The sequence below is a fragment of the Formosa sp. Hel3_A1_48 genome (genome assembly GCF_001735715.1).
In the GTDB taxonomy this organism is placed as follows: Bacteria; Bacteroidota; Bacteroidia; order Flavobacteriales; family Flavobacteriaceae; genus UBA3537.
Window position 1 is genome coordinate 848,187 of sequence record NZ_CP017259.1, and the last position, 57,671, is coordinate 905,857.

General features: G+C 37.0%; 45 protein-coding genes and 1 tRNA gene (2 of these 46 cut by a window edge). 24 read left to right on the forward strand and 22 right to left on the reverse strand.

Translation table 11 applies throughout. The annotated features are described in order from the left end of the window. The 3 genes in view from FORMA_RS03880 to FORMA_RS03890 are tightly spaced (at most 51 nt apart) and all read right to left on the reverse strand, a layout consistent with a single transcriptional unit that may run on beyond the window. Window positions 1-831: the 5' portion of a tetratricopeptide repeat protein gene (locus FORMA_RS03880; RefSeq protein ID WP_069674418.1), read on the reverse strand. It extends 90 nt beyond the left edge of the window; 831 of the gene's 921 nt are visible here — the first part of the coding sequence; it begins with the start codon at window positions 829-831; its stop codon lies off the left edge, out of view. A gap of 51 nt (window positions 832-882) precedes the next feature. Continuing rightward, window positions 883-1,881, reverse strand: a complete 999-nt coding sequence (gene obgE / locus FORMA_RS03885) for a GTPase ObgE (RefSeq protein ID WP_069674419.1) — start codon at window positions 1,879-1,881, stop codon at window positions 883-885. A gap of 12 nt (window positions 1,882-1,893) precedes the next feature. Next, window positions 1,894-2,466 carry an adenylate kinase gene (locus tag FORMA_RS03890; RefSeq protein ID WP_069674420.1) on the reverse strand — a complete coding sequence of 191 codons (573 nt, stop codon included), beginning with the start codon at window positions 2,464-2,466 and terminating at the stop codon, window positions 1,894-1,896. A gap of 180 nt (window positions 2,467-2,646) precedes the next feature. Between FORMA_RS03890 and FORMA_RS03895 the strand changes: the two genes are divergently transcribed. Genes FORMA_RS03895 through FORMA_RS03905 form a run of 3 tightly spaced genes read left to right on the forward strand, consistent with a single transcriptional unit; the run spans window position 2,647 to window position 6,334 of the window. Continuing rightward, window positions 2,647-3,801 carry a 5-(carboxyamino)imidazole ribonucleotide synthase gene (locus tag FORMA_RS03895; RefSeq protein ID WP_069674421.1) on the forward strand — a complete coding sequence of 385 codons (1,155 nt, stop codon included), beginning with the start codon at window positions 2,647-2,649 and terminating at the stop codon, window positions 3,799-3,801. A 1-nt stretch (window position 3,802) separates the two neighbouring features. Beyond that, the gene (purE, locus tag FORMA_RS03900) at window positions 3,803-4,288 is read left to right on the forward strand and encodes a 5-(carboxyamino)imidazole ribonucleotide mutase (protein ID WP_069674422.1); all 486 of its coding nucleotides are present in this window, start codon (window positions 3,803-3,805) and stop codon (window positions 4,286-4,288) included. Window positions 4,289-4,306: 18 nt separating this feature from the next. Continuing rightward, entirely contained in the window at window positions 4,307-6,334 is a 2,028-nt protein-coding gene (locus FORMA_RS03905; RefSeq protein ID WP_069674423.1) for a M3 family metallopeptidase, read from the forward strand. Here FORMA_RS03905 and FORMA_RS09260 read toward each other — a convergent pair. Beyond that, entirely contained in the window at window positions 6,311-6,850 is a 540-nt protein-coding gene (locus FORMA_RS09260; RefSeq protein WP_157506023.1) for a hypothetical protein, read from the reverse strand. The genes FORMA_RS03905 and FORMA_RS09260 overlap by 24 nt on opposite strands. A gap of 414 nt (window positions 6,851-7,264) precedes the next feature. On the opposite strand from FORMA_RS09260, the gene gcvP reads away from it, so the two are divergent. Genes gcvP through FORMA_RS03930 form a run of 4 tightly spaced genes read left to right on the forward strand, consistent with a single transcriptional unit; the run spans window position 7,265 to window position 12,552 of the window. Then, window positions 7,265-10,111 carry an aminomethyl-transferring glycine dehydrogenase gene (gene gcvP, locus FORMA_RS03915; protein WP_069675438.1) on the forward strand — a complete coding sequence of 949 codons (2,847 nt, stop codon included), beginning with the start codon at window positions 7,265-7,267 and terminating at the stop codon, window positions 10,109-10,111. A 9-nt stretch (window positions 10,112-10,120) separates the two neighbouring features. Continuing rightward, on the forward strand, window positions 10,121-11,179 hold the full coding sequence (locus FORMA_RS03920; RefSeq protein ID WP_069674425.1) for a 3-oxoacyl-ACP synthase III family protein: 1,059 nt from the start codon (window positions 10,121-10,123) through the stop codon (window positions 11,177-11,179). Continuing rightward, a complete protein-coding gene (locus FORMA_RS03925; protein WP_069674426.1) occupies window positions 11,180-11,701 on the forward strand; it encodes a methyltransferase in 522 nt (173 codons plus the stop codon). It abuts the gene before it with no gap. Then, the gene (locus FORMA_RS03930) at window positions 11,698-12,552 is read left to right on the forward strand and encodes a glycosyltransferase family 2 protein (protein ID WP_069674427.1); all 855 of its coding nucleotides are present in this window, start codon (window positions 11,698-11,700) and stop codon (window positions 12,550-12,552) included. Before FORMA_RS03925 ends, FORMA_RS03930 begins: the two co-directional genes overlap by 4 nt. Here FORMA_RS03930 and FORMA_RS03935 read toward each other — a convergent pair. The 4 genes from FORMA_RS03935 to alaS all read right to left on the reverse strand — a co-directional run bounded on the left by FORMA_RS03935 (window position 12,549) and on the right by alaS (window position 18,042). Then, window positions 12,549-13,607: a branched-chain amino acid aminotransferase gene (locus FORMA_RS03935; RefSeq protein ID WP_069674428.1), complete on the reverse strand. Its 1,059-nt coding sequence runs from the start codon at window positions 13,605-13,607 to the stop codon at window positions 12,549-12,551. The genes FORMA_RS03930 and FORMA_RS03935 overlap by 4 nt on opposite strands. A 12-nt stretch (window positions 13,608-13,619) precedes the next feature. Next, window positions 13,620-14,381 carry an enoyl-CoA hydratase/isomerase family protein gene (locus tag FORMA_RS03940; protein ID WP_069674429.1) on the reverse strand — a complete coding sequence of 254 codons (762 nt, stop codon included), beginning with the start codon at window positions 14,379-14,381 and terminating at the stop codon, window positions 13,620-13,622. 90 nt (window positions 14,382-14,471) lie between these two features. Next, window positions 14,472-15,419, reverse strand: a complete 948-nt coding sequence (locus FORMA_RS03945; RefSeq protein ID WP_069674430.1) for a GSCFA domain-containing protein — start codon at window positions 15,417-15,419, stop codon at window positions 14,472-14,474. Window positions 15,420-15,429: 10 nt separating this feature from the next. Continuing rightward, a complete protein-coding gene (alaS, locus tag FORMA_RS03950) occupies window positions 15,430-18,042 on the reverse strand; it encodes an alanine--tRNA ligase (protein ID WP_069674431.1) in 2,613 nt (870 codons plus the stop codon). A gap of 122 nt (window positions 18,043-18,164) precedes the next feature. Here alaS and FORMA_RS03955 point away from each other — a divergent pair, with 122 nt between their 5' ends. Both FORMA_RS03955 and FORMA_RS03960 read left to right on the forward strand, forming a co-directional pair. Next, the gene (locus FORMA_RS03955) at window positions 18,165-19,136 is read left to right on the forward strand and encodes a M23 family metallopeptidase (protein WP_069674432.1); all 972 of its coding nucleotides are present in this window, start codon (window positions 18,165-18,167) and stop codon (window positions 19,134-19,136) included. Continuing rightward, window positions 19,137-19,466: a MerR family transcriptional regulator gene (locus FORMA_RS03960; RefSeq protein WP_069674433.1), complete on the forward strand. Its 330-nt coding sequence runs from the start codon at window positions 19,137-19,139 to the stop codon at window positions 19,464-19,466. A 20-nt stretch (window positions 19,467-19,486) separates the two neighbouring features. On the opposite strand, the gene der is transcribed toward FORMA_RS03960, so the two are convergent. From der to fbp, 3 genes are all read right to left on the reverse strand, one after another. Next, window positions 19,487-20,791 carry a ribosome biogenesis GTPase Der gene (gene der / locus FORMA_RS03965; RefSeq protein ID WP_069674434.1) on the reverse strand — a complete coding sequence of 435 codons (1,305 nt, stop codon included), beginning with the start codon at window positions 20,789-20,791 and terminating at the stop codon, window positions 19,487-19,489. A 116-nt stretch (window positions 20,792-20,907) separates the two neighbouring features. Beyond that, window positions 20,908-21,789 carry a GTPase Era gene (era, locus tag FORMA_RS03970; RefSeq protein WP_069674435.1) on the reverse strand — a complete coding sequence of 294 codons (882 nt, stop codon included), beginning with the start codon at window positions 21,787-21,789 and terminating at the stop codon, window positions 20,908-20,910. 59 nt (window positions 21,790-21,848) lie between these two features. Beyond that, on the reverse strand, window positions 21,849-22,859 hold the full coding sequence (fbp, locus tag FORMA_RS03975; RefSeq protein WP_069674436.1) for a class 1 fructose-bisphosphatase: 1,011 nt from the start codon (window positions 22,857-22,859) through the stop codon (window positions 21,849-21,851). Between the two features lie 119 nt (window positions 22,860-22,978). Between fbp and FORMA_RS03980 the strand changes: the two genes are divergently transcribed. The 3 genes from FORMA_RS03980 to FORMA_RS03990 are packed head-to-tail and all read left to right on the forward strand — an operon-like array spanning window position 22,979 to window position 26,529. Next, complete coding sequence (locus FORMA_RS03980; protein ID WP_069674437.1) at window positions 22,979-23,473, forward strand: GNAT family N-acetyltransferase; 495 nt, start codon at window positions 22,979-22,981, stop codon at window positions 23,471-23,473. Further along, window positions 23,461-24,711, forward strand: a complete 1,251-nt coding sequence (locus tag FORMA_RS03985; RefSeq protein WP_069674438.1) for an aspartate kinase — start codon at window positions 23,461-23,463, stop codon at window positions 24,709-24,711. Before FORMA_RS03980 ends, FORMA_RS03985 begins: the two co-directional genes overlap by 13 nt. 6 nt (window positions 24,712-24,717) lie before the next feature. Further along, on the forward strand, window positions 24,718-26,529 hold the full coding sequence (locus tag FORMA_RS03990) for a GNAT family N-acyltransferase (protein WP_069674439.1): 1,812 nt from the start codon (window positions 24,718-24,720) through the stop codon (window positions 26,527-26,529). A 15-nt stretch (window positions 26,530-26,544) separates the two neighbouring features. On the opposite strand, the gene FORMA_RS03995 is transcribed toward FORMA_RS03990, so the two are convergent. The 10 genes from FORMA_RS03995 to FORMA_RS04040 form a co-directional block, all read right to left on the reverse strand. Continuing rightward, on the reverse strand, window positions 26,545-27,489 hold the full coding sequence (locus FORMA_RS03995; protein WP_069674440.1) for a 2-hydroxyacid dehydrogenase: 945 nt from the start codon (window positions 27,487-27,489) through the stop codon (window positions 26,545-26,547). Between the two features lies 1 nt (window position 27,490). Further along, window positions 27,491-28,861: a magnesium transporter gene (gene mgtE, locus FORMA_RS04000; protein ID WP_231925006.1), complete on the reverse strand. Its 1,371-nt coding sequence runs from the start codon at window positions 28,859-28,861 to the stop codon at window positions 27,491-27,493. Between the two features lie 2 nt (window positions 28,862-28,863). Next, entirely contained in the window at window positions 28,864-29,649 is a 786-nt protein-coding gene (gene rsmA / locus FORMA_RS04005; RefSeq protein WP_442856324.1) for a 16S rRNA (adenine(1518)-N(6)/adenine(1519)-N(6))-dimethyltransferase RsmA, read from the reverse strand. Then, window positions 29,646-29,969 (reverse strand): DUF4286 family protein, encoded by a 324-nt coding sequence (locus FORMA_RS04010; protein ID WP_069674442.1) that lies wholly within the window; start codon window positions 29,967-29,969, stop codon window positions 29,646-29,648. Before FORMA_RS04010 ends, rsmA begins: the two co-directional genes overlap by 4 nt. After that, a complete protein-coding gene (locus FORMA_RS04015) occupies window positions 29,966-31,765 on the reverse strand; it encodes a tetratricopeptide repeat protein (RefSeq protein ID WP_069674443.1) in 1,800 nt (599 codons plus the stop codon). Before FORMA_RS04015 ends, FORMA_RS04010 begins: the two co-directional genes overlap by 4 nt. A 51-nt stretch (window positions 31,766-31,816) precedes the next feature. Beyond that, window positions 31,817-33,088 (reverse strand): serine--tRNA ligase, encoded by a 1,272-nt coding sequence (gene serS, locus FORMA_RS04020; protein ID WP_069674444.1) that lies wholly within the window; start codon window positions 33,086-33,088, stop codon window positions 31,817-31,819. Between the two features lie 48 nt (window positions 33,089-33,136). Continuing rightward, entirely contained in the window at window positions 33,137-34,075 is a 939-nt protein-coding gene (locus FORMA_RS04025) for a bifunctional riboflavin kinase/FAD synthetase (RefSeq protein ID WP_335583344.1), read from the reverse strand. Between the two features lie 69 nt (window positions 34,076-34,144). After that, entirely contained in the window at window positions 34,145-34,765 is a 621-nt protein-coding gene (gene pth, locus FORMA_RS04030) for an aminoacyl-tRNA hydrolase (protein WP_069674446.1), read from the reverse strand. Window positions 34,766-34,835: 70 nt separating this feature from the next. Beyond that, window positions 34,836-35,480: a 50S ribosomal protein L25/general stress protein Ctc gene (locus FORMA_RS04035; protein ID WP_069674447.1), complete on the reverse strand. Its 645-nt coding sequence runs from the start codon at window positions 35,478-35,480 to the stop codon at window positions 34,836-34,838. Between the two features lie 18 nt (window positions 35,481-35,498). Next, a complete protein-coding gene (locus FORMA_RS04040; RefSeq protein ID WP_069674448.1) occupies window positions 35,499-36,440 on the reverse strand; it encodes a ribose-phosphate pyrophosphokinase in 942 nt (313 codons plus the stop codon). 146 nt (window positions 36,441-36,586) lie between these two features. Between FORMA_RS04040 and FORMA_RS04045 the strand changes: the two genes are divergently transcribed. The 3 genes from FORMA_RS04045 to FORMA_RS04055 all read left to right on the forward strand — a co-directional run bounded on the left by FORMA_RS04045 (window position 36,587) and on the right by FORMA_RS04055 (window position 38,588). Further along, window positions 36,587-36,668 (forward strand) — tRNA-Leu (locus FORMA_RS04045). Window positions 36,669-36,946: 278 nt separating this feature from the next. After that, entirely contained in the window at window positions 36,947-37,984 is a 1,038-nt protein-coding gene (locus tag FORMA_RS04050) for a hypothetical protein (protein WP_069674449.1), read from the forward strand. Window positions 37,985-38,204: 220 nt separating this feature from the next. Then, complete coding sequence (locus tag FORMA_RS04055; RefSeq protein ID WP_069674450.1) at window positions 38,205-38,588, forward strand: hypothetical protein; 384 nt, start codon at window positions 38,205-38,207, stop codon at window positions 38,586-38,588. Window positions 38,589-38,741: 153 nt separating this feature from the next. Here the strand turns inward: FORMA_RS04055 and FORMA_RS04060 are convergent, their stop codons facing one another. Then, entirely contained in the window at window positions 38,742-41,486 is a 2,745-nt protein-coding gene (locus FORMA_RS04060) for a triple tyrosine motif-containing protein (RefSeq protein ID WP_197500779.1), read from the reverse strand. Window positions 41,487-41,820: 334 nt separating this feature from the next. Between FORMA_RS04060 and FORMA_RS04065 the strand changes: the two genes are divergently transcribed. The 9 genes from FORMA_RS04065 to FORMA_RS04105 form a co-directional block, all read left to right on the forward strand. After that, on the forward strand, window positions 41,821-43,314 hold the full coding sequence (locus FORMA_RS04065; protein ID WP_069674452.1) for a T9SS type A sorting domain-containing protein: 1,494 nt from the start codon (window positions 41,821-41,823) through the stop codon (window positions 43,312-43,314). A 199-nt stretch (window positions 43,315-43,513) separates the two neighbouring features. Continuing rightward, complete coding sequence (locus tag FORMA_RS04070) at window positions 43,514-46,597, forward strand: SusC/RagA family TonB-linked outer membrane protein (protein ID WP_069674453.1); 3,084 nt, start codon at window positions 43,514-43,516, stop codon at window positions 46,595-46,597. A gap of 10 nt (window positions 46,598-46,607) precedes the next feature. Beyond that, a complete protein-coding gene (locus FORMA_RS04075; protein ID WP_069674454.1) occupies window positions 46,608-48,374 on the forward strand; it encodes a RagB/SusD family nutrient uptake outer membrane protein in 1,767 nt (588 codons plus the stop codon). Between the two features lie 19 nt (window positions 48,375-48,393). Next, complete coding sequence (locus FORMA_RS04080; RefSeq protein ID WP_069674455.1) at window positions 48,394-50,220, forward strand: PKD domain-containing protein; 1,827 nt, start codon at window positions 48,394-48,396, stop codon at window positions 50,218-50,220. A gap of 45 nt (window positions 50,221-50,265) precedes the next feature. Then, a complete protein-coding gene (locus tag FORMA_RS04085) occupies window positions 50,266-53,523 on the forward strand; it encodes a carbohydrate-binding protein (RefSeq protein ID WP_069674456.1) in 3,258 nt (1,085 codons plus the stop codon). Further along, entirely contained in the window at window positions 53,520-54,224 is a 705-nt protein-coding gene (locus tag FORMA_RS04090) for a hypothetical protein (protein WP_069674457.1), read from the forward strand. Before FORMA_RS04085 ends, FORMA_RS04090 begins: the two co-directional genes overlap by 4 nt. Window positions 54,225-54,234: 10 nt before the next feature. Continuing rightward, window positions 54,235-55,089 carry a glycoside hydrolase family 16 protein gene (locus tag FORMA_RS04095; RefSeq protein WP_069674458.1) on the forward strand — a complete coding sequence of 285 codons (855 nt, stop codon included), beginning with the start codon at window positions 54,235-54,237 and terminating at the stop codon, window positions 55,087-55,089. Between the two features lie 13 nt (window positions 55,090-55,102). Next, window positions 55,103-56,581 (forward strand): glycoside hydrolase family 30 protein, encoded by a 1,479-nt coding sequence (locus tag FORMA_RS04100; protein WP_069674459.1) that lies wholly within the window; start codon window positions 55,103-55,105, stop codon window positions 56,579-56,581. Between the two features lie 27 nt (window positions 56,582-56,608). Beyond that, on the forward strand, window positions 56,609-57,671 hold the 5' portion of the coding sequence (locus FORMA_RS04105) for a sugar porter family MFS transporter (RefSeq protein WP_069674460.1). 476 nt of this gene lie beyond the right edge of the window; the window shows 1,063 of its 1,539 coding nt (coding positions 1-1,063); it begins with the start codon at window positions 56,609-56,611; the stop codon falls past the right edge of the window.

Below are 57,671 nucleotides of genomic sequence, written 5' to 3' on the forward strand. Positions count from 1 at the left end.
CAAAGCTCCTTGAGTATTGTCCTGAATTAAACATAGGTTCGCCAATTGAAAATACGCTAATTCAAGTGGTACTGTATCAGCTGAACTAAAATCAGAAATATATTTTTCAAATAAAAATGCTGCAGTGTTCAGTTCCATTTTCTCGGACAAATAGGCTAAAGCCAAATAGTAACGAAGGTCATTGCTGTTTATTTTACAATGTTCTGAATGGTGTTTTGAATTTAAACATGAAAAATCTTGTCTTAGCTTAATCCCTTTTTTCATATACTCTCGAGCAAGACTATGATCATCCATCTGCTCATAAATATAAACTTTAGCAAAATAGCCATCGAGTTTAGAAATTGATTGTAGCTCCTCAGCATATGCTATTGCTTTATCATAACTACCCCCTAAAAATCCAGGTAATTGTACATACAACTGCACTTGTGCCCAACGTACTGCCCAATGATACGGATCTAGCTTGGCAGCAGTAGTGAATGATTTTTTTGTCTGATTAATCAGACCTAAGGCCTTGAACTTTGAGCTCTCTTTTGCCATTTTACCAAGTACGCCACCGTATTTATAATGATAGTTAGCCTCATCTGGTTTTACACGGATTAGTTTTTCATAACACTTTGAAGCGCGATTCCATTCAGAGATTCGTCCGTAGGCATCACCAAGTTGTTCTATTGCTTCCAAATGATTTGGATAAAGGACGGTAAACTGCTCTAACTTCTCTACTAGTGATTTATAGTCCTTGACTTTCCACAATGCATTGAAATCTTTAGGAATAGATTGACCAAAAAGGAAAGGCTGGAAGCAAAAGACAAGAAAAAAACAGACTCTTTTCATTAGTTTTAACATCTATATTGTAAGTCATCAAAGTAAGTCTAAAGACAGTCTTTAAGTATTAAGCTGTTTCCAAAGAAGGTCTTTTAGATTCATGATACCAGTTTGTGCCGCAGATGATATAAACAAGTACTCAACAGGCATTTGTTTATCAAGAATTTGTTTGAGCTCCGCTCTTAATTCATCATCCAATAAATCACTTTTAGAAATAGCTACGATGCGTTCTTTATCTAGCATTTCTGGATTGTAGCGTCTCAACTCATCCAACAAAATATCGTACTGATTTTTTATATCATCAGCATCAGCTGGAATCAAAAATAAGAGAATTGAATTGCGTTCGATATGCCGTAAAAAATAATGACCCAAGCCCTTACCCTCTGCAGCACCTTCTATAATTCCTGGAATATCAGCCATTACAAAAGACTGGAAGTCTCGATACTCCACAATACCCAAATTCGGCTTTAAGGTTGTAAATTCATAATCCGCAATTTTAGGTTTTGCTGAAGTTACAACAGACAATAATGTGGATTTCCCAACATTGGGAAAACCAACGAGTCCAACATCGGCAAGAATTTTTAATTCTATTGTAACATATTTTTCAATAGAAGGCATTCCAGGTTGTGCATATCTCGGGGTTTGATTGGTTGACGATTTGAAGTGCCAATTCCCGCGCCCTCCTTTACCACCTTCACACAAAATAACTTCTTCGTCGTGCGCAGTGATTTCAAATAAAATTGTATTGGATTCTGTTTCGCGGACAACACTGCCAAGAGGTACATCAATATAAACATCAACGCCGTCGGCCCCAGTACTTCGGCTCTTACTACCATGTTCGCCGTGGCCTGCTCTTAAATGTTTTTTAAATTTTAGATGGTGTAATGTCCAAAGGTTTTCGTTTCCTCGAATGATCACATGTCCTCCTCGACCACCATCACCTCCATCCGGTCCGCCCTTTGTGATGTATTTTTCGCGATGTAGGTGTACCGAGCCCTTTCCACCATTTCCGGAGGAAGCATATAATTTTATGTAATCAACAAAATTACCTTCAGTCATCTTTTTATCTATTTACAGCGCATCGATTATGGCGTTTAAACGCGCAGTAATTGCATCAATAGCTCCAACCCCGTCAACCCCGTAATATTTGTCTTTTTGTTCATAAAAAGATTTTAAAACAGCGGTTTCATCATAGTATATTTTAATACGGTTCCGCACTATTTCTTCTGAGGAGTCATCAGCACGACCGCTAGTTTCACCTCGCTTAAGAAGTCGATTCACTAAGACTTCGTCGTCTACTTCCAATGCAATCATCGCATTGACCTCAGTATTATAATTTTTTAAAATATCATCTAATGCCTCGGCTTGAAATGTGTTTCGTGGAAATCCATCAAAAATAAACCCATTAGCCTGCGGGTTTTTGGCCACTTGGTCCGCTAACATATCTATTGTGACTTGATCTGGAACAAGATCACCTTTATCCATAAATGATTTGGCCAATATTCCTAAATCAGTTTGATTTTTAATATTGTAACGAAAGACATCTCCTGTGGATATGTGCACCAGATCATAGCTGTCTTTTAAGAAGTTGGCTTGAGTACCTTTTCCTGCACCCGGGGGGCCAAATAATACAATGTTTTTCATGTTGATTTCAGCTAAGGTTGTAAAAGTTTAAAGAAAATGTTTTAATATCAAATCAAGATTTGGTCACAAAGATAATTAAATACAGAGGTTAAAAAGTGTTTTGCTGAAGGATTTTGATGCAAGATTCCATTTTTAAGTGTATTTTTGCGCTAGAATTCAATCTTTAGCAATTAGGCAAATATGCACTTGTTCTCTTCTCAACATAAAGTCGGTATTTTAGGCGGTGGACAACTTGGGAAAATGCTGCTCTATACCACAAGGAAATTTGACATTCAAACCTATGTGCTTGATCCAAATCCTGAAGCGCCATCAAAAATAGCCTGTGATGCGTTCTTTGTAGGTGATCTTATGGATTACGAAACTGTTTTTGAATTCGGAAAAAAAGTAGATACACTAACTATTGAAATTGAAAATGTAAACGTCTCAGCACTGAGAGCATTGGAGAATGAAGGTGTAAACGTTTATCCAGCAGCTGATACTTTGGCCATAATCCAAAATAAAGCAAAACAAAAACTATTTTATAGTGAACATGGTTTACCTACTGCATCATTTACACGTTATACAAACTCAGAAGAACTCACTACCGCTATTGAAAATGAAGCACAAACCCTTCCCTTCGTTTGGAAAAGTGCGCAATTTGGATATGATGGTAAGGGAGTCAAGGTTATTCGAACTCTTTCGGACATGAAAGCGCTTCCTGACGTTGAATGCATTGCTGAAGACTTAGTCCCTTTCAAAAAAGAACTTGCTGTAACGGTTGCCAGATCACCTCAAGGAGAAATCCGCGCTTACCCTGTAGTTGAAATGGAATTTCACCCTGAAGCCAACCAAGTAGAATATGTATTATGTCCGGCACGAATTTCTAATGCCATAGAAAAAAAAGCTGAGCGTGTCGCCCTGAACACAGCAGCAGCTTTTAAGCATGTAGGGCTGTTAGCTGTTGAGCTGTTTCTAACTCAAGACGATAACATACTTATCAATGAAGTCGCGCCGAGACCTCATAATTCTGGACATCAAACTATTGAAGCTAGCTACACTTCGCAGTTTGAACAGCACATACGTGCTGTATTGAATTTACCCTTAGGTGAAACCCGAAATAAAGTGAGTGGTGTTATGGTCAACTTAGTTGGAGCAGAGGGGTACAACGGAGCTGTTGTTTATCAAAACATAGAAAAAATTTTAGAATTAGAGGGTGTAACCCCACATATTTATGGCAAAAAAGAAACACGCCCATTTCGAAAAATGGGACACGTCACAATTGTACATTCAGAAATTGACAAGGCACGTGAAATAGCACAACAAGTAAAAGAAACTATAAAAGTAATAAGTAAATAATATGGCACAAGTAGGAATCATTATGGGTAGTGACAGCGATATGCCTGTCATGAAAGAAGCAATCGAAATTCTTGAAAGTTTCGATATTGGTATTGAAGTTGATATTGTTTCTGCCCACCGTACCCCTGAAAAATTATTTGAATACGGCAAAACAGCACACAAACGCGGTCTAAAAGTAATTATAGCTGGTGCTGGTGGTGCTGCGCATCTTCCAGGTATGATTGCAGCCATAAGCCCGTTACCTGTAATTGGTGTGCCAGTAAAGTCCAGCAACTCCATCGATGGATGGGACTCTATTTTATCGATTTTACAAATGCCAGGTGGCGTCCCCGTGGCAACTGTTGCCTTAAATGGCGCAAAAAATGCAGGGATTCTAGCTGCACAAATTATAGGTTCAAATGATCAATGTGTTTTAGACAAAATTCAAGTTTATAAAGATGGATTAAAACTAAAAGTCGAAAATGCCTCTAAAAATTTAAACTCTTAATTCGAGCCGAACCCCCTAATGAATATTCTAAATCAGCGCTTTGACAGTCCTTATGGTACTGCACCGTTTTCTAAGATTAAAACAGCAGATTTTATTGATGCCTTTAAAACTGCAATTACAAAATCTAAAGCACAAATAAATGCCATTTGTAACAACTTAGAAGCCCCTTCATTTCAAAATACAATTGAAGCTCTTGAATTTTCAGCTCTCGAATTGGAACGGATATCGAGTATATTCTTTAACCTCAATGCAGCCGAAACCAATGGAGATATTCAGCAAATAGCACAGCAAATCTCACCCATACTGGCAGAATTTTCTAATGATGTAGCCCTCAACGAGGTTTTATTTAGCAAAATTAAAAGCATTTTTGAACAAAAAGATAGTTTGACCCTAACCCAAGAACAAGCTCAGCTACTGGGAAAGAAATATAAAAGCTTCTCACGAAACGGAGCCTTACTGAATACTAAAGACAAAGAACATCTGCGCGAAATTGATAAAGCTTTAAGCAAATTAAAACTGACATTCGGCGAGCATTTACTCGCAGAAACAAATAACTTTGAACTGCATATCCTTGAGGAATCAAAACTTGAAGGTTTGCCCGACGATGAAAAAGAGGCAGCAAAATTGAGGGCTATTCAAAAAGAAAAAAAAGGATGGATTATTAGCTTGGATTATCCTAGCTATGTTCCCTTTATGAAGTATGCAAAAAATAGGGAATTACGCAGAAGACTAGCTCTTGCTTTTGGTAGAAAGGGCTTTCAAAACAATGAATTAGACAACCAAAAAATTGTTTTAGAAATTGCTAAACTTCGTTTTCAAAGAGCCAATCTTTTGGGCTACAAAACTCATGCAGATTATATACTAGAAGAACGCATGGCCAAAACACCCCAAACAGTAAAGTTATTTCTTTCTGATTTGCTTGAAAAAGCAAGGCCATTTGCACAAAAAGAATTTGAGAATTTAAGTCAATTTGCACAAAAAATTGACGGCTTAAAAACACTTCAAAAATGGGATAATGCATACTACTCCGAACAACTAAAAAAACAACAATTTGATATTGACGATGCGCAACTTAAACCCTATTTTAAGTTAGAAAACGTGATTGACGGGGCTTTTCAAATTGCTGAAAAACTTTTTGGTCTACAATTTGAAGAAGTACAAAATATCGACACCTACCACCAAGATGTTAAAACATACAGAGTAGTTGACGATTCTTCAAATCTTGTGGCTGTTTTTTATGCTGATTTTTTTCCAAGACAAGGGAAACGTAGTGGTGCATGGATGACTTCGTTCAAGCCCCAATACAAATTGAATGGACATAACGAAAGACCACATGTATCGATCGTTTGTAATTTTACAAAGCCCACACAAACAAAACCGTCTTTACTTACATTTAATGAAGTAACAACACTTTTTCATGAATTTGGTCATGCGCTTCATGGAATGCTGGCGGACACGACCTACCCCAGTCTATCGGGGACCAGCGTTGCTTGGGATTTTGTTGAACTTCCTAGCCAATTAATGGAAAATTGGTGTTTTGAAAAGGAAGCATTGAATTTGTTTGCCAAACACTACAAAACGGGTAAACTTATTCCTATTGAATGGATAGAAAAATTAAAAGCAGCAGGAAAATTTCAACAAGGAATACAAACCCTTCGTCAACTGAGTTTTGGACTTCTAGATATGAGTTGGCATGCTCAGGACCCCTCGAACATTAAGGACGTAAAAACTCATGAAAAAGAAATTTTTAGGCGTACACAATTATTTCCAGATGTTGCCGAAAACTGCATGTCTACAGCTTTTGCACATATTTTTCAAGGAGGATATTCTTCAGGGTATTACAGCTATAAATGGGCTGAAGTGTTGGATGCAGATGCATTTGCATTTTTTAAAAGTAATGGGGTTTTCAATACCGAAATTTCAGAGCGTTTAAAAGAGCATATTTTGAGTAAAGGCGGCACTGAAGAACCCCATGTTTTATACAAAAGGTTTAGAGGTGAATCAGCAAGCAATAAGGCGCTCTTAGAACGTGCAGGACTCCTTTAATTTGTCCAAAACAAACCACATAATCCACCAAATAATTGGAAGTGATTCTACCCAAAAAGCCGTAAAATAAACGGAACGATCAGGGCGACTTTTGGTCAAAAATAAAAGTAGAAAAAGCAATGTCAAGCTCGAGGAAATAAACGCTACTGCATTGGTGTTTTGAGAAATAAATACAAACAGTAAAAAAACTCCGAAACAACCTAATATTTTAGTATTGTATAGCCCAATACGTTGAGGGATGGTCGAGAGTTTTAAATCATCAAAATACATATCTCTAATCTCGAACGGCAACATTAAAACAAGTATAAAAATAAAACGTTCCATAATCCAGATATAATGAATATCCGCTAATTCAAGACCATTTTCTAGTTGTGGCAAAAATGAAGTTGTGACTGCCCAGACAAAAGCGATGACATATATTTTAAGGCCAGTGATTCTTCTCAAACTTTTTGAAGAAACACACTTCAAAGGCATCCCGTAAAAAAATGTAATTAATCCCAAAACTAATAAGCTCAACTTAAGGGCATTTTTAATCATAAAAAAATAAAATATAAACCCAATCAAGCAGAGAATACTTAAGGTTTGTATTTCTTTAAGCTTAGTAGTAAGTGAACGGTAATGGAATTTAGCTAATCCGAAATATTTGACAAAATTATAACCAAAAACAGCAGCAAAAAAAACTGTGCAAAAGAAAGAAAAGCTTCCAGAGCCCCCCAAGCGCAATAGAGTTAAATGAGCGAGCGCCAACACAGAACAAGCCACGTGTAAACTACTATTGATGTAAAATTTGAATAAGCGTTTTAAAAAAATCACCCTACAAAAATAATCAAACTGTTGATAAGCTTAAAAATCGGTTAAAAACTTTAATTTATTAACAAAAAAAACATGAATAAATCCGTAATTTTGTGTACCATTTCTAAAAAAGAAGATATGAACCCAGATATTTTTTCGCAAAGACATATAGGTCCTAATACTACTCAGGTCAACGAAATGTTACAGGCCATAGGAGTTCAGTCCATAGACGAATTAATCGCCCAAACTGTACCAAACAATATCCGCCTTCCAAGACCTTTGAAGTTAGAGCATCCACTGAGTGAGCAAAAATTTCTAGAACACATCCACAATTTGGGTTCAAAAAATAAAGTTTTTAAATCCTATATTGGAATGGGATATCACCCTTCCAATTTACCTGCAGTAATTCAAAGAAATATACTTGAGAACCCCGGATGGTACACCGCGTATACTCCATACCAAGCAGAAATTGCTCAGGGTCGCCTTGAAGCTTTACTGAATTTTCAAACAATGATAACAGACCTAACCGGAATGGAATTGGCTAATGCTTCCTTGCTTGATGAGAGTACCGCGGCAGCTGAAGCAATGGCACTTTTATTTGCCGTTAGAGACCGTGCCTCTGTAAAATCAGCTGTAGTTAAGTTTTTTGTTTCAGAAGATATATTCCCCCAAACACTGGCTGTACTTCAAACTAGAGCTATCCCTATTGGAGTCGAACTGGTCATTGGCAATGCTGAAGAGTTTAAATTTAATTCGGATTTTTTTGGAGCCCTTATACAATATCCAGGTGCATCAGGAAATATTACAGACATAGAAACCTTTATTGAAACGGCTAATGCCAACAATATCAAAGTTGCTGTCGCTGCGGATATTCTGAGTTTAGTAAAACTTGAAGCACCTGGGAAATTTGGTGCCGATGTAGTGGTGGGCACCACGCAGCGTTTTGGGATTCCTATGGGTTATGGAGGGCCACATGCCGCATACTTTGCTACTAAAGAAGCCTATAAACGCCATATCCCTGGACGAATAATAGGAGTAACAAAAGATATGAACGGGCAACGTGCTCTACGTATGGCGCTTCAAACTAGAGAGCAACACATCAAAAGAGATCGAGCTACATCCAACATATGTACCGCGCAAGTTTTACTGGCTGTAATGGCTGGCATGTATGCCGTATACCATGGGCCAAATGGACTAAAATATATCGCCAACAAAGTCCATCAAAACACAAATCGTCTTGCCAATGCATTGACAAAAGCAGGACTAGTTCTTGAATATCATAACTATTTTGACACCTTACGCATCAAAGTCGAAAAGGTCGACAAAATCAAAGAAATTGCAGTAAATCATGAGGTTAATTTCTTTTACCCTGATACCACTACTGTTTCCATTTCTGTAAATGAAACTACAGACGAAAAGGACTTAAAAGTAATTCTTTCTATTTTTTCAAAAGCATTAAACAACACAATCGAACTTGAAGATTCATCAAGTGAAGTTCTCCCCGAAAATTTAATCAGAAAATCAAGTTTTCTTACTAATTCTGTTTTTAACACCTACCATTCAGAGACAGAGTTGATGCGCTACATCAAACGCCTAGAGCGCAAAGATTTAGCATTGAATTTCTCAATGATTTCCCTAGGTTCTTGTACAATGAAGCTAAATGCTGCAGTAGAAATGCTGCCATTAAGTTGGTCCAATTGGGGAAATATCCATCCCTTTGCCCCATTAGATCAAGTTAAAGGATATGCTGAAGTACTTAGCACACTAGAAAAACAACTCAACGAAATTACTGGTTTTTCAGGCACCTCTTTGCAACCCAATTCTGGAGCTCAGGGCGAATTTGCTGGGCTTATGACGATCAAGGCATATCATGAATCGCGTGGAGATCACCACAGAAAAATATGCATCATCCCATCATCTGCTCATGGTACAAACCCCGCCAGTGCCGTGATGGCTGGAATGAAAGTTGTGGTCACTAAATCCTCCGAAAACGGAAATATTGATGTTGAAGATTTACGTCAAAAAGCCATTCAACATAAGGACAGTCTTGCTGCCCTTATGGTTACCTATCCTTCAACCCATGGAGTCTATGAATCTGAAATAAAACAAATCACACAAATCATTCACGATTACGGCGGACAAGTGTACATGGACGGCGCAAATATGAATGCGCAAGTAGGACTTACAAACCCTGGACAAATTGGTGCGGATGTATGCCACCTCAACTTACATAAAACCTTTGCTATACCACACGGTGGTGGTGGTCCAGGAGTAGGACCTATTTGTGTAGCCGAACAGCTCACACCCTTTCTCCCTGGAAATCCATTAATAAAAACTGGGGGGAGCCAAGCCATCACATCGATTTCTGGGGCACCTTATGGTTCTGCGCTTGCTTGCCTAATCTCTTATGGATATATTAAAATGCTCGGAGCAGAGGGCCTTACTCAAGCTACAAAGGTCGCCATCTTAAATGCCAACTACATTAAAGAACGGCTTGAGGGGTATTACCCAACTCTTTATACTGGTGAAAAAGGCCGTGCAGCCCACGAAATGATTATCGATTGCCGTTCTTTCAAAACCAATGGAATTGAAGTCACCGATATTGCCAAACGTCTAATGGACTATGGGTTTCATGCGCCAACAGTTTCATTTCCAGTTGCGGGTACTATGATGATTGAACCCACAGAAAGCGAGAGTAAAGCTGAAATGGATCGTTTTTGTGATGCCATGATCTCCATAAGACAAGAAATTGAAAAAGTAAGTAAATCAGAACCCAACAATCCACTAAAAAACGCACCCCATACGCAAGAAATGATTTGTAGCGACCAATGGGATTACCCATACAGTCGAGCAACGGCAGCATTCCCTTTGTCATATGTAAAAGAAGATAAATTCTGGCCTTCTGTACGCCGTGTTGATGATGCCTATGGCGATAGGAATTTAATATGTACTTGTGTCCCAATAGATGAATACGCCGAAGTTTAAATAGAAAATATGAGCATTCGAATTACTGGAACTGGAAGTTATATCCCTGAACTTATTAAAAAAAATAACGATTTTATCAATCGTGATTTTTATACTCTTGAGGGAGAATCTATCGAAACACCGGCAGATATTGTTATTGATAAATTTAAGGCGATTACTGGAATTTCGGAGAGACGTTACGCCGATGACAAACTTACTGCTTCAGATTTAGGTGCTTTTGCAGGAAATAAAGCTCTTGAGGACGCGAAAATTGACCCCGAAACTTTAGATTACATCATATGTGCCCACAATTTTGGCGATGTGAAACATAAGACCATCCAAAGTGATATTCTGCCGTGCTTAGCTGCGCGAATAAAACACCTTTTAAAAATTAAAAACCCAAAATGTGTCGCATATGACATTCTTTTTGGTTGCCCTGGCTGGGTCGAGGGGGTGGTACAAGCACAAGCCTTCATAAAAGCGGGGATGGCAAAACGCTGTTTGGTTATTGGGGCCGAAACTCTTTCAAGAGTAGTCGATCCTTTTGATCGAGATTCAATGATTTATGCTGATGGAGCAGGCGCTACAGTTATAGAGGCTAGTGAGGAAGAAGGAGGAATCATTGCTCATGAATCTGCTTCTTATACACACGACGAGATATACCATTTATTTTTTGGCAACTCCAATGATAAAAGCCAGGATGAAGATGTGAGGTACATTAAAATGTACGGAAGAAAAATTTATGAATTTGCATTAAATAACGTTCCTAATGCACTTAAAAATTGTTTGGATAAAAGTGGTTTTTCCATAAATGAAGTCAAAAAAATACTCATTCATCAGGCCAACGAAAAAATGGATGAAGCCATTGTAAAACGCTTCTATAGACTCTATAAAACAGCTGTTCCGGATGGCATCATGCCCATGACAATTCATAAATTCGGTAATAGCTCAGTAGCTACCGTGCCCACATTATTTGATTTGATCAGAAAAGGTGTTCTTAAAGAACATAATCTCAGTAAAGGTGATGTTATTATATTTGCAAGCGTAGGTGCAGGTATGCACATCAACGCCATTGTTTATAAATATTAAATGTACGAAAAGAATTTTCCAACAAAACGGTACAACAAAACACTCGATTTTGTTAAGCAGCATATTTCTGTTGGCGAAAAAATTCTTGATCTAGGTATTACAAATCCTTTATCAAAATTACTCCAAAAGAGTGGATTTATTGTTGCAAATACTACTGGGGAAGATCTTGATGTAGATTTTTCAGCTGTGCAAAATTCTAATGCAGAAGTTGTTACCGCTTTCGAAATTTTCGAGCATTTAGTAACTCCTTTTTCCATACTGAAAGAAATAAAAGCTAATAAATTAGTCGCAAGCGTACCGCTTAGACTTTGGTTTTCAACAGCATACAGGAGCAAAACCGACCTACGCGATCGTCATTTTCATGAATTTGAAGACTGGCAATTTGATTGGTTATTGGAAAAAGCTGGCTGGCATATTGTTGATAAAAAAAAATGGACAAATCCAACTAATAAAATTGGTATTCGCCCTATATTAAGGAGGTTTACACCAAGATATTATATTGTTTACGCCGAACGAAAATGAGATTTTACATCGTCATCCCTGCCCATAATGAAGAAGCGTTTATAAAAGACTGCCTTGTTTCCTTGTCGGAACAATCTTTAGTTCCTAAAAAAATTATTGTTGTTGATGACAATTCTAGTGATCAAACATCTAAAATTGTTGAAGGACTCATAAACCAATATCCCTTTATTGAAATGGTGCAGCATCGATCTTCAGAAAAGCATTTACCAGGTGAAAAAATCATAACAGCCTTTTACAAAGGATTTGAGCAACTCGACGGCGATTATGACGTAGTCTGTAAATTTGATGGAGATCTAATTTTCCCTAAAAATTACTTAGAAACCATTGCTAAGCATTACCGAAATGACCCAAAATTGGGCCTTGTCGCAGGACATTGTTATATTGAAAAAAACGGAAAATGGATTTTAGAAAATTTAACCTCAAATGACCACATAAGAGGTCCATTAAAAGCGTACAGAAAAGAATGCTTTAAAGCAATTGGTGGCCTTAAAAAATCAATGGGTTGGGACACGATAGATGAGCTAGTAGCCCTTTACAACGGATGGGGCTTTAGAACAGATGACAGCCTACAGGTAAAGCATTTGAAACCGACTGGATCAACTTATAACAAAAGCGCAAAATACTTTCAAGGAATAGCGCTTTATAAAATGCGGAACGGTTTTGTTTTGGCTTTTTTATCAGCCCTTAAATTAGCCTTTAAGAAAAAGAAAATACGTCTATTTATGGATTATTTGATGGGTTATTATAAAGCGTGGTATTCCAATAGTAATTTTATAGTTTCCGCTGAAGAAGGAGCATTTATTAGATCATACCGCTGGAGAAAAATTAGAAAATTAATTCTTCGCTACTAGGATTCAATTCTGCACATCCAATTTAATTCATCTTTTAGATTTCCCGAGCGCACTCCATTTATAGTGTCTAAAACCATTTGACCAACAGGACTTTCATCCGAAACATGAATATCTTTATCTTTATAGCCAATATCCTGAATCATGGCAATACCAACAGCTGTGCCAGTTCCAAAAGCCTCTTCCAAAGTTCCTTCTTTTGAAGCTTCTCTAACTTCATCAATACTGATGGGTCTTTCAACAACTTGGTACCCCTTGTGACGCAAAAGTTCAATGACACTCATTCTAGTAATTCCAGCTAATATAGCACCATCTAAATTTGGAGTAATGATTTGACCCTTGATTTTGAAAAAGATATTCATGGTCCCCACCTCTTGAATACTTTTAAAATGTTGCGCATCTAACCACAACACTTGATCATATCCCTTAGATTTTGCGTGTTCTGTGGGTAAGATTGCTGCTGCGTAATTTCCAGCAGCTTTTGCGGCTCCAGTACCACCGTGAGCGGCACGTATATAATGGGTCTCTGCATACAAACGGACCCTTTTGCTGTATATAGGGTTGGAAGGAGATGCCATGATTATAAATTTATACTTGGTGGCAGCTCTCATTCCAATAAAAGCCTCATCGGCATACATAAAGGGGCGGAGATACAATGCACTGCCTTGTTGGGGAGGAATCCAATTTCGATCTAAATCGACTAAAGCCTTGAGCGCTTCAACAAAAAGCGTCTCGGGAAATTCAGGCATTCCCAAACGTCTTGCACTAAAATTTAAACGTTTTGCATTTTGTTCCGGACGAAACAACATTGGTGTGCCTTCGAGGTTTACTGTTGCTTTCATTCCCTCGAAAATAGCTTGACCGTAATGCAAAGCCATTGCAGCAGGGTGAGTAGGCAAAGGCCCCATCGGTATAATCTCTGGTTGCTGCCAAGCATTATTTTCAAATGCACACAAAAACATATGATCTGTAAAGGTCCTTCCCAAAGGGATATCGTTAAAATCTAAAGTATTCGCTTTCGATTGTTTTACTTTTTGTATTCGAATTTGGGTACTCATTTGTATTTTAGTTTATGACTTAGTGAACTTCTTCAATTGCGCTTTTGTAAAGGAGCTCAAAACCAGTGCTCCACTGATTTTGGCACGTTGCGCCAACAATTCTCCCCAATGCTCTGTCCCTTGCCATTGAATTTTTTTAAATTCATTTAGTGCTTTGGGATTATAACGAGCAAGTTCTTCAGCCAAATTTATAACATGTTTATTCAAGTCTTCGTTAGTGCTAAAAACATCTGCATAAAGTCCTTTTTCACGAGCCCATTTTGCAGAGAAAAAAGTTTGTGGACTCAAAGTTAATTGCGAAACAACTGAACGACTTAATTTTCGCCTTAGTGCAGGTTCAATGACAAAGGGGCCAATACCTATGCTTAACTCACTTAATTTTATTGAAGCAAATTCACTTGCAAAACAAAGGTCAACTGCAGCCGCCAACCCTACACCACCTCCTACTGCTTTGCCTTGTACGCATCCAATAACTATTTTTGGATTGTTTCGAATGGCATTTATAACATTAGCAAAGCCCATAAAGAATGTTTGACCCTGTTCAGGGTTGGAGATAGCCGCAAGATCATTGAAATTTGCACCAGCACAAAATGTGCGGTCTCCACCACTTTTCAAAACAATAATTCCTATGTCGTCATTTTTTCCAGCATTGGTAATGGCTGTTGTCAATTCTGACAGCATTTGTGCGGGCAATGCGTTGTGCGGAGGGCTATAAAACTCAACATAACCTACGTTTTGAGATTTAGATAATTTTACATAGGGTTTGATATTCATTTTGTCGATTTTCTTTAGCTAATATACTTCAATTTTAGGAATTGGTCTCCTAAAATAAATTCTGTTAGATTGGAAATAGGCCGACTAAAACTAAAAATTTAATCCTGGGTATTCTTTTGTTAAGCGCTTTACTTCCGCTTCCAATGAACTCCGAAATTCTCGATGTGCTGCACTTTCAGGGTTGAAGGGTTTGTGCTGTAAGCCATTTTGAATACGCGAAATACTTTTAAGAACAGTGTGCAGCTTAGGGTTGATCCATATAGATTTAAATTTCTCCCAAATAAAATCGATTGCTTGAGCATTGGGATGAAGCATATCACGTTCGTAAAACCTATAATCTCTTAATTCATCCATCATAAGCTCATAAGACGGAAAATAATGCAAAAGTGGTGCTGTTTGAACCACACGATGAACAGCTGAAATCAAATGTGCTTTGCTCTGGCTGTTTTCTATAAATCCATCTTTGAGGTGGCGCACGGGAGAGACCGTGAAAATAACCTCAGCTTTTGAGTTAAAGCCATGAATCAAATTAGTGATTTCATATAATATATCAGTCAATTCATCAATGCCAAATAACTTTTTATCAAATAGTGAAGACGGTTGTTTGTGGCAATTTGCTACATGATTTTTAGTTTTTAGGTGACGGTAACACCAAGCCGTTCCTAGCGTTATGATAAAGTGAGATGCAGATTTGAAATACGTATTGCATTCATTTAAGCGCAAACTTAATTGATTTTGAAAAGTGGCTTTTGAACTGTGGTTTAAGCATGAATGTGTATCAAAACTTTTCCATTGTTCATCACTAAAAAAAATGGCTTGTTCATCAGCATGGTTTTGATGAACATGTTTCAATAAAGTCAATAGAGCTTGAGGGTGAAATAAAATCCCGTATGGATGGCTTAGAGTTTGAAACTTATAATACTCTAACTTATTTGATAGATGCTTCGTAAAACACGATCCCAATAAAACTGACTGCGTATCAAAATCCAATAGACGACCTTCAGCAGAATGTAATGGAATTTGTGTTTGAAACTTCAAAGCTTTGGAATTAAGAAATCAAAGTAACGGCTTGTTCAAGTGCTTCAGGTATTCCTGCAGGGTTTTTCCCTCCAGCAGTCGCAAAGAAGGGTTGACCACCACCTCCACCTTCTATGTAATTTCCGAGTGTACGTACAATAGCACCAGCATTTAATTTTTTTGAAGCGACAATATCTTTTGAAATATAACAGCTCAATAAGGCTTTTCCATTGTGTTCAGCAGCAAAAATTAATACTACATTTTCTACTTTTTGACCAATTTCAAAAGAAACATCTTTCATCCCAGAAGCATCTAAATCAAGCTTCTTAGCTAAAAAATTAAGCCCATTGATGGATTGAATTTCAGCTATTAATTGAGATTTAACGCCTTTAGCCTTATCTTTTTGAAGTTGTTCTATCTGTTTCTTTAATTGACTATTTTCAGATTTGAGATCAACTACTGCTTTGACTGGATCAGCTGCGTTATTAAGTGCATTTCTTATCTGTTTGAAACGTTGATCATTCTCACTGAAATAGTCTTTCACTGCATCATTAGTAATCGCCTCAATACGTCGAATTCCAGATGCAACAGCACTCTCAGAGGTGATCTTAAAATGCCAGATGTCTGCTGTATTTTTTACATGAGTTCCACCGCACAATTCGATGGAGTTTCCAAAGCGTACGGTACGCACAACATCACCATACTTCTCCCCAAACAACGCAATGGCACCATCGGCTACAGCTTGGGTCATGGGTACTGCTCGTTGTTCTTCTAGTGGTAAGCGCCCTTCAATCCTAGAGTTGACAAAGTGTTCTACTTGCTGAAGTTCCTCAGACGATAGTTTTGAAAAATGTGAAAAATCGAAACGTAAGTATTTTGAATGTACAGCACTTCCCTTTTGTTCTACATGGACTCCAAGAATTTCACGTAAAGCTTGATGCAATAAATGGGTAGCTGTATGGTTACATTCTATCCTGAAACGTTGTTTGTTTTCCACAACCGCAGTAAAAGAATCTGTTAGATTTTTAGGTAAATCTCGGCTGATGTGCACCGCAACATTATTTTCTTTTTTGGTATCTAAAATATAAATTACATCGCCATTGGCGGCCTCCAAATAACCCTTATCTCCAACTTGCCCGCCGCCTTCAGCATAAAAGGGAGTAAGATTGAAAACCAATTGGTATTGTGTTCCGTGTTTTGAAGACACTTCCTTGCGGTAGCGAACAATTTTAACTTTTGTTTCTAGTGTTTCGTAACCAATAAATTCTTGCTCATCATCTTCACGGATAATGGTCCAGTCTTCAGTGGAAACTTCGCTAGCAGCCCTAGATCTCTTTTTTTGCTTTTCAAGTTGAGTCTGAAAACCGGCCTCATCAAGGCGCATATTTTTTTCTTGAAGAATAAGCGCCGTCAAATCTACAGGAAAACCATATGTATCATACAATTCAAAAGCCTTGTCGCCAGAAACAACATCCCCTTTAGTGGTATTGATGATACGGTCAAGTAATATCAAGCCTTGATCCAGGGTTTTAAGAAATGAAGTCTCTTCTTCCTTAATTACGTTTTGAATCAATTGTTTTTGCGCATTAAGCTCAGGGAAAGTTGTTCCCATTTTTTTAACAAGCACATCCACCAAACGATACATAAACGGTTCTTTTTGGTTCAAAAAAGTAAAACCATATCGCACTGCTCTCCTTAAAATCCGGCGGATTACATAACCAGCTCCAGTATTGCTGGGCAATTGTCCATCGGCAATTGAAAAAGCAACAGTTCTAATGTGGTCCGCTATAACGCGGATAGCAATGTCGTGTTGTTCGTTTTGCCCATAATCACTTCCTGAAATAGTTTCGATTTCTCGGATAATTGGCGTGAAAACATCCGTATCGTAGTTGGATTGAACTCCCTGAAGAGCCATACAAAGACGCTCAAAACCCATTCCTGTATCCACATGCTTTTGCGGAAGATTCTCGAGAGATCCATCGGCTTTTCTGTTGTATTCCATAAAAACTAAATTCCAAATCTCAACAACGTGTGGATGATCTTTATTGACCAATTCAGAACCAGGGATTTCAGCTTTTTCTTTTTCACTTCGGAGATCGATATGAATCTCACTAGAAGGCCCACAAGGTCCTTGTTCACCCATTTCCCAAAAGTTGTCTTTTTTGTTACCCATCAAAATACGGTCTTCGGAAATAATATTTTTCCAAATAGAGAAAGCTTCAGTATCCATCTCAGTTTTATCCTTTTTATCACCCTCAAAAACAGTGACATACAGAATGTTTTTGTCTATTTTGTAGACGTCTGTAAGTAATTCCCAAGCCCAAGAGATGGCTTCCTTTTTGAAATAATCTCCAAAACTCCAATTGCCCAGCATCTCAAAAAGCGTGTGGTGGTATGTGTCATAACCCACCTCTTCCAAGTCATTGTGTTTGCCCGAAACGCGCAAACATTTTTGGGTATCGGCAATTCGTTTGCTTGGAGGTTGTCCATTTCCGACAAAATACTCTTTAAATGGTGCCATTCCCGAGTTGACAAACATCAAGGTTGGATCGTCCTTGACCACCATTGGAGCTGAAGAAACAATAGTGTGTTTTTTTTCCTCAAAAAACTTTAGAAAATTGGCTCTTATATCTTGAGATTTCATGTGCTTTATTAACCTTTTTGAAATAATTTGATTTTACTCCAAAAACAAATTATATTTGTTATCGGAAGAAATGCAGTTTTTACACTTCCAAAATACGAAACAAAAATAGAACTTTTTAGGCAATGTCTAACGTAAAATATTACTACGATCCTGAAACTCTTTCCTACAGAAAGATCACAACCGACAAAAAGACTAAGGTAAGATACACCCTCGGGTTCATATTTGCCTCTGCCCTTTTTGGATTTTTTATGGTGCTTATTGGGAGTCAATATTTTGAGTCTCCAAAAGAAAAGATATTGAATAGAGAGCTTCAAAACATGGAACTCCAATACACGCTTTTGAGCCAGAAGGTCAATGAGATTGAAGATGTTTTAGGTAATATCGAAGAACGGGATAACACCATTTACAGGCTTTATTTTGAAGCTAACCCTATTCCTGACGTCCAGCGAACTCAAGGATTTGGCGGAGTAAACCGATATAATAAATTTGAGGGCTTCAATAACTCTGACCTTATCGCTGAGGCCAATAAACGCGTGGATATTTTACAAAAACGACTAGTCATTCAATCTAAATCTTTAGATGAGATCACCGCTTTAGCAAAGGACAAGGAAAACTTTCTATTGAAGATTCCAGCTATTCAGCCAATAAAAAATGAAGATTTAACGCGAATGGCTTCAGGTTACGGATTCCGTACAGATCCTTTTACAAAAATAAGAAAGTTCCATTACGGAATGGATTTTACTGCACCTAGAGGAACTCCGGTATATGCAAGCGGAGATGGCATAGTAAAACGTGCTGACTCAAGATCTTCAGGCTATGGAAAACACATTAGAATTGACCATGGTTATGGCTATGTAAGTCTTTACGCGCACTTGTACAAATACAATGTGCGGAAAAATCAGCGTGTAAAGCGTGGCGACATCATAGGCTTTGTGGGCAGTACTGGGCGATCGCAAGCACCGCATCTTCATTATGAAATTTTCAAAGACAAACGACGCATAAATCCACTCAACTTCTATTATGGAAACCTAACAAGTAAGGAATTTAATGATTTGTTGGCCAAAGCCTCAGTAGAAAATCAATCTCTTGATTAAATGCATGTCGATCTGCCAAAAAAGCTCTATTACAGCATTGGAGAAGTTGCCAAGGGATTTGGTGTGAAAACTTCTTTGATCCGCTTTTGGGATAGTGAATTTTCTATTTTAAAGCCAAAAAAAAACGCCAAAGGAAACCGACGATTTACACCTGATGATATTAAAAATTTAAAGTTGATTTACCATTTAGTTAAAGAGCAGGGCTACACATTAGAGGGTGCAAAATCGTATTTAAAAACAAATAAAGGAAAATCATTGACGAATTTCGATATCATTTGCAAACTAGAATCAATTAAGCATCAACTCATAAAAATAAAGTCTCAAATCTAAGATAAAAGAGCGTTTAACTTTTACTTCTTACGCATAAAGATAGTTACTGGCACACCACTGAAATCATACAACGATCGTAGTTTGTTTTCCAAAAAACGTTTGTACGGTTCCTTTACATATTGTGGCAAGTTACAGAAAAATGCAAATTGTGGCTGAGGAGTTGGCAATTGCATTATGTATTTAATTTTTACGTATTTACCTTTCAAAGCTGGAGGTGGATTGTGCTCTATAATAGGCAACAAATCTTCATTCAATACACTTGTTTTGATACGCTTTGATTTGTTTTTATAAACATCTACAGCCGTTTCAATCGCTTTAAAAATACGCTGTTTAGTTAATGCAGAAATGAAAACAATGGGGACATCTGTGAATGGTTCTATTTGCTTTCTAATGTGGGTTTCAAATGCTTTAGTGGTTTTGGTGTCTTTTTCTACTAAATCCCACTTATTTACTAAAATTACAACACCCTTGTTATTGCGTTGGGCTAACCAAAATATATTCTGAACTTGACCATCAAAACCTCTTTGAGCATCACACACCAATAGACAAACGTCGGCATTTTCTATCGCGCGAACAGAGCGCATCACTGAGTAAAATTCTAAATCCTCTTTAACTTTAGCTTTACGTCGAATTCCAGCTGTATCAACTAAGTTAAAATCGAAACCAAAACGGTTGTATTTGGTGTCAATTGCGTCCCTTGTGGTCCCTGCTATATCGGTAACTATATAGCGCTCTTCACCAATCAGAGCATTTATAAAAGAAGATTTACCAGCATTTGGTCGGCCTACAACAGCAAAACGAGGTAATTCAGGTTCTTCGTTTTCTTTATCTTGAGGAAGAGCCTCAACTAAAGCATCTAACAAATCCCCTGTTCCACTTCCGTTGATACTGGCAATCGTATAATAATCCCCCAAGCCTAATGCATAAAACTCTACGGCATCTTGAGCACGTTTGGCATTATCAACTTTATTGACTACCAAAAATACGGGCTTCTTGATTTTTCTCAAAAGTTTGGCTACATCCTCGTCCATTCCTGTTACACCGGTTTCAACGTCCACCATAAAGATTATAGCATCAGCTTCATCAATAGCCAACTCTACTTGTTTATCGATTTCAGCTTCAAAAATATCATCACTGCCAACAACATAACCTCCAGTGTCAATCACAGAGAACTCTTGTCCGTTCCAATCACTTTTGCCGTAATGCCTGTCACGTGTAACCCCACTTACAGCATCAACAATAGCTTCTCGCCTTTGAATCAAACGGTTGAAAAATGTGGACTTGCCTACATTTGGTCGGCCTACGATTGCTACAATATTTCCCATTAGTTTTTTTGAATTGCTGCAAAAATAAGGATAATTCTATTGGATAAGAGGGTACATCTTTAAAAATCAATCTAGCAGTTGAAAATTCACTAATCCACGGATTAACAACAGCTGATTTAGGATTGATCGTATCCGAAGCGCTTGAGTTGACGGGTGTTAGAACGCCAGTTTTTATTGACCTTTACATAAAGCTCTAGATGTACTTGCTTGCCAAAAAATTGCTCCAAGTCTTTTCGTGCTTCAGAGCCAACACGCTTTAGCGCTTTTCCTTTATGGCCAATTAGAATTCCTTTTTGTGTTTCGCGCTCCACCATGATAACAGAGCGCATTCGAATAATTTTTTCTTCTTCAAAAAACTCTTCTGTATCAACTTCAACAGCGTAAGGAATTTCTTTTTTGTAATGCAACAATATCTTTTCTCGAATTTTTTCATTAACAAAAAAACGTTCAGGCTTATCCGTCAACTGATCTTTAGGGTAGAAAGGAGGTGATTCTGGTAACAACTCAATAATGCGATTAAAAACATTTTTCACATTAAATCCAGTAAGGGCAGAAATTGGATAAAATTCGGCATTGGGAACTTTAGATTGCCACAATTCAGCTTGTTCTTCCAAAACCTCTTGATCAGAAGTGTCTATTTTATTAATGAGTAGGATTACAGGGGTTTTGGTCCCGGTAATCTTCTTGAAAAAGGCTTCATCTTTTAGTGATTTTTCGCCAATTTCAACCATATAAATTAAAATATCAGCATCTTCAAAAGCAGACTTAACAAAATGCATCATCGACGATTGTAGTTCGTATGCAGGTTTGATAATTCCAGGTGTATCAGACAATACCAATTGAAAATCGTCTCCATTTACAATTCCCAGAATACGGTGCCGTGTCGTTTGAGCTTTGGAGGTTATGATGGATAACTGCTCACCCACAAAGGCATTCATAAGGGTAGATTTACCTACATTTGGATTTCCAATAATATTTACAAAACCAGCTCTGTGCATGTACAATGTCTTTAGGGCAAAGGTACAATCTTCAAATCAGACCAACTAACCTCTTTGAATCATTTGTTTGCTGCATGTAAAAAAGCTTCAACATCCTCAACCATAAGTGCACTGCCACAAATAAAGGGACTTCGTTGATGAAGAGTTTTGGGTAAAACTTCTAGTATACGCTGAGTTCCACAGCTCGCTTTTCCATTGGCTTGCTCCGCTAAAAAAGCAATTGGGTTGCATTCGTACAGTAAGCGTAATTTACCATTTGGATAGGCTGCACTTTGAGGATACAAATAAATACCCCCTTTGATCATATTTCGATGGAAATCTGAAACTAAAGAACCTATGTATCTGGAGGTATAAGGACGGTCGTCTTTTTGCTGTTGACAGTATTTTATGTAGTCTTTTATTCCTTGGGGGAAATGCACGTAATTACCTTCATTGACTGAGTAAATTTGTCCTTTATTTGGAAAAGTCATATCGGGATGTGATAAATAAAATGTGCCGATTGCTGGGTTTAAGGTAAATCCATTTACACCATGACCAGTAGTGTAAACAAGCATGGTAGAGGTTCCATAAATGATGTAACCTGCAGCTACTTGTTCGTCACCCTTTTGTAAAAAATCATCCAAACTAACAGGACTTCCAATCGGAGTCACGCGGCGATAAATTGAAAAAATAGTCCCTACGGAAACGTTCACATCAATGTTGGAAGATCCATCCAAAGGATCAATTAACACTACATATTTGTTCTGGTTGTTGTTGTCGTTACTATTTATGGAAATAAAATCATCCTCTTCCTCACTTGCGATTCCACAAACAATGTTTCTATTGGTGAGCATTTGAATAAACTTTTCATTGGCATAAACATCCAATTTCTGTTGGTTCTCGCCTTGCACATTGGTGTCACCTGCTTTTCCTAAAATATCAACCAACCCCGCTTTATTAACTTCGTGATTTACTACTTTTGCCGCTAGACGAATAGAATTGATAAGCCGCGATAATTCGCCTGAGGAATACCTAAACGAAGATTGATATTCAATTATAAATTCACCTAGTGTTTGAATTTTTTGAGACATTTAAAAGAAATTTACTGCAAATATCTAATATTTTTAAACAACTACAACGTTTTCGTAAGTAATTAATTCCTGAAAAATAAAAGTCATTTGAGTATCTTTGACCCTACAGAATACAGCACATGGAATTTTTAATACGAAAAGCTAAAGCAACAGATATGTCCAAAGTTTTGGACTTGATTGTTGAACTTGCCATATTTGAAAAAGAACCCTTAGCCGTCGAAATTTCGGTCGATGACCTTATCCGGTACGGAATTGGTTCATCTTCAGATTTTGATTGTTTTGTTGCAGAAGCAGACAATGATATCGTTGGCATCGCATTGGTTTATACCCGATTTTCAACATGGAAGGGGCGTGTGTTGCACTTGGAAGATTTAATTGTTTCTAAAAATATGCGTGGGAAAGGTGTCGGCTCAGCATTGTTGGACCGAGTTGTTAAGCATGCAAGTGATTTGAAGGTAAAACGCGTAAGTTGGGAAGTTCTCGACTGGAATACACCAGCAATACAATTTTATGAAGCAAAAGGAGCAGACGTCAAGCGCGATTGGGATGTAGTTCACCTAAATGAAGAAGGCATAAAAAAATATTTATCTAAATTGAGCCCATGCAAATCTTAAAATTTGGAGGCGCTTCTGTCAGAGATGCAGATGGCGTTCGGAATCTAGAAAAAGTACTTCAGAGTGTTGGGACTGAGAAAACGCTTATTGTTATTTCAGCGATGGGAAAAACAACCAATGCACTAGAAAAAGTCATCGAGCATTACTTCAATTCAAAACACGAATTGCAAAGTAGTATTCAGGATGTTAAAAAATACCATAATGGGATCTTATTAGAATTATTTGAAAATGAATCTCATGAAGTATTCAAGGTTGTAACCGCGCTTTTTCGTGAACTCTCGGAGTTTTTTGATCGAAATAAATCGCCAGATTATAGTTTTGTTTACGACCAAACTATAGGTTTTGGTGAGTTAATCTCCACCACTATTGTTAGCTACTATCTTAATCATAAAGGGGTTAAAAACAAATGGCTGGATGTACGAGAACTCATTAAAACAAATAGCTACTACCGAAACGCAAAAGTAGAATGGGCACTAACACAGTCTAAAATTTCAGAGGCTATTGACGAGAAAGCACTACATATAACCCAAGGTTTTTTAGGCAGTGATGGCAACAACTTTACCACTACATTGGGCAGAGAGGGTAGCGATTATACTGCAGCCATTTTTGCATTTTGTTTAAATGCAAAAAGCGTTACCATATGGAAAGATGTACCCGGTGTACTAAATGCCGATCCCCGCTTTTTTGAAAATCCAACTTTACTTGATTCGCTATCATACGAAGAAGCAATTGAGTTATCGTACTACGGCGCTTCTGTCATACACCCAAAAACACTACAACCGCTACAACAGAAAGAAATCCCTCTTTATGTCAAGTGCTTTTTGGAGCCAAAAAATAAAGGAACTAAAGTGGGTAAATCTTTAGATTTATCGCCTAACGTCCCTTGTTATATTTTAAGGAAGGATCAAATATTGATTACCGTTTCTTCATTGGACTTTTCGTACATCGTTGAAGAAAACATCAGTCACATCTTTAAATTGTTGCACTTATACAAAATGAAAGTGCGTTCAATTCAGAATTCAGCTATTAGCTTTTCGGTCTGTATTGAAAATAGCTACAATCATTTGGAGCCCCTTATTTTACAACTTAAAGCCAAATATAACGTGCGTCTTGACAAAGCTGTTGACCTGTACACGATTCGTCACTATACAACAGATGCAATTGAAGAAATTCAAAAAAACAAGACCGTATTAATGAAACAAATTACCCCAAAAACTGTTCAAATAATAACTAAATAAACCTACATGAGTATAGTTTCTGCCAAAGAAATTGCAAAAGCGATTAAGCTTGACGGCTATGGATTTTTAGGCACATTTTGTGGATGGATTCTGATGAAAGTTCTCAAAATATCGACCATCAATAGAATCTACAACCGCAACAAACACTTGTCTGATCTTGATTTTTTAAATGCACTTTTGAATGATTTTCAAATCAAATTTGACATTCCAGAAGAAGACCTTAAACGCTTACCTAAAGACGGTGCCTATGTGACTATTTCCAACCACCCGTTGGGTGGAATTGATGGTATTTTGTTACTAAAGCTGATGCTGGAAGAGCGTAAAGATTTTAAAATTATCGCAAACTTCATATTGCATAGAATAGAACCCTTGATTCCCTACATTATGCCCGTAAATCCGTTCGAAAATCGAAAAGATGTGCGATCTAGTGTTGTGGGATTCAAAAATGCCTTGACGCATTTGAAAGAAGGGCACCCCCTTGGAATTTTTCCAGCAGGAGAAGTGTCAACGTACCGCGATGGAAAACTATTGGTAGACAGGCCCTGGGAAGCAGCCGCAATGAAACTGGTTAAAAAAGCAGAAGTCCCTGTTGTGCCTATTTATTTTCATGCGAAAAACAGCCCCTTATTTTACCGCCTATCAAAAATAAGTGATACCCTAAGAACAGCAAAATTACCTTCCGAATTGCTCACACAAAAACACAGAGTCATTAGGGTGCGTATAGGACGACCTATCTCTGTAAAAGAACAACAGCAACAGCAAACTTTAGAAGAATTTTCGAATTTTATCCGCAAAAAAACATACATGCTTTCGAATGTATTTGAACGGCCAAAAATTTTAAAAAATATTTCCTTGAACATTAAAATCAAAAAACCGCCAAAAAAAATCATCACGCCTGTTGATCGTCTTCTGATGCGGTCTGAAGTAAAAGATTTACGCGCCAAAGATCATCGCCTATTGGAGAGCAAAAATTACGAGGTATACTTAGCTCCTGCTGCTAATATTCCCAATATTTTAAGAGAGATTGGCCGACTGCGCGAAATTACATTTCGAGAAATTGGTGAAGGGACCAACCGGGCGATTGATTTGGATAAATTTGACCGTTACTACCACCATCTGTTTTTGTGGGATAGAGAAGCGGAGTGCTTGGCTGGTGCTTATCGTATGGGGCTTGGCAGGGATGTGTATGAAGCCTATGGCATCAATGGGTTTTATCTTCAAGACTTGTTTCGATTTGAGCCCGAACTTCACAAAATGATGAGTCATTCTATAGAACTTGGTAGAGCGTTTATCATCAAGGAATACCAACAAAAACCCATGCCCTTATTTCTGCTTTGGAAAGGTATTGTGCATACTACCTTGCGCTTCCCAAACCACAAATACCTTATAGGAGGCGTAAGTATAAGTAACCGCTTTTCAAATTTTTCAAAATCGCTTATGATTGAATTTATGAAATCGCATTACTATGATCCTTATTTGGCGCAATATGTACACCCAAAAAAAGAATTTAAAGTGAAACTTAAAGACACCGATAAAGATTTTGTATTCGATGCTACAGAGGCCGATTTAAATAAGTTTGATAAAATCATCGATGAAATTGAACCTGGTGCATTGCGCCTTCCTGTATTACTTAAAAAATACATCAAACAAAATGCACGGCTTATTGCCTTCAATGTAGATCCGCTTTTTAACGATGCGATAGATGGGTTAATGTACATCCGCATTTCTGATCTACCTGATAGTACGGTACGCCCAGTCATGGAAGAATTTCAAGCGGAACTGGAGGGTAAGTTTGACCCTCAAGCTGAGCGAGAGTAACTGAATTCAACAGAACTATACTTGATGAAAAATCTCCTGAACTTTAGCTACAATCGTTTGGGCTAATTTTCGGTGGCTTTCTGCGGTCCAGCCCGCAACATGTGGAGACAATAGTACTTGTTTGAATTGCATCAAATCCTTTAGAGCTTGGGGTATATTGTCTTCATTAAATAAGTTTTCAAAGGAGCTTTTTTCATATTCTAATACATCCAATCCTGCACCTAAAATGTGTCCAGTTTCTAAAGCTGCCACTAAATCTTTGGTAACTACACTTTTACCTCGAGCGGTATTAATGAGCCAAAAAGGATGCGTAAATTTTTGAATAAATTCTCTATTGATCATCCCTATTGTACGTGTGGTTTGTGGGGTATGTAAACTCACAACTTCTACCTTCTTTTGAAATTCTTCCAGCGCAACTTGTTTCGCATTATCATCACCAATATTGGATTTTATATCATAACACAAAACCTCAACTTCAAATCCTTTCAACTTTTTAGCAAAAGCTTTGCCCATATGCCCGTAACCTATAATTCCAATGGTTTTGCCGTCCAACTCTACACCCCTATTAGCTTCGCGCTGCCACAGCCCTTGGCGTACTTCTTTATCGGCTTGATTTAATTTATTAAATAAAGACAATAACATTCCTAATGCATGCTCGCCTACAGCATTGCGATTGCCTTCTGGTGCTGCAATCAAATGAATGCCTTTTTGAGCGGCATAGTCCACATCAATATTTTCTAAACCAGCCCCTACTCGTCCTATGAATTTCAAATTTATAGCTTGGTCTAAAAAAGATTTATCAATAGAAAAACGACTTCTTATCACAAGGCCTTCATATTGGGCAATTTTGTTCTGGATCTGGGCTTTTGTACTCATAAGATCCTCATGATTTACATGACCAAGAGTGGCCAATTGTTCAATCAGTAACGGATGGTTGGTATCCACATGAAGGATATTCATGTTAAATATTTAAAATGAATTTAGCGATGATGAAATAAATCAAAATACCAAAAATATCATTGCTGGTAGTGATAAAAGGACCGGTAGCAATTGCTGGATCGATACCCCTTTTGTGTAAAAACAAAGGAATAAAAGTCCCTACAATTCCGGCAACAATTATGACAGCTACCAATGAAACCGATACTGCCAATGCAGTTTGAATATCTTGTTGCCATGCCCAAATAAAAGCAAAAAGAAATAGGGCTAAGACAATACCATTGAGAGCGGCCAATAGCATCTCTTTGATTAATCTATTGTTGACACTCCCTTTGATGTCGTCATTGGCTAAACCTTGAACGATGATAGCACTCGACTGCACCCCTACATTACCAGCCATTGCGGCAATAAGTGGAGTGAATAATAAAATAAGAGGATAATCTTCAATTATAGTATCAAAAGTCCCCATTATTACAGCGGCTCCAACCCCGCCAATAAGACCCAAAAACAACCATGGTAAACGGGCCTTTGTGAGTGCAAAAATACTATCCTCTGCATCTACATCTTGTGTAATACCCGCCGCTAATTGGTAATCTTTTTCAGCTTCTTCTTTGATAACATCTACAATATCGTCGATGGTGATGCGGCCCAACAAGGTTTTTTTGTCATCGACTACTGGAACAGCTTCCAAATCGTACTTGGCCATTAGACGCGCCACATCCTCATCATCATCGTGTACATGAACAGAATCAACTTTTGGTATATATATAGCACTTATTTTTGTTTCATTTTTGGCAATCAACAAATCTTTTAGGGATAATCTTCCAATAAGTTTTTCTTCTTTGGTTACCACATAGATAGAATGTACTCTTTTAACATTTTCGGCTTGTGCACGAATTTTTCTAAGACAACCCGCAACAGTCCAAGTTTCATAAACCTTGACTAGTTCCTTCGCCATCAGACCACCAGCAGTGTTTTCATCATACTCGAGGAGCTCATTGATGTCTGCGACCAATTCTTTGTCGTCAATTTGCGCAATAACTTTTTGTTTACGCTCAGGGGACAGCTCAGACAGTAAATCTGCAGCGTCATCGGTATCTAATTCCTTAACTTCCTCAGCAATTTCCTTTACGGAAAGATTTTGAAGTACCTTCTCACGAACGTCTTCTTCTAGTTCTGCAAGTACATCAGAAGTTGTTTCACTATCCAATAACTTGATGATATAAGTGGCTTGATCTAGAGTTAAATCGTCTAAAATTTCGGCAATATCGGCATAGTGCAACTCATTGAATTGCTCTTGAAGTGGCCCATCATTTCTATTTTTGATGTCCAATTCAATAGCTGCCAATAAAGCTGCTGTAATCTCAAAAGGGATATGCTCTTTAGACGTTTCCACGCTTATTCAATTTTATGATCCATTTCTATTGCTGTTGTCAATTCTATGAATGCATCAACAGACAACTGCTCTGGTCGTTTGCCAAAGATAGTATTTGCTTTTAAATTTTCCGACAAATTAAACCCTTTTAAACTATTTCTCAGCGTTTTACGGCGTTGTTGAAAAGCACTTTTTACTACCGAAAAGAATAGTTTTTCACCACACGGAAGCTCAAAATCTTGTTTTCGTGTAAGGCGAAGAACTCCTGAATCTACTTTTGGTGGCGGATTGAAAACAGATGGCGGGACTGTAAATAGATATTCTGCATCATAAAAAGCTTGTACTAAAACCGATAAAATACCATAGGCCTTACTTCCACCCTTATCACAAATTCGCCGTGCAACTTCCTTTTGAAACATCCCTGAAAACTCCGGAATTTGAGATCGGTTTTCCAGCATTTTAAATACGATTTGAGATGAAATATTGTAGGGGAAATTTCCAATGATGGCAAAGGATTTATCGACAAAAACTTTAGAAAAATCATACTTTAATACATCTTCTTGAATAATGTGGTCAGAGAGCTGTAGGTAGTGCGCTTGAAGGTAAGAAGCCGATTCTTCATCAATTTCAATCACATAAGTTGTTATAGGCTTCTCCAATAAGTACTTAGTCAAAACACCCATGCCTGGGCCTATTTCCAATACATTATCATAGCCTTTGAGCGTAAGCGTATCCGCTATGCTTCGAGCAACAGATTCATCATTTAAAAAATGTTGTCCTAAATGCTTTTTTGGTTTTACGCTCATCAGTCTTTGGTTACTTTAAATTCGTCCACCAATTCAAGTTCAGTGCGAAAAGCCAGCATTTTATTTCCAAAACGCTTCATCCCATCGGCTTGCAACTGGTTGGCATATTCTTTATAATACTGCGTCAATGTGCTTTTGGAATAAGCATAGTATTGCACAGAATAAGTTGTTCCGCCCATCTCTTCCTCAACCAATACTTTTGTAAATAAAGCTTTTGAAAATAAGCCTGTGGCAAGCACTTGAGGAATGTGATCTTTCATCCATTTTAGCCATTCAGAATGAACTGAATCTTCTATGTTGATGGTAACATTGTAAATGATCATAAATCTATAGTTGTTTGCTTTTGGTATTTAGCCCTTAAGCTTCGGTAATGTTTATTGGAGTCTACAAAATGAATACTATCCGGGTGATTAAATATAATTTTTTCGTAATACGGCATTGCTTTTTCATCTTGACTGAGTTTAATTCGAAGTAGTTGGGCCATTGCATAAAGGGCATCATCAATTAAAATTTCAGAGGAAAAATCAGTGATAATTTTCAGATAATTTTCAGAGGCATTTGAGAATTGGTTGTTTTGTTCAAACAATTTTGCTTGAAACAATAAAGCCTGATCAACAATGGCGTGGGTACTGTGATCTTGGATTAATCTATTGAGTACCTCAATAGCCTCTATTTTTTTATTTTGGTGATTCAACAAGTCTGCCTTAGCGTATTGGCGTAGAGGCGACTGCAAACTGTCGCCAAATTTGTGATCAGTAATCAAAAGCTTGAGTTCAAGTGCATCGTTGGCAATAAGCTGTGAGGTCGAAGATTTTAGAACCTTTAATTGGGATTCAGCCCATTCAAAATCTCCTGAATAGTAGCTTGCCTTTGCAGATTTGAAACGGGCTTCTTGAGCCAAAGGGCTGTTTCTGAGGGTGGTATAAACTTGAGCGTAATACAGAAGAGCTTTGTTGAACTGCTCATCGATTATAAGAACATCAGCCAATTTTAATTTGATGCGCCCCAACTCATTCGCAGACAGCTGAGTATTGATTGCAGTCTTTAAAAAACTAATTGCCTCAGGGTAATTATGAAGATAGAAAGCCAAAAAGTGAGCATAAGACAATTGCAGTGTTAGCGTTTCTGAGGACTGGCCGTAAATTTCAAATAGGTTATTGTACTTTGACTGAATTTGGTTTAAATCCTGGGGGCTAGACTGGATTAATTCAAGTTCGATTAACTGCCTATGCGTTTCAATCGTAAGTTTACTATCCTGAGCATTTTGAATAATAAAATTAAAAGCATCAACAGTAACATCATAGACTTGATCTGATTTTGCTCTAAAGCCCACATTGATTACCCCTTGCAGACTGCTTGGGTTACGTCTAAAGATGGACTTTTCTTGCAGTAGTGCCTTTTGGTAATCTTTTTGCTGAGTGTACAACCAACTCAACATTTGACTCCAAAAAATAGATGGCGAGGTGTGCAGTTTCTTCAGAAGGATTTTTCTTAATATTTGGTTGTATTCAGCATCTGGGTTTTCTGAAATATAATCGCCGAATAAACGGTATACTTGAGAAAGAAAAGTGGGGTTGTTTTCAGTAAAATTCAAATAACTCAAAAACATGTTTTGAACATCTTTTTTCTGTGCATACAAGCCCGCAAGACGGTATTCGTAACTCGTGTTGTTAGTTTGATTTATTGCCAATTTATAAACTTCAATGGCCTCGTCAACAAGACTGTGCTCTTCGAATCGAAGTGCTATGGAGTAACAGTAAGCTGGAGTAGCTTTTGCAATAGCAATGGCTTTTTTAAAGTATACACTAGCTTGTTCTAATTTATTTTGTAACTGAAAATTATAGCCCATTTCCACAAGCATCTGAGGATTGTTTCTAAGACTCAGTTGATGATTTATGAATGCATCTGCTTCTTCAAAATGCTGTAATTCTTGTTGTACTTCTATTATTCTAAAAGCAAAATTTGAGTTTGATGGCGCTTCCTTATGGAGTTTTTGATAGATAAAAAGTGCTTTTTCAAACTCGCCTTTGTCATAGTAATTTTCGGCCAAATCAAAATCTGTTTGGGCACATAAAAGCAGATTAAACATTCCAAAAAACAAACAAATAAATAGCTTCATCTCAGCATTTTGGTAAAGATAGTAAATGTCCAGACAAGAATTGAAACTGATTTAGTCTATTCGGTCAAAGCCGGTGTAGGGGCGTAAAACTTCAGGGATTTCGATGCCTAATTCGGTTTGATAATTTTCCAGTATACCTGCCAAAACGCGTGGCAAAGCCAAGGCACTACCGTTTAGGGTATGTGCCAATTGAGTTTTCCCCTCAGCATTTTTAAAACGTAATTTTAAGCGGTTAGCCTGGAAGGTTTCAAAATTCGACACAGAAGAGATTTCGAGCCATCGATCCTGAGCTGTAGAAAACACTTCAAAATCGTAAGTCAGTGCAGACGTGAAGCCCAAATCACCCGAACACAGTCTTAAAATTCTGTAAGGTAATTTCAATTCTTCAAGAATTCCTTTCACGTGTTCTACCATGGCATCGAGCGCATTGTAAGAATTTTTTGGATGCTCCACACGAAGTATTTCAACTTTATCAAATTGATGCAATCGATTCAACCCTCGTACATGTGCGCCATAACTCCCTGCTTCTCTTCGGAAACAAGGGGTATACGTTGTGAGTTGCTTGGGTAAATCATTTTCTTGTAAAAGCTGGTCTCTAAAAATATTTGTAGCAGGAACTTCACCCGTTGGAATAAGGTACAAATCGTCTGCAGAGACATAATACATTTGTCCTTCTTTGTCTGGAAGCTGACCAGTACCTAATCCCGATGCTTCATTTACAAGATGGGGTACTTGTACTTCATTGTATCCGGCTGCGGTGTTTTTATCCAGAAAATAATTGATAAGTGCACGTTGTAAACGAGCTCCTTTTCCTTTGTAAACAGGGAATCCTGCTCCAGCAATCTTATTGCCCAACTCGAAATCTATGATGTCATATTTTTTAGCCAATTCCCAATGGGGTTGGGCGTTTTTATGCAATTCTGGTACTGAACCATTTCGAAACACTTCTAGGTTATCATCTTCAGAGTCACCCTCAGGTACAGAGGCATGCGGTAGGTTTGGAATTTGATACAATAGTTGTTGCAATTCATCAGCAGTAGCGTTCAAAGACTCGGTGAGTTTCACTTTTTGATCTTTGAGATCTGCAGTTTTTTGCTTAAGTAAATTCGCTTTTTCGACCTGTCCCGATTTAAAAAACTGACCAATCTCTTTGGAAAGTGTGTTCAGCTCTGCGGCTGTGGCGTCCAATTGTGTTTGGGTTGTTCGACGAGAAAGATCTAAAGCCAAGAGCTGTTCAACACTATCTCCAGCATGATCAATGCGTTTCGATAGACGTTCGACAACTTCTGCTTTGTTTTCTCTAATGAATGCAACTTGTAACATGTAGCGTACTTTTATTTGACAAATTTAATCAATTGAATCAAAAGTGAATTAGATTTTTAACAATAAATCGATGCGTTGTTGAGCCAATGCTTTGTCTTTTTCCAACTGTACTTTCAGCGCTTCAATATTGGGGAATTTGATTTCACTGCGCAGGTGTTCCAAAAGTTCAATCTTTAAAGTTTTAGTGTACAGATTTGCATCAAGATTGAAGAAATGAACTTCAATATGGGTTTTGTTGTCTTGAGAAACGGTGGGGTTTTTCCCAATATTCATCATACCATAAACGAGTTGATTTTCGATTTTAGATTGCACCAAATAAACGCCTTGTTTGGGAATAAGCTTATAGGGTTCTTCGATAAATATATTTGCAGTTGGAAAACTCAGATTTGCCCCCAAGCCTTTGCCTTTTACAACTGTCCCTGTTAACATAAAATTGTAGCCTAAAAAATCATTTGCAACGCGCATATTACCCTCACGCAAAGCCGCCCTTATTTTGGTTGAACTTACGGCTACATCACCCACTTCTTGCGCATCAATTTGAGTGACTTCAAATCCGTAAAATTTACCGAATTCAATTAAGTCTTCAATTGTTGCTGTTCGGTTTCTGCCAAAATGATGATCATAACCCACAATAATGTGTTTTACTTTAAGCTTATTGACTAAGACATCGCGCACATATTCTAAAGCTGAAAGTCTTGAAAAAGTTTTAGTGAATTCTTTGAGCACCAAATGGTCCACTCCAAGTTGTTGCAATTGGGCTGCTTTTTCGTCAATTGTATTGATGAGTTTGATGCTTGAATCCTTTTGTACCACCATACGTGGATGGGGAAAAAAGGTAAGTACTAGCGCCTGAAGCTTATTGGTTTCAGCAATATGAACAAGACGATTTATGATTTTTTGATGTCCAACATGTACGCCATCAAACGTTCCGATGGTCACAACAGAATTTTTAATGCGTTTGTAATCGGCTGCTGTTTTAATTTTCAAAATAGTATCGTGGCTTTAAATGACGAAGATAAAAAAAGTAATGCGGATGGGGTTTATTTGCACTTAACTTTATGTCCCATTAAATTGATTCATAGTGGTGTTGACCCCTGCCATACCAAAACTGATAATGGCTTCTGATGTGCGCTGAAGTCGTTCGTCTAGTTTGGATGATTCTTCGTCGGACCATGCTCCAAGAACATAATCGACTTGTCTCCCTTTTGAAAACTCATCGCTAATTCCAAAACGCAGCCTGTTGTATTGAGCAGTATTGAGTTTGTCCTGAATATCTTTAAGGCCATTATGTCCACCTGCAGATCCTTTAGTTTTTAGACGAAGTGTTCCAAATGGGAGATTTAAATCGTCGGTAATAACGAGCAGGTTTTCCAGTGGTATATTTTCTTTTTCAAGCCAATATTTTACAGCTTTACCACTTAAATTCATGAAGGTATTAGGCTTAAGTAGAAGAAAAGTTCGACCCTTAAATTTATGGCTCGCCAGAGTTCCTAATTTTCGGATTTCGAATTCCAATGCATTTATTTTTGCTAAATGGTTTAATACTTTAAATCCGATATTGTGGCGCGTATGCACATAATCTGCTCCAATATTTCCCAAACCTACTATTAAAAATTTCTTGGCCATTGAATGCGTTGCTTGTTGCTGTTTTTTAAATTTGAATAACCACTTGAACATGTGTAAAAATAAAAAAAGCATTCTGAATTTCGTCAGAATGCTTTTATATTTAATTTAAAGGAGGTGAAATTTAGGCCTCTGTTGTTGCGGCACCTTCAGCACCACCTTCAGCTGCAGCTCCTTCTGCTCCTTCTGCTCCTTCTTCGTCTTCATCGTCTTCAATATCGACTGAAACTCTAGATTGCTTGATTTGACACACAACAGTATTGTCTGTATGCAAAAATTTAAACCCATCGTTTTCAAGTTCAGAAACATATACTTTATTTCCAATCTTTAGCTTAGAAATATCAACAACGATATTGTCTGGCAAATTTGTTGGTAAAGCTTTAATTCTTAGTTTTCGACGGTTTCTTCTCAATACGCCACCAGCGCGTACGCCAACAGAATTTCCAGTCAAAACTACAGGAATATCCATTGCAATTTCTTTATCATCAAAAAGTTGATAAAAATCGATGTGCAAGATGTTTTCTGTTACAGGATGAAATTGAATATCCTGAAGTACAGCATTGTAAGAAGTATCTCCTAAGGCAATCACAACTGTATGCGCATTTGGTGTGTATACAAGTTTAGAGAATGCCAATTCTGCTGCTGAGAAATGTACTGGCTGATCTCCTCCGTATAATACGCAAGGAACCTGTCCAGCATTACGCAAGGCTTTTGTTGCTTTTTTGCCCACGCTTTCTCTTTTCGATCCATTGATTGTAATTGATTTCATTTATATTAATTTAAGTGTTTACATTATAAATTTTGAGCTAATTGACTCGTTTTGATGCACTTTATGCATCACATCTGCAAATAAATCTGCACATGATAATACTCTTATTTTGGCGCTTTTTTGTGTTGTTGGTATGGAGTCTGTGACAATAAGCTCTTCGAGTTTGGAATCTTCCAAACGTTGATATGCTGAACCCGATAATATAGGGTGTGTACAAATGGCACGTACGCTTTTTGCACCGCGTTCGATCATTAGATCTGCAGCCTTGGTGAGTGTTCCGGCCGTATCGACCATATCATCGACAAGGACAACATTTTTACCAGTAACATCGCCTATAAGCTCCATGTGTGAAATGACGTTGGCTTTTGCGCGTTGCTTATAGCAAATTACCACATCGCTCTCTAGCGCTTTGGAGTAGGCATAGGCTCTTTTGGAACCACCCATGTCAGGGGATGCAATCGTTAGATTGTCTAAATTTAGGGACCTTAAATAAGGCAAAAATATAGTTGAAGCAAATAGGTGATCAACAGGTCTTTCAAAAAATCCTTGTATTTGATCAGCATGCAAATCCATTGTAATGATGCGGGTAGCGCCAGCTGTTTCGAGCATTTTGGCGACTAGTTTGGCTGCAATTGGCACTCTAGGTTTATCTTTTCGATCCTGACGGGCCCATCCAAAATACGGGATTACCGCTGTGATGTGTCGTGCAGACGCACGTTTTGCAGCATCCAACATCAACAAAAGTTCCATTAAATTTTCTGGTCCTGGATTTGTTGAGGCTATCACAAAAATTCGTGTCCCACGAATGGATTCTTCGTATGAGGGCTGAAATTCACCATCGCTATACGTCGAAGTAATCACATTCCCCAGATCTTCACCAAAAGCTTTGGCTATGCGTTCTCCAAGTACCTTGGAGTTGGTGCAGGCGAAAATTTTGGGCTGTAAAGTGGGCTTAGACATTTTATTGTGCTGTTTTTGAATGATTTACGATGTTTATTTTTATCGAGTGGCAAATTTATGAATTTATTTGAACTGTAAAAGCATAAAACCAACTATTTTGTATTTGAATAAAGAATAAATTTTATAGATTTGCAATCCAAAATTTAGCTCAAGTGGCGGAATTGGTAGACGCGCTGGATTCAAAATCCAGTTTCTTCGGAAGTGTGGGTTCGATTCCCACCTTGAGTACTTTAACAAGACCGCAGCAAACTTATTATCAGTTAGTTACGGTTTTTTTATGTTCTTTTTTGTACGAATTTTGTACGAATTAGTGTTTTTTAGGGTTTATTTACAATGCTATTTTTTCAACTTGTTTCTTTGTGTTTAGAACTATCACCACCTACTAAATTTCAAAATCTTATTCAGTCCTTATTAATTCTTAATCCTTTTGTTAATTTTTTGATTATTTCTCTTTATTTTGTTAAATATTTGTTAAATTTATAGGATCAACAAAAAATACAAACAAAATGAAAAATTATTTAAATACTGTTTTAGATTTTCCTAAAACTGTTAATGAAATTCTTCCAAAGAATAATTTCAACGAATTGGTAGACAATTCTGAAAAATCCATTTATGAGTGGATTGGCCAAGTTTTTAGAGTAATGGCTTTGGTGTTCTTAGTTTTTATGCTAATTAATGTAATTGGTGATGGACTTAAATACCTTGTTAATGGAGCTAATAATTTTAATGAAAGTTATGTAGAAAAAATTGAAAACAAAGGTACCGAGGATGAGTATGATGCATCTTACTTCACGATTACACTGCTGAATCCTGATTCAACCGATGATGACGATGAAAAAGAGCTAAGACAAGAAGCTATGGCTTTAGCGAATTCTACATTTGGGTACAAACTTGATTTTGAGGGCGATGATTATGATGCTGAGGAACTAATATTCTCTGTTGGCCAAGAAAGTGATGATCCTGGGTTTTTAGGAATTATAGCTAATATCTTAATGACACTATTACTTTCATATGCTTCTTTTCCTATATCTCAAGTCATATCAAATGCTGGAAATACAGTTGCTAAAGCTGACAACGATATGATAAAATTTCTTTTTAAAGATCTAGTTCTTATTATTGTTCGAACAGCAGGATATATTTTAGGTTTAATTTTACTTTTTTCGGCTTTTGCTGGAATTATTTCATTTGTTTTTGGCGAATCGTTATTTATCCCTGACATGCCGTTTACAGAAACACTTGTAGAAATTTTATTAATTCCGATAACAGTTCTGGACAGCCTTCTCGGGATTGTTTTGGATGAAGGCTTCATACTAGGCACCGAATTTGTTAATGAAACATTGAATCTAATTAATGTACCAAACACCTTTGCAGTTGATAGTTGGTCACTTGACGGGGTAGGAACATTATTGTCTATGTTTGCAAGTGTTTTGGTAGTATTCATTATTTTGTTTATTGCATTGCCAATATGGGAGTTTATTTATGGTTTAATTTCCACATTAATTAAGTGGATAAAAGGACCATATATCCCTCATAAAGCTCTTTAAATGAAATAAACTCTTAACAAGAACTATTGTTTTTTTTAGAACATTGCTCAATTATGCATACAATTTATCCCCAAGAATAATTTATTGTTTTTGGGGATATTATTTTAATTTGGTGTTCAGGTATTTAACCAATGAAAAAAATAACATTGCTATTATTTATTACTGCATTATTTCAAATTAATGCTCAAAATAAATACTTAAAAAAAATGGGGGGGGGGTGATGGGAAATTATTTTATATTCTACAGAAAGAAAAAAATTGACTTTTCCAAATCTTTTACAATTCAATATGTTGCTAAATTAAAGGACGAAATGTCTTTAGTTGCTGAAATGACTCGTGATGACATAATTAATTATCTCGAAGGCAAATCTGAAATAATGGATTTAGTTAAAAAAGACGGTGATTGGGTGTGTGTTTCTGACTATTTGATTTTTATAACCAATACAGGGGTTAAAATTATAAAGGGCAATGAAGATGTATTACACGTATTCATCAAAAACCCTATGAAATTTTGGAGAAAAAGAGCAAAAGAATATACATCTATGAGATTGTCTCTTCCTCACATATTAGAAAGGTCAAGTGAGGAAATAATAAATGTATACTAAGCTCAATGATTTGAGTTTTTTATAGGTTTCTGTAAACGCTCTAAGCTTTTGAAGGTCTTTCAAGAAAAAGTTCGATAATTGGTCTACGTTGTGTACGATTTATTCTCAAAAATATTTCATTTACCATTAATTAGCCTTACGACTAAATAGCGCCTAACCATTATCCAAATCGATTAAAAATTCTACTAGATTTTGCTCGCGTTTGAGGTTCAATTTTTTTCTTAGCCTATAACGAGCAAGCTCAACACCCCGAGTAGTAATATTTAAAAGCTTTGAAATCTCTTTAGAACTCATATTCATTCTAAGAAAAGCCGCTAATTTTATTTCTCTAGGTGACAGCCTTATATTACTCCTCGATAATTTTTCTAAATAATTGCCGTGTACCTGATCAAAATGATATGCAAACTGATCCCAAGAATCGTTATCCGATAACTCCTGATCTATAGTTTTGATTAAACGTTTTAACTCTTGACTAGAGCTTCCTAGGTTTAAAGTACCTGCTATCTTGTCTTGTATATTTTTGATGAACTCTTTATTTTTTAGAAATTGCATCGTGATAGATGTCAACTGTTCGTTCTTTAGGTCAAGCTCTGTTTGTAACTTTTCGGTTTGTAGTTTGTCAATCTCTTTATTCTTAATTTTAAGTTCTTTTTCTTTTTCTTTTGTGATAAATGAAGTTTCTATTTTGTGTCTTCTTTGTTGAATTAACGGGATCAAAACAAATCCCAAAACTCCAATCCCAAAATATGCGAGCCTGGCAGCTTTAGTTGCGTACCAAGGTGCTAGAACCTTAAATGAGAAACTGGATGTTTTGCTCTCTATACCATATATGTTGAGCGCTTTAACTTCAAAAGTGTATTGCCCATAGGGCAAGTGCTCATAGCCTTTCTCATTCAGTGGCGACCACTTGGACCAATCCTCGTCTAATGGCGTTAATTTATAGCTGTATTGTAAGTCTTCAAAACCATCAAAGTAAGGAGATACATAACTTATTTTGAGGTTTTGTTCTGAGTGTAATTCTAAAGATTTTGATAGAGATGGGGTAATGATTGCTGTTGAGTCTTCACTTTGTGTAATTTCAATAGATCTCACAAGTACAGAAAAATCTTTAGTTATTTGATGGTCCTTTAAAGGATTGTAATGGATAAACCCTTCTTTTGCTCCCACTAAAATATTCTGATCATCAAGAATAGATATATTTTGGAGGTCATCATTTATTAATTTATTGATATGCTTAAAGACTTGAGTTTCTTTTTGGAACTCACCATAACTCTTTTGTTTAAGAACCCCAAGTTCTTGATCTTGAATGTAATAAATAGAGTTATCTGCGCTGGACACAAGTTGACTAACATGCGTTTTACCCAACATTTTATCAAAAAATAAATTCGAAGAAAATTTTAAAGAATCCGTATTAAAATCAAATATTCCATGCTCAGAGGTAAAGATTAATTTCCCATTCAACATATAAGAACTAATTAAAATGTTAGACGGAAACCCACTATGTTTACCAAAGTGTTGCACTTTATTTTTGAGTTCCAAGTTGTTGTCTAATTGTACCTTGTATGCGCCTTTATAGCCGTGGGTCATCCAAAGGGTAGAGTCGTTTTCAAACTTTAAAATTCTCGATGACTCTGTTAGGTTGGGAATTTCACCAACCCGATTCCATTTGCCATCTAGTCTTTTAAAATACCGTATCCCTTGATAGTCGCCCCCTAAAATAAGGTTAGGATCTGTTGTTTTAATAAATTTCCAACTTCCAATATCATGAAATTTATCTAACCCCTTATCCTTGATTACAAAAGCACCTTGATGATGATTTAGAATAAGTTCATTATCAATCTGTGAAAAATCATATACTTGCCCCTCACTCCCCCGGATAAATTCATATTTACGGGTTTTTCTAGGTTCTTGTGCAAAATTTTGCAAAAAAACGCCATTACTTGTTCCTAAATAAACGGATTCATTAAAATTATGGGCTGCATATCCTGTACCCTCAACCCCTACTTCTTCATTTAGTAATGAAAAAGGCAAACTCATTTTTAAATAATCAATACCGTTATTTAGGGCAATCCATAAATTATTAAAAGTATCTTCATAAACAGATTTTACAGTTCGATCCGATAATCCATTATTTTTTGTAAAGTGATGTTTTACGGAAAAGTTAGAATTGAGAATAAATAACCCATTATTTTGAGTGCCTATGGCATAATCGCCATTGTTTAGTCTGATTCCTGAGTTTATAGAGCCAAATTCTTTAGAATAATCTTTAAAAGGTTTCTTAAAGTTACCAGATTTGTATAAGATTCCGGTTTTACTAAAATAAAGATCATCAACCCCATTTTCTAATACCGCAACGATTTCCGGTAATAATTTAGTTCCAATGATGGGTTCAAATTTGCCATTGACAAATTCAAATAATCCTTCTTCATAAAATTGAGCTATGATCTTATTCCTATGTTTGAACGATGCTTGTAAAAAACCTGGTGACTCTAATTCTTTTATTTCATCACCATTATAAACTAAAAGTTTACTTTCTGTATTAAAATATATATTCTTGTTGATTTCGATAATATTCCAGATTTCGGAGAATGACTTCAGATCAGGTCTAAGATTGTCGACTAAGGAGGTAAATTTTAGTCCGTTTTGGGTATTTTTGAAATAACCGATTTGATTTTGGCCTCCTACAAAAATCCGATGTTGATTATCGATTTTAACTGCTCGAATTTTTGTTGATAAAGGCACTTTGAATTTATGCCACTGACTGCCATCAAATTTCAAAAGACCTTCGTTATTGGCGACGTACAATATGCCATCGGAGTCTTGATCAAACCTCCAATTTTGAATACTTCCACTGTAGTCTTTGGAGTCAAAATGAGATTTAAGAGGGATTTTACTCAAATTAAATGAATCATTCGTCTGAGAAAAGGTTTCACAAACAAATAAAATTAGTAAACAAAAATTTAAAGCTCGAATAGGCATACTGTGAGTTTTATTTTAAAATCTAATGTATTAAAAAAAAACAACATACAGATTAAATTAAATTTTATGAGAATTTTTGATGAGTTATATTTAACAGCGTAGCGAGTTTTTGATGAGGTGTTTTCTCTAATTATAAATATAAATGATTCTACATTTGAGGCATTATTAATTTATTTAATGTACGTGTTGCAATTAACTAGCCAGTTAAACTTCTGTAACATGTAATTTAACCACAATACATAAAAAAATTATCATGAAAAAAATTACTTTATTATTAATCTTAGGTTTGATGGCCACTTTTGGGTTTGCTCAAAACCTTATTACAAACGGAACGTTTGATGATGCTTCGGGTTGGACCGTAGTTAATCAATATGGAACGGACAGTACAAATGGATCTGTTGAAATCTCAGGAGGTCAAGCAACAATTGAAAAAATAGACGCTAGCGACGGCGGTTGGATTCATATGGGTCTCTATACGAGTGTAACCTTAACTGCTGGTTTTTATCAATTCGATATGGATATGACTTTTGGTGGTATCAATTCAATATGGGGAGAAGTTTACATTGGTGCAACTGAACCAGTTCAAAACGTTGAATATAGTGGTGATTTACAAGTACTTAAAGCTTATAATGCTTGGGATTGTACACAAACCTACTCTGGCTCAGCTGTTGCCTTTGGATGTGATGATAGCAGTCCAGGGAATTTTCAAATTACTGCAGATGGAACATATTATTTATTGTTTAGAACAGGTGGCGGAACATTTGGTGATAACGGTATAGTTTTAGACAATTGGTCATTAGTTGCTGACGCAGCACAACCAGTTGCAAATTTTTCTGAATCAACGTCCGAATCCAATCTTGAGGCAACTTTTACTAACACGTCTACAGATGCAACAAGTTACTCCTGGGATTTTGGTGATGGCAATGTATCTGCCGACGAAAACCCGGTTCATTCATATACTTTTAAAGGACAGTATATTGTTACTTTAACAGCTACGAGTTCTGAAGGTTCTAACGTGTTCAGCAAAGAGATTTTTGTTGGTGCAGTCTCTACTCCTATTTCTGAGTTTAATTTCGATTTTAGCTCACCAACACCTCTTAGAAATGAGAGACTTATTGATTATAGTGAAGCTAATGGCGTTGCAACAGCTACAGGTGTAAATGACGATTGGTGGTCTCAAATAAAATATCTGCATAATGCTGGAATTGATTTATCTGGAGAAGATAGAGGGATTGCAGTAAAAGTTAAAGGACCGAGAACATCACAACTTACTATAAAAATTGAAAGTAATGGTCCGGAGCATAGTGTGACAGCTGATTATACAACTCCAAATTCTTGGCAAACACTTCTATTTGATTTTTCTAGTTTTAACTCTACCAACAACACCAAAATAGCTTTGTTTTTTGACATTCAAACTAATTTTGATGATACGGTTGACCCTAACCTTAACGTTTTTCAAGTTGACGACTATGTATTTGGCGAGTTTGCCTCGCTTGGGGTAAACGATTTAAAAATGAATGAAGCTACTGTGTATCCAAACCCAACAACCAATTTTTGGAATATTTCTACAAATAATATTCAGATTAATTCTGTAGATGTTTTTGATATTCTTGGAAAACGAGTGATTTCATTACAACCTAATACAATGTCAACAACAATTGACGCAACAAATTTAACACCTGGAGTCTATATCAGTAAAATCCGTACCGAATTAGGAATAGAAACTAAAAAATTAATCAAACACTAAACCAACGATTTTTTTTAATAAATATCCCTGGCTTAAAGTCTTAAGCTGGGGATTAATTTAGATTCTAAAGAACAGGAAACACTTCGTTTTTAAGCTAACAACCAAACTATAAAACAAGCATGCAAAATACAGGTCACCCAAGAAGATGACTTTAAGCTAACAGCATGTGGACTTTTAAACATTAATAAATATGAACCACATGAAAACAAGATTCTTAAATTGTTTCAAAAAACTTAAGAGAACAAATCTGCTGACATTAGTATTTATACTATGTGTAAGCAATGGTTTGGCTCAAAACTTAGTTTCTGGAAATGTCTCTGATGAGGTGACAAAACAACCCATTCCAGGTGTGACAATACTTATCAAAGACTCCATTAAAGGAACAACTACAGATTTTGATGGAAACTTCACAATTGAAGTCTCAACAACTGATATTCTTGTAGTTTCATACTTAGGATACCTTACTCAGGAAATAGAAGTAAATGACACATTAGATTTTACACTACTGCTCCGAGAGGATACAAGTGAACTAGATGAGGTTATCGTAGTTGGTTATGGGACGAAATCTAAGCAAAAAATAATCTCAGCAGTCTCCATTGTAGATGAGGAAGCGCTTAAGGCATTACCCGTCGCTACGGTAAGTAATGGTTTAGAGGGATTGGCTTCAGGTTTATTTGTGAGGCAAACTTCTGGGGAACCAGGGTTTAGCAATTCTTCATTTGAAGTTAGAAACTTTGGTAATGCTTTGGTAATTGTTGATGGTGCCCCAGGCGATATAAACCAACTTGAAGCAAATGAAATCGAAAGTATATCCGTACTGAAAGATGCAGCAGCAGCTGCGGTTTATGGTGTGCAAGGGGGTAATGGTGTGGTTCTCATCACAACTAAAAAAGGAAGGTATGGAAAACCGCAATTAACGTATAGCAACCAATTTACATACACATCTCTAACGTCTTATCCTGATTTTCTGACCTCTGCACAATACGGCGAAGTTTTAAACGAAGGCTTTAGAAATTCTAATCAAGCTCCATTTTATACTGAGGATGAAATTGAATTATTTCGATCTGGAGCAGATCCAATTAATTATCCAAACACAGATTGGAAAAGTATGGTCATAAAAGACTGGGGCTTTCAACAACGTCACAATTTAAACCTTACAGGAGGTACAGAAAAAGTGAACTATTTTGTTTCTGCAGGTTATCTTGACCAAGGGTCGAATTACAACGCCGATGTCTTATCGTATCAACAATACAATTTGCGTTCTAATCTTAATGCAAAGGTTACAGAGAACGTGCAATTAACATTTAATCTGGCCGCTCGTAGAAAGATGAATGAAGCACCAGCCTATTCTGCCTATGATATTTTTAGAGAATTAAGTAGAGCACTTCCAACAGACTTAGCGTACTACCCTGATGGAACACCAGCTAAACCAAGTGTGAGTCCGAATCATATTGCTGAAGGAATAAAAGATTTTAACGCGGGCTATTATCGAAGAAAAAACAATAATTTCGATGCTAAACTCTCCTTAAAATGGGACATCAACCAGGTGCCTGGTTTGAGTTTAAAAACCTACGCCTCTCTTATATATGACACTTCATTTCAAAAAGATTGGGGGAAGACCTATAACCTTTACACTCTAAACAGACAAACAGGAAATTATGACATATTCCGTGCCACTCCAGAAGGGTCCTTTAGTGATACTGTACTAGAACAAGGCACCAGCTATAGCAATCAATACGTTTTACAAGAATCCATTACTTACGACAAAAAGCTTGGAGACCACAGTATTTCGGCATTGGCATTAATGGAGGTTCAAAAATCTCAAGGAGAAAATTTTAGTGGAAGACGACAAGATTTTCAGTCCACACTAATCGATCAGCTTTTTGCAGGTTCTCTAGAAAATCAAGGTGCTGATGGAGGTGAATATCGTGAAAATCGTATGGGCTTTGTAGGACGATTAAGCTACGACTATAAATCAAAATATTTCTTTGAATCTACCATAAGACATGACGGGTCTTCACGTTTTGCTCCCGGGAAAGAATGGGGGACATTTCCTTCTGTTTCACTAGGATGGAGACTGTCTAATGAAAAGTTTTTCGAGCCTTTAAAAAATACAATTTCTGACTTCAAGCTAAGAGGGTCAGTAGGAACAGCTGGGTATGACGGAACTGCTGCATACCAATGGTTAAGTGGTTTTAATTATAATTTTTTCTGGATCCCTGGTGATGCTGCGGTTCCAACTATTGATAACACTGCACTGGCAAACGTTGATCTTACATGGGAAACAAACACCACATATGATATTGGTTTTGATGCTGCATTATTTAAAAATGAGCTTACAGTATCATTTGACTACTTTTTTAGAAAACGAGAAGATGTAATTGCGAGAGCCAGCTCCAGTATTCCAAGTACATTAGGAGTTGCTGTAGCAGACCAAAACTTATATGAATTTTCGAATCAGGGTTTTGAATTTTCCTTAAACTACAAAAAGCAAATAAACGACAACCTTAAGGTTAATGCCTTATTAAACTTTTCAAAATCAAGAGAAAAGGCGGTATTTATTGACGAAGCATTTCAAGAAGATCCATTTATGAGAGATAACCTGACTGTAACAGGAGGTTATACAAACCTGAGAAGAGGTTATATTTCGGAGGGGCTTTTCCAAAATCAAGATCAAATTGATCAATGGGCAGTCCAAGACGGTAATGGAAACGCCACTTTGCAACCTGGAGATATAAGGTATAAAGATTTAAATGGTGACAACATCATTGATGTTAAAGATCAAAAAGTCTTTGGTGTAGGCGATAAACCAGCTATTAATTACTCGTTAAACCTAGGTGCTGAATACAAAAACTTTTCATTATCTGTATTATTAACAGGCGCTGCTGGTTACGATATTTATCTAGATGGTGAGGCACAAAGCCCATTGCGAAATGGATTTAACGGCTACAGTTATCAACTCGACTATTGGACACCACAAAATACTGGAGCTACCTTCCCAAGAGTATCTGATGGTGGATTTAACGACAACAACTACAAATACTCTGATTTTTGGTTAAGGAATGGAAAACATCTCAGATTCAAAAATATCAACTTGAGTTACACCCTGCCAAAATTCAAAAACAATGCAGGTTTTGAAAAAATGACGGTATTTGTAACAGGTTATAACTTATTTGTTATTAAAGATTACAAAGAAGAATTTGATCCACAAAATACTTCCTCGGTAGGCTGGTATTATCCACAAACAAAATCCATAACATTTGGTGTAAACATAACACTATAAAAAAATTACTATGAAACGTATAAATATAATTTTTGCGCTATTCGCACTCACATTCATTACTTGCGATGATGACTTTTTGAACGAACCGCCATTAGATCGTATCACTGAAAATGATGTCTGGAATGACAAAGCTCTAATGGATACATATTTCTTTAAAATTTATGACCGAATGCCTTGGGACTATTTGGAAAGTTTCTGGGATGTAGGTGGCTGTCAAAGGGATGGGATTTCTGATTTAGCTAGAGGCACCTATACTTGGACAGCATTATTAAACCAATACAGACCTGGGATTTGGGGTACCGCAAATAACACCTGGCCTCTAGATTGGTGGGGCTATGATATAATTTGGAAAATCAATTACTCTATTGAAAATTTAGAACAGATTCCCAGCTCTGTACTCACAACTGAAGAACGTAACAACCGACTCGGAGAAATGCACTTTCTAAGAGCTTACTGTTATTTTGCTTTAGTAAAACGCTACGGAGGTGTCCCAATTATTCTCGTTCCTCAAAATCCAGACACTACCCCGCAAGAAGAATTATTTCCAAGCAGAAACACTGAAAAACAGGTGTATGACCAAATTTTATCAGATGCACAATCAGCCTTTGATTTACTACCAAATAGATGGGTGACTCAAAATGGAAGAGCTTCAAAATGGGCCGCTAAATCTTTAGAATCTAGAGCCGCATTATACGCAGGGAGTATTGCAAAATACGGTACAGTTCAGCTTGATGGAGTGATAGGAATCCCTGCTTCAGCTGCAGATGCCTACTACCAAATATCTTTAAGTGCTTCACAAACTGTTATTGCTGAAGGAGGGTATTCACTCTTTAATCAATATTCTGATCCCGCAACCAATTATGCCAATTTATTTCTCGATGAAACAGATGATGAAGCCATTTTTACAAAAATTTGGATTCCATTTGAAAAAGGTCATGAGTATGATTTACATAATGTACCTTTTAGTTATCGATTAGATTGGGGAGCAAGTATGTCGCCAACAAAACAACTCGTTGACAGTTATGAAGTACTGAGCACAGGAAAGTTGCCAAATGAAGTGGGTTCTGGATATGACGAAACGAATCCATGGGAAAATCGTGACCCTCGTCTAAAGGGAACCATACTAACCAATAATGACATATTTCAAGGAGAGCCAGTAGAAATATGGTATGGCACAGAAACTGGCGGAACTATCGATACCGGAAGTGGTACTGGAATTGGTAAGGATGGACTTAATATCCACCCCGATGCCACAAAAACTGGATTTTATGTACGAAAATACTTAGAAGATGGTGATTCACCTCTTTTTGTACCACAATATTATTCAGGTCAAGATTGTCTTATTTTTAGGCTAGGGGAAACATATTTAAATGCCGCAGAAGCCGCAATGGAATTGGGAATAGAAACGTCTGCAAGAGACTATATTGAAGTAATAAGAACCCGAGCAGGCTTGCAACAAAACTTGCGTTTAGAACCATATTCAGGTACCGAATTAAGAGATCGAATTCGTAATGAAAGAAAATTAGAGCTTGCATTTGAGGATCACCGCTATTGGGATGTGAGAAGATGGCGTATTGCAACAGAAGCTTTGAGTATTCAGGTTGAGGGCGTCAGAACACTAAGACATGTTGATCTTGCTGGAAATGAAACATTTACCTATGAAACTTTTGATGCAGAGGCATTGCCAATGAATTTTGATCAACGCCATTATTACCTCCCTATAGGTCAAAACAGAATAAATAACAATTCAAACCTTATAGAAAACGTAGGGTACTAAATTCCAAATAGATAAACATATGAAACTAATTAAATTTTTAAGTTGGGCTTTTATTGTAGGAATTATTTCAATTTCTACTGGATGTGCAGACGACGTTGAAGAGGCTGTTGCAACTCCTACGAGTGAGGATGCCTTATTTACATTTGAATTTGATTCCGAAAATCCAAATATGGTACATTTTTCAGCAATACCAAATGATGCAAACTGGTACACTCATTGGGATTTCGGAGACAACTCTTCAGCTGAAGGGTATGAAGCCACTAAAATTTTCTTTGACAGTGGAGATTATGATGTGAGGTTTAGAATATTTACCGAGGGCGGTGTTGCAGAGTCATTTCAAACAGTGGTTATAAACGATGACTTTGAAGCGCCTAACCTCATTCAAAACGGAGAGTTTAACGGTAGTGATCCGTGGATTGTTTTGCCTATTTCTGACGGTGTTGATGTTTCTTTTGATAATAATGAAGCTAAATGGACAGGTGGCAGTTGGGGACAAGTAGGAATATATCAGCCCATGCAACTTTTAGCAAATAACGAATATCAAATTTCAATGGATATTAAAGGAGGTCCTTTAACAGATTCTTGGTTTGAAGTCTATGTGGGAATGGAAACACCTGTTGAGGGTCAAGACTACACCGATGGCGGAATGCGTTTAGCCCTTAATACTTGGGAAGGTTGTGGCGGAGAAGCTTTTGAGGGCGATTTTGCAGCGTACAGTTGTGTCGGTACAGGTTCAACGTTCGAATTTCCGACGGCCGGGACTGCCTATTTAGTAATTAGAGGTGGTGGAGCAAACTATGGTTCCGAAGGCGTCACAATTGACAATGTAACAGTTAGATCCCTTGATTCATTCGCACTCGCTGTTGTTGCAGATTTTGAATTTGTAGCATCTAATCTCACAACAACCTTTACAAATACATCTGCGAATGCAACAAGTTATTCATGGGATTTTGGAGATGGTTCTGGGACATCAACTGAAGAAAATCCAACTTACAGCTATACGGAGGGTGGTACTTATATGGTAACATTAACAGCCACTAATGAAGCCGGTTCGGCTGAAATTACAAAAGAAGTCACAGTAATTGATCCAGCTGCTGCACCTACCGCAGGGTTCACATTCGAAACTTCTAATCTTACTGCATTGTTTACAAACACATCTGCAAATGCGACAAGTTATTCATGGAATTTTGGAGATGGTTCTGGCACATCAACAGATGAAGACCCAGAATACACCTATACAGCAGCAGGCACTTACACGGTTACATTAACTGCAACAAATGATGCTGCAGTTTCAAACGAAATTTCGCTTGAAGTGACCGTAGAAGAACCCGTTTACACGAATCTTATTACAAATGGAGGTTTTGACGATTCAAGTGGTTGGACAATTATTAACATTGACCCTAATGATAATGGAATCGGTTCCGTTACTATCGCAGATGGCGTTGTGACGTTTGCAGAAACACAAAGTCCAAGCGAGTGGAAACACTGGGCGATTTATACCCAATTGACCTTGGATCCAGGAATATATCAATTTGACATGGACATGACCTATACCGATATTAATGACGTTTGGGGCGAAGTATATATCGGTGCTACACAGCCTGTGGAAAACACTGGAGATTACAATGGAGACCAGTATGTCCTCAAGGCGTATAATGCCTGGGATTGTGGCGATTTAAAAACCTATTCTGGACCAGCAGTTGCTGGAGGTTGTGACACAACTCAAAACCCAGGGCAATTTGAAATTACAGCTCCTGGAACGTATTATTTATTATTTAGAACTGGTGGTGGTCAATGGGGTAACGAGGGAATCGTTTTAGACAACTGGTCGGTATTGAGACAATAATTTAGAATAGTATTAGAATATTAAACCCAAAAAAATAATAATTCAATGAGAAATTATGTGCTTTTTATAATCCTGATATTTACAGTGTCATTTGGTTGGAGTCAAGGACTACATACACAAGGAACACAAATTGTTAATTCAAATGGTGAAGAAGTTCTTTTAAGAGGGTACGGCCCTGGAGGCTGGCAAATTATGGAGGGTTATATGATGCAAACTTCTGGATTTGCTGGTTCACAACATGAGATCAAAGAGCGATTAGTTGATTTGATGGGCGAAACCAATACTGAGGTCTTTTTTGATAAATGGCGAGAAAATCATTTTACACAACGCGATGTAGATTCATTAGCAGCTTGGGGTTTCAATAGTATTCGTATTCCTATGCACTACAATCTATTTACTCTTCCAATTGAAGAGGAGGCTGTGCCTGGAGAAAACACATGGATTGAAACAGGTTTTGAATTGATAGATGATGTCTTAGAGTGGGCAGCTCCTCATGATATTTATGTGATTTTAGACATGCATGCTGCACCTGGAGGACAAGGTGCAGGCTCAGAAATTAATGATTATGATCCTTCAAAACCATCGCTCTGGGAAAGTCAAGAAAACAGGGATAAGCTTGTCGCTTTGTGGACCAGAATTGCAGACCGCTACAAAGACAACGAATGGATTGGAGGCTATGATCTCATCAATGAAACCCATTGGGATTTACCGGGCAATGCTTTATTACGAGAAGTCTTTGAAGACATTACTGTGGGGATTCGAAGTGTAGATCCCAACCATATTATATTTATTGAAGGAAATTCCTATGCCAACGATCATAGTGGATTAACACCCCCTTGGGATAACAATATGGTCTATAGTTTTCATAAATATTGGAGCACGAATAATCCCGGTGATTTGGACTGGATACTGCCTCTTAGAACACAATATAACGTACCTCTATGGATGGGAGAATCAGGAGAAAATTCCAATACATGGTTTACGGATGCAGTCTCTTTATTTGAAGACAATAACATTGGTTGGGCTTGGTGGGCCGTTCGTAAAATTGGAGATATAGACAGCCCTTACGCTATTGATATAAATCCTGGTTATCAAGATATTCTGGACTTCTGGCAAGGCAATGGAGCGCAGCCAACAGCCACAGAAGCCTTCGATAGTATGATGGAGCTCGCCGATAATCTTTTGGTTGAAAATAGCCGCTTTAGAAAAGATGTGCCCGATGCATTAATAAGACAAGTACAAACTGATGAGACAATTCCTTATAACGGCACACCGTCAGCAATTCCGGGAGTGATTCATATGTCAGATTTTGATTTAGGTAAAAATAATTTTGCATACTATGACACGGTTGTTGCTGACTATAATTTATCTACTGGAGATTTTACAGCGTGGAACAGCGGATGGTCCTATAGAAATGATGGAGTGGATATCGAAAAAAATAATGATAATGTAAATAGTAATGGATATCATGTCGGATTTGTAAACCAAGGCGAGTGGATGAAATATACAGTAAATGTTAATGAAGCAGCTGTGTACAAAGCAAAAGTCAGAGTTGCATCTCAACAAACCGGTGGGGAGTTCTTTCTGTCTATAGACGATCAGGAAGTGACTGCAACACAAGTTGTGAATTCAACAGGGGGTTGGACACAATTTTCAACTTATGAAATTAATGATATTATTCTTCCAGCAGGAGAACATGCGTTGAAGCTACACATTAACAATGATATTGCTGCAAATTATAGTAGTATTGAATTTGAAACTACAGGATCTATTGATGCTTTAGCTCTAACCGCATTAAACGGTAAGACGGGTACTGATGAAAAATCTTTAGAAATTACAATTAGTGAATCTCTTTTGGCAACATCCTTAAACGCCACTGAAGATCAATTTTTTGTTCTTATTAATGGAGAAGAAAGAGTCGTTACATCGGTTACAGCAGATCCGTTAAGAGAGCGACTGTTTATTCTTAAGCTCGAAGATTTCTTTCTTTTAGGGGACGTCATAACGGTGAGTTATACGGGGACTTCAATCCAATCCCAATCAAATAAAACTTTAAATACATTTACAGATTTAAACATCAATAACATCGCTCCATATCGTGTCGTAATTCCTGCTCTTATTCAAGTCGAAGATTATGATGTGATGGAAGGTATGGGCTTAGAAGATACAACAGATGAAGGTGGGGGTCAAAACTTAGGATATACAGATCCAGGGGATTATGCCGACTATTCTATTTTTGTTCCAGAAACAGGACTGTACGGAATTAAGTTCAGAGTAGCTGGGTTTAACCAAGGCCAAATCGGACTGTATACAGTAGGTGAAAATGATGTGGAAACTGAATTAATTGTTGTAAATACGGTTGTTACTAATGGATGGCAGATTTGGGAAACTGTTTCAGATAACGTATTTATTGAAAAAGGAGTACATAAATTAAGAATGAAAATCCTTTCAGGTGGATTTAATTTCAATTGGATGGAGTTTGATTATCCAGATAGTGATGGCGATGGCGTTCTTGATGGAAATGATGATTGCCCAAATACTCCTGAAGGTGCTATTGTAGATATTTCAGGTTGTGAAGTTTTCTTTTTACCTGCCGATAATTATGTAATATCCGCATTCAGTGAAACATGCAGATCTCAAAATAATGGGAGTATTTCATTATCAGCTGTAGCGAACTATACTTATACCGTTTCCATAAGTGGAGAAAATTACGCCGCAATGGAAATATTTACAGACGATATTAATTTCGAAAATTTATCTGCTGGATCGTATGAACTGTGTATTACATTAGAGGAGCAACCAGACTATGGACAATGTTTTACAGTCGTTGTAATCGAACCAGATGAGTTGAATGTTAATGCGAATAGAGTAGCGAATTCCTCAAGAATAAATATGACCATAAATGGAGGGGACTTGTATTATATATCCTTAAATGAAGAGACGTTTATTACTAGTGAAAGCGAAGTGGAATTAGTATTATCTAAAGGTTTAAATAAATTGAGCATAAGAACAAATAAAGAGTGCCAGGGCGTTTATGAAAAAACCTTTGTTGTAAATAGCGCACCTATTGTCTATCCTAACCCTGTTCAAAATAATACGTTATTTATCAATATTGATCTTATAGAAACATCAGCTGTTCCTGTAGAAATTTTTGATGTAACGGGTAAATTAATAGCCTCTAAAATATACTATCCAACATCCAATACTCTGGAAGTTGATGTGTCTAGCATCGCAAATGGATTTTTTGTACTAAAAATAACCACAGCAGAAAAAACGTATAATTATAAAATTATAAAGCAATGAGCAGATTAAAAAAAATACTTCCTATATACTTGTTTTTGTTAATCAGTGTTGCTTCTTGTAGTAGCGATGATAGCGGTGATGAAGGTATAAATCCTGTAGATCCGCCAACTGCAGCAACTCTTATATTTCCTGAAAACAATACAGAATGTAATGAAGGTGTAATCATTTCTGACTCCGAAACAGATGTACTCTTCCAATGGCAAGATGTGACAAATGCCAGTTCCTATATATTAAAAGTTACAAATTTAAATGATGGAACTTCTAGAACTATAAGTACACTTTCAAATGAATTTTTGCTACGGATTTTAAGAGGCACTCCCTATTCGTGGTCTGTAATCTCATTAGCAAGTGATACTACAGAAACAACAGAAAGTGTCGTTTGGAAATTTTATAATTCGGGGCTTCCTCAAGAAAGTCATCCCCCATTTCCGGCAGAAGCAATCAGTCCTCAATCTGGTGCCAGTGTCAATGAGGGTGAAGTTAGTTTACAGTGGGAAGCAACTGATATTGATAATGATATTGTGTCCTACACTGTATATCTTGATTCTGCAAATCCGCCAGTTGTTGAAGTTGGTAGTACAAGTAATACAAGTGTAAACACTACAGTAACTTCTGGGCAAGTGTACTATTGGAAAGTCGTAACAACAGATCAAATTGGGAACACATCTGATTCACAAATTTTTCAATTTGGAGTCAATTAAATCTAGACACATGAATCTAAAACAAGGTATTTATATTCTGATAGTAATAGTCTTGCTATCATGTAACAAAGAACATAAAGGAGATGTAATTCCTGTAGAAAACTTAAATGTTTGGGAAATAGATTTCCTGGATAATTTTGAAACATTCAATACGGATAATTGGCAAGACCAACGCATTTGGGTAAATAACGAAACACATTGCTATGTCCCTAATAATGAATTTGGAACTCGAGAAGTTAGTGATGGCACTTTAAAATTAAAAGTAGTGAATATTGGTAAAAAACGGAGCTGCGATAATTTCGATAAATATGGAAAACAGCACCCTGAAACGCAATATGTTGCTGGGCGAATTGCTTCAAAAAATCGGAAAGAATTTATTAAAGGAAAATGGACAGCTCGACTTAAACTAGGGAACAACGGAGAGCCAAGTATGTTTCCAGCATGGTGGATTTTAGGATCTCAAAATAATGAACCCCCGGTTCAAGAACCGAACGAAACTGTTTGTTGGCCAATGACTGGGTCTGGAGAGATTGATATTTTTGAGCATCATGGCGATCATCATAAAAATAGTTTCACAACAGGCGCTATAAAAAATCTAGGCAAATGCGATGAGGGCGATTGGTGGACTTTACGTAAAGGATTCAATGTTGATTTAAACGAATTTCATGAATACTCTGTTGAATGGGAAAAAAGTGATTTAGTGTATCGTGTTGATGATAAAGAAGTGTACCGTAATAAAGGTGAAGGAGATAACTATCCGGAAGCCATGTTTGCCATTTTAAATTATGCTAAAATTACTGATTTCCCAATGGAGGGCGAATGGGTAATGGAAGTCGATTGGGTCAAACACGAATACAAAAAATAACTTACAACAAACTATGGTCAGAATATATTACAAACTATTTATTCTTTTGCTTTTAATGACTTCTTGTAAAGACGCAAAAATCGTTAAATTAGAACCACAATACACAATTTCAAGTGTAGGAGAAAGCTATTCTAACAAAACGCTTCAAGTATATACTACCGCTAAGGATACAGAGTTGCGATTAGCCAAAACAAATGAACTGACATTCAAAGAAAAGAGCCAGCCCTTAGAAACAGGAATTGCAGTTTTTGTAAATCCAAAAAAAACATTTCAAGAATATTTAGGGATTGGAGGAGCGATAACAGATGCTTCAGCAGAGGTATTTTCAGCCTTAAGCTCCAGCAAACAAGATGAATTCCTTCAATCGTATTTTGGAAAAGATGGATTAGGATATAACATTATAAGAACCAGTATTCATAGTAGTGATTTTGGTTTAGGAAGCCATACCTATATTGACGAAGGGGATGCAGAACTAAAAACATTTTCAATTGAAAAAGACAAAGTAAAAAGAATCCCTCTCATAAAAAGAGCAATTGAATTGATCAGTGACAATTTAGTCTTTTATGCCAGTCCTTGGAGCCCACCTGCTTTTATGAAAACCAATAAAAATATGCTTAGAGGCGGAAAACTCCTTCCTGAATTTCGTCAATCTTGGGCAAATTATTATGTAAAATTTATTGAGTCATATGAAGCTGAAGGTATTCCTGTTTGGGGATTGACCATACAAAATGAGCCAATGGCAACACAACGATGGGAATCGTGTATATACACCGCCGAAGAAGAACGCGATTTTTTAAAGGGTTATTTAGGACCAGCTCTAGAAAAAGCAGGTATGAGCGATAAAAATATTATCGTATGGGACCACAATAGAGATTTGATTACGAACAGGGCAAATACTATTTTTGAAGACCCCGAAGCTTCTAAATATGCTTGGGGAATTGGGTTTCATTGGTATGAGACTTGGACAGGAGGTTTACCAAAATATGATAATTTGAAAAGTATAAATGAATCATTTCCTTCAAAAAATATGATGTTTACTGAAGGCTGTCAGGAAGGTTTTAATCCAGAAAGACTCTTCCACTGGCCCAATGCAGAGCGCTATGGGAATTCAATGATAAACGACTTCAATAGTGGCGTTGTCGGATGGACAGACTGGAATATTCTCCTTGACGAAAGAGGAGGGCCAAATCATGTAAAAAATTTCTGTTTTGCCCCTATTCATGCAAATACAAATTCCGACGATTTGATATACACGCCTACTTACTACTATATCGGTCACTTTTCAAAGTTCATCGAGCCTGGCGCTGTACGTGTGAGCACAACAACAAGCATAACCACTATTGAAAGTACCTCGTTTATGAACAAAGATGGAAAGATTATAACTGTTGTTATGAATCCAACAGACAATATGATCAATTACAAATTGATCGTTGATTCAAGTGAAACTGTACTAAATATTCCGCCGCGAGCGATGCAATCAATCGTGTACTAAAAGTTAAGCGCTTTAATCCAACATCATATGAACAAAAAACTGGTCTTCATTGCTTTTGTAGTCTCCCTCGGAGGATTCCTTTTTGGGTTTGACGCAGGTATCATTTCTGGTGTGATGTCTTTCGCAGGGCCAGAGTTTGAATTGAACGAAATTCAGTCTGGCTGGGTAGTCAGCTCACCATCGTTTGCTGCCATGTTTGCAATGCTATTTTCTGGAAGATTAAGTGATGTCTTTGGACGAAAAAAACTACTTCTTTTTGTAGCATTTCTATATGCAATTTCTGCTGTGTTTTCTGCTGGCGCTAACTCTTATGAAATGCTGTATATCGCAAGAATGATTGGCGGATTGGCTTTTGGAGCTGCTTTGGTATTAGCACCAATGTATATTGCTGAGATAGCAAACGCAGAAAACAGAGGTAAATTAGTTACTATTCAACAATTAAATATTGTTTTTGGGTTTTTTGCAGCCTTTTTAAGTAATTACTTTTTCAATAAGTACAACACCCCAGAAAGTAGTTTTCTTACAGACGAAATTGTTTGGAGGTGGATGTTAGGTGTCGAACTGACCCCTGCTGTTTTATACTTCATATTCTTGTTTTTTGTTCCAAAAAGTCCACGTTGGTTATTTTTAAAAGATAGAATTTCTGAGGCAAAACACGTCTTAATAACACTTCATGGAAACGAAAGAGGCCACGCTGAGTTTGCTTCCATTGAAAAAAGCATACATGCTGATAAAGACAAATCTAATTTAAAACTTACGGATTTATTAAAGCGTTCGCTACGTTTCATATTAGTTATAGGTTTAATTATAGGCGTACTACAGCAAATTACGGGGATAAATGCTGTTTACTTCTATGCGACATCTATATTTAAACAAACAGGAATTGGTACTGATGCGGCCTTTTCATCAGGAGTGATGTTAAGTACCACATCGGTACTTTTCACTTTTGTGGCCATCTATTTAATAGATCGAATGGGAAGAAGACCCCTAATATTAATCGGCACAGCTGGTGTTGCAGTGAGTTTGCTGTTATGTGCTTATGGTTTTAATAACGCAACATACCAACTTTCCAAAGAAAAAATTGCTCAGT

Coding starts and splice junctions, on each gene's coding strand:
- obgE (WP_069674419.1), bottom strand. CDS start 1,881: ATGACTGAAGGTAATTTTGTTGATTACATAAAATTATATGCTTCCTCC.
- fbp (WP_069674436.1), bottom strand. CDS start 22,859: ATGTCTCAAAAAATTCAAACACTAGGTGAATTTATAATTGAATATCAA.
- purE (WP_069674422.1), top strand. CDS start 3,803: ATGGCACAAGTAGGAATCATTATGGGTAGTGACAGCGATATGCCTGTC.
- FORMA_RS04070 (WP_069674453.1), top strand. CDS start 43,514: ATGAAAACAAGATTCTTAAATTGTTTCAAAAAACTTAAGAGAACAAAT.
- FORMA_RS04080 (WP_069674455.1), top strand. CDS start 48,394: ATGAAACTAATTAAATTTTTAAGTTGGGCTTTTATTGTAGGAATTATT.
- FORMA_RS03890 (WP_069674420.1), bottom strand. CDS start 2,466: ATGAAAAACATTGTATTATTTGGCCCCCCGGGTGCAGGAAAAGGTACT.
- FORMA_RS04040 (WP_069674448.1), bottom strand. CDS start 36,440: ATGTCTAAGCCCACTTTACAGCCCAAAATTTTCGCCTGCACCAACTCC.
- gcvP (WP_069675438.1), top strand. CDS start 7,265: ATGAACCCAGATATTTTTTCGCAAAGACATATAGGTCCTAATACTACT.
- FORMA_RS03930 (WP_069674427.1), top strand. CDS start 11,698: ATGAGATTTTACATCGTCATCCCTGCCCATAATGAAGAAGCGTTTATA.
- FORMA_RS03990 (WP_069674439.1), top strand. CDS start 24,718: ATGAGTATAGTTTCTGCCAAAGAAATTGCAAAAGCGATTAAGCTTGAC.
- FORMA_RS03955 (WP_069674432.1), top strand. CDS start 18,165: ATGTCTAACGTAAAATATTACTACGATCCTGAAACTCTTTCCTACAGA.
- FORMA_RS04055 (WP_069674450.1), top strand. CDS start 38,205: ATGGGAAATTATTTTATATTCTACAGAAAGAAAAAAATTGACTTTTCC.
- der (WP_069674434.1), bottom strand. CDS start 20,791: ATGGGAAATATTGTAGCAATCGTAGGCCGACCAAATGTAGGCAAGTCC.
- FORMA_RS03905 (WP_069674423.1), top strand. CDS start 4,307: ATGAATATTCTAAATCAGCGCTTTGACAGTCCTTATGGTACTGCACCG.
- FORMA_RS03895 (WP_069674421.1), top strand. CDS start 2,647: ATGCACTTGTTCTCTTCTCAACATAAAGTCGGTATTTTAGGCGGTGGA.
- FORMA_RS03960 (WP_069674433.1), top strand. CDS start 19,137: ATGCATGTCGATCTGCCAAAAAAGCTCTATTACAGCATTGGAGAAGTT.
- pth (WP_069674446.1), bottom strand. CDS start 34,765: ATGTTCAAGTGGTTATTCAAATTTAAAAAACAGCAACAAGCAACGCAT.
- FORMA_RS03920 (WP_069674425.1), top strand. CDS start 10,121: ATGAGCATTCGAATTACTGGAACTGGAAGTTATATCCCTGAACTTATT.
- FORMA_RS04075 (WP_069674454.1), top strand. CDS start 46,608: ATGAAACGTATAAATATAATTTTTGCGCTATTCGCACTCACATTCATT.
- FORMA_RS03925 (WP_069674426.1), top strand. CDS start 11,180: ATGTACGAAAAGAATTTTCCAACAAAACGGTACAACAAAACACTCGAT.
- serS (WP_069674444.1), bottom strand. CDS start 33,088: ATGTTACAAGTTGCATTCATTAGAGAAAACAAAGCAGAAGTTGTCGAA.
- FORMA_RS03985 (WP_069674438.1), top strand. CDS start 23,461: ATGCAAATCTTAAAATTTGGAGGCGCTTCTGTCAGAGATGCAGATGGC.
- FORMA_RS04095 (WP_069674458.1), top strand. CDS start 54,235: ATGAATCTAAAACAAGGTATTTATATTCTGATAGTAATAGTCTTGCTA.
- FORMA_RS03935 (WP_069674428.1), bottom strand. CDS start 13,607: ATGAGTACCCAAATTCGAATACAAAAAGTAAAACAATCGAAAGCGAAT.
- FORMA_RS04085 (WP_069674456.1), top strand. CDS start 50,266: ATGAGAAATTATGTGCTTTTTATAATCCTGATATTTACAGTGTCATTT.
- FORMA_RS04065 (WP_069674452.1), top strand. CDS start 41,821: ATGAAAAAAATTACTTTATTATTAATCTTAGGTTTGATGGCCACTTTT.
- FORMA_RS03940 (WP_069674429.1), bottom strand. CDS start 14,381: ATGAATATCAAACCCTATGTAAAATTATCTAAATCTCAAAACGTAGGT.
- FORMA_RS03995 (WP_069674440.1), bottom strand. CDS start 27,489: ATGAATATCCTTCATGTGGATACCAACCATCCGTTACTGATTGAACAA.
- FORMA_RS03980 (WP_069674437.1), top strand. CDS start 22,979: ATGGAATTTTTAATACGAAAAGCTAAAGCAACAGATATGTCCAAAGTT.
- FORMA_RS04015 (WP_069674443.1), bottom strand. CDS start 31,765: ATGAAGCTATTTATTTGTTTGTTTTTTGGAATGTTTAATCTGCTTTTA.
- FORMA_RS04100 (WP_069674459.1), top strand. CDS start 55,103: ATGGTCAGAATATATTACAAACTATTTATTCTTTTGCTTTTAATGACT.
- FORMA_RS04090 (WP_069674457.1), top strand. CDS start 53,520: ATGAGCAGATTAAAAAAAATACTTCCTATATACTTGTTTTTGTTAATC.
- FORMA_RS04010 (WP_069674442.1), bottom strand. CDS start 29,969: ATGATCATTTACAATGTTACCATCAACATAGAAGATTCAGTTCATTCT.
- FORMA_RS04050 (WP_069674449.1), top strand. CDS start 36,947: ATGAAAAATTATTTAAATACTGTTTTAGATTTTCCTAAAACTGTTAAT.
- FORMA_RS04035 (WP_069674447.1), bottom strand. CDS start 35,480: ATGAAATCAATTACAATCAATGGATCGAAAAGAGAAAGCGTGGGCAAA.
- era (WP_069674435.1), bottom strand. CDS start 21,789: ATGCACAGAGCTGGTTTTGTAAATATTATTGGAAATCCAAATGTAGGT.
- alaS (WP_069674431.1), bottom strand. CDS start 18,042: ATGAAATCTCAAGATATAAGAGCCAATTTTCTAAAGTTTTTTGAGGAA.